Source organism: Erythrobacter sp. EC-HK427, assembly GCF_902498745.1.
In the GTDB taxonomy this organism is placed as follows: Bacteria; Pseudomonadota; Alphaproteobacteria; order Sphingomonadales; family Sphingomonadaceae; genus Alteraurantiacibacter.
This window is the reverse complement of record NZ_LR701479.1, coordinates 1,520,001-1,566,051: the sequence shown is the minus strand read 5'-3', so window position 1 is coordinate 1,566,051 and position 46,051 is coordinate 1,520,001. Positions and strand designations below refer to the sequence as shown.

Annotated in this window: 56 protein-coding genes and 1 pseudogene (1 of these 57 running past the window's edge); 43 read left to right on the top strand and 14 right to left on the bottom strand. The window is 61.7% G+C overall.

Annotated features, from left to right (window positions below; translation table 11 throughout):
- The first annotated feature begins 43 nt into the window (after nucleotides 1-43).
- Nucleotides 44-1,123, top strand: coding sequence for an enoyl-CoA hydratase/isomerase family protein (locus GC121_RS07655; RefSeq protein WP_151973599.1), 1,080 nt, complete (start codon nucleotides 44-46; stop codon nucleotides 1,121-1,123).
- Nucleotides 1,124-1,155: 32 nt separating this feature from the next.
- On the opposite strand, the gene GC121_RS07650 is transcribed toward GC121_RS07655, so the two are convergent.
- The 7 genes from GC121_RS07650 to GC121_RS07620 form a co-directional block, all read right to left on the bottom strand.
- Nucleotides 1,156-1,950 (bottom strand): fructosamine kinase family protein, encoded by a 795-nt coding sequence (locus tag GC121_RS07650; RefSeq protein WP_151973597.1) that lies wholly within the window; start codon nucleotides 1,948-1,950, stop codon nucleotides 1,156-1,158.
- A complete protein-coding gene (locus GC121_RS07645; protein ID WP_151973595.1) occupies nucleotides 1,947-2,405 on the bottom strand; it encodes a low molecular weight protein-tyrosine-phosphatase in 459 nt (152 codons plus the stop codon). Before GC121_RS07645 ends, GC121_RS07650 begins: the two co-directional genes overlap by 4 nt.
- A 21-nt stretch (nucleotides 2,406-2,426) precedes the next feature.
- A complete protein-coding gene (locus tag GC121_RS07640; RefSeq protein ID WP_151973593.1) occupies nucleotides 2,427-3,743 on the bottom strand; it encodes an alkaline phosphatase PhoX in 1,317 nt (438 codons plus the stop codon).
- An 89-nt stretch (nucleotides 3,744-3,832) separates the two neighbouring features.
- Entirely contained in the window at nucleotides 3,833-4,861 is a 1,029-nt protein-coding gene (locus GC121_RS07635) for a phytase (RefSeq protein ID WP_151973591.1), read from the bottom strand.
- A complete protein-coding gene (locus GC121_RS07630; RefSeq protein ID WP_151973589.1) occupies nucleotides 4,861-7,206 on the bottom strand; it encodes a TonB-dependent siderophore receptor in 2,346 nt (781 codons plus the stop codon). The genes GC121_RS07635 and GC121_RS07630 overlap by 1 nt, the downstream gene beginning before the upstream one ends.
- Nucleotides 7,207-7,336: 130 nt before the next feature.
- Nucleotides 7,337-8,530 (bottom strand): DUF2235 domain-containing protein, encoded by a 1,194-nt coding sequence (locus GC121_RS07625; RefSeq protein WP_151973587.1) that lies wholly within the window; start codon nucleotides 8,528-8,530, stop codon nucleotides 7,337-7,339.
- A 111-nt stretch (nucleotides 8,531-8,641) separates the two neighbouring features.
- Nucleotides 8,642-9,211 (bottom strand): HD domain-containing protein, encoded by a 570-nt coding sequence (locus tag GC121_RS07620; RefSeq protein ID WP_151973585.1) that lies wholly within the window; start codon nucleotides 9,209-9,211, stop codon nucleotides 8,642-8,644.
- Between the two features lie 602 nt (nucleotides 9,212-9,813).
- Here GC121_RS07620 and GC121_RS15290 point away from each other — a divergent pair.
- The gene (locus GC121_RS15290) at nucleotides 9,814-9,990 is read left to right on the top strand and encodes a hypothetical protein (protein WP_199857795.1); all 177 of its coding nucleotides are present in this window, start codon (nucleotides 9,814-9,816) and stop codon (nucleotides 9,988-9,990) included.
- Here the strand turns inward: GC121_RS15290 and GC121_RS07615 are convergent.
- Entirely contained in the window at nucleotides 9,987-10,217 is a 231-nt protein-coding gene (locus GC121_RS07615; RefSeq protein ID WP_151973583.1) for a hypothetical protein, read from the bottom strand. The two genes, GC121_RS15290 and GC121_RS07615, sit on opposite strands and share 4 nt — an antisense overlap.
- A 34-nt stretch (nucleotides 10,218-10,251) precedes the next feature.
- Here GC121_RS07615 and GC121_RS07610 point away from each other — a divergent pair, with 34 nt between their 5' ends.
- Nucleotides 10,252-10,449, top strand: coding sequence for a hypothetical protein (locus GC121_RS07610; RefSeq protein ID WP_151973581.1), 198 nt, complete (start codon nucleotides 10,252-10,254; stop codon nucleotides 10,447-10,449).
- A gap of 18 nt (nucleotides 10,450-10,467) precedes the next feature.
- Here GC121_RS07610 and GC121_RS07605 read toward each other — a convergent pair whose 3' ends face one another.
- From GC121_RS07605 to GC121_RS07595, 3 genes are all read right to left on the bottom strand, one after another.
- A complete protein-coding gene (locus tag GC121_RS07605) occupies nucleotides 10,468-10,902 on the bottom strand; it encodes a hypothetical protein (RefSeq protein ID WP_151973580.1) in 435 nt (144 codons plus the stop codon).
- Between the two features lie 285 nt (nucleotides 10,903-11,187).
- On the bottom strand, nucleotides 11,188-12,312 hold the full coding sequence (locus GC121_RS07600; RefSeq protein WP_234421161.1) for a phage portal protein: 1,125 nt from the start codon (nucleotides 12,310-12,312) through the stop codon (nucleotides 11,188-11,190).
- A 26-nt stretch (nucleotides 12,313-12,338) separates the two neighbouring features.
- A complete protein-coding gene (locus GC121_RS07595; protein WP_199857794.1) occupies nucleotides 12,339-14,393 on the bottom strand; it encodes a terminase large subunit domain-containing protein in 2,055 nt (684 codons plus the stop codon).
- A gap of 37 nt (nucleotides 14,394-14,430) precedes the next feature.
- On the opposite strand from GC121_RS07595, the gene GC121_RS07590 reads away from it, so the two are divergent.
- The 27 genes from GC121_RS07590 (at nucleotide 14,431) to GC121_RS07460 (ending at nucleotide 36,081) form a co-directional block, all read left to right on the top strand.
- A complete protein-coding gene (locus GC121_RS07590; RefSeq protein ID WP_151973578.1) occupies nucleotides 14,431-15,291 on the top strand; it encodes a GPO family capsid scaffolding protein in 861 nt (286 codons plus the stop codon).
- A 69-nt stretch (nucleotides 15,292-15,360) separates the two neighbouring features.
- The gene (locus GC121_RS07585) at nucleotides 15,361-16,497 is read left to right on the top strand and encodes a phage major capsid protein, P2 family (RefSeq protein ID WP_151973576.1); all 1,137 of its coding nucleotides are present in this window, start codon (nucleotides 15,361-15,363) and stop codon (nucleotides 16,495-16,497) included.
- Nucleotides 16,498-16,606: 109 nt separating this feature from the next.
- Nucleotides 16,607-17,356, top strand: coding sequence for a phage terminase small subunit (gene gpM / locus GC121_RS07580; RefSeq protein WP_151973574.1), 750 nt, complete (start codon nucleotides 16,607-16,609; stop codon nucleotides 17,354-17,356).
- A gap of 133 nt (nucleotides 17,357-17,489) precedes the next feature.
- A complete protein-coding gene (locus GC121_RS07575; RefSeq protein WP_151973572.1) occupies nucleotides 17,490-17,990 on the top strand; it encodes a head completion/stabilization protein in 501 nt (166 codons plus the stop codon).
- The gene (locus GC121_RS07570) at nucleotides 17,987-18,202 is read left to right on the top strand and encodes a tail protein X (RefSeq protein ID WP_151973570.1); all 216 of its coding nucleotides are present in this window, start codon (nucleotides 17,987-17,989) and stop codon (nucleotides 18,200-18,202) included. Before GC121_RS07575 ends, GC121_RS07570 begins: the two co-directional genes overlap by 4 nt.
- 10 nt (nucleotides 18,203-18,212) lie before the next feature.
- Nucleotides 18,213-18,698, top strand: a complete 486-nt coding sequence (locus tag GC121_RS07565; protein WP_151973568.1) for a phage tail protein — start codon at nucleotides 18,213-18,215, stop codon at nucleotides 18,696-18,698.
- Nucleotides 18,691-19,176 (top strand): phage virion morphogenesis protein, encoded by a 486-nt coding sequence (locus tag GC121_RS07560; protein ID WP_151973566.1) that lies wholly within the window; start codon nucleotides 18,691-18,693, stop codon nucleotides 19,174-19,176. Before GC121_RS07565 ends, GC121_RS07560 begins: the two co-directional genes overlap by 8 nt.
- A gap of 36 nt (nucleotides 19,177-19,212) precedes the next feature.
- A complete protein-coding gene (locus tag GC121_RS07555) occupies nucleotides 19,213-20,553 on the top strand; it encodes a hypothetical protein (RefSeq protein WP_255478890.1) in 1,341 nt (446 codons plus the stop codon).
- Nucleotides 20,550-21,125 (top strand): SLATT domain-containing protein, encoded by a 576-nt coding sequence (locus tag GC121_RS07550; protein ID WP_151973564.1) that lies wholly within the window; start codon nucleotides 20,550-20,552, stop codon nucleotides 21,123-21,125. The genes GC121_RS07555 and GC121_RS07550 overlap by 4 nt, the downstream gene beginning before the upstream one ends.
- Before the next feature lie 88 nt (nucleotides 21,126-21,213).
- Nucleotides 21,214-22,125 (top strand): baseplate J/gp47 family protein, encoded by a 912-nt coding sequence (locus GC121_RS07545; RefSeq protein WP_151973562.1) that lies wholly within the window; start codon nucleotides 21,214-21,216, stop codon nucleotides 22,123-22,125.
- Complete coding sequence (locus GC121_RS07540) at nucleotides 22,122-22,760, top strand: phage tail protein I (RefSeq protein WP_151973560.1); 639 nt, start codon at nucleotides 22,122-22,124, stop codon at nucleotides 22,758-22,760. The genes GC121_RS07545 and GC121_RS07540 overlap by 4 nt, the downstream gene beginning before the upstream one ends.
- On the top strand, nucleotides 22,760-24,001 hold the full coding sequence (locus GC121_RS07535) for a hypothetical protein (protein WP_151973558.1): 1,242 nt from the start codon (nucleotides 22,760-22,762) through the stop codon (nucleotides 23,999-24,001). The genes GC121_RS07540 and GC121_RS07535 overlap by 1 nt, the downstream gene beginning before the upstream one ends.
- Nucleotides 24,002-24,005: 4 nt before the next feature.
- Nucleotides 24,006-24,455, top strand: coding sequence for a hypothetical protein (locus GC121_RS07530; RefSeq protein WP_151973556.1), 450 nt, complete (start codon nucleotides 24,006-24,008; stop codon nucleotides 24,453-24,455).
- Nucleotides 24,455-27,091 (top strand): hypothetical protein, encoded by a 2,637-nt coding sequence (locus GC121_RS07525; RefSeq protein WP_151973554.1) that lies wholly within the window; start codon nucleotides 24,455-24,457, stop codon nucleotides 27,089-27,091. Before GC121_RS07530 ends, GC121_RS07525 begins: the two co-directional genes overlap by 1 nt.
- Nucleotides 27,088-27,471 carry a hypothetical protein gene (locus GC121_RS07520; protein ID WP_151973552.1) on the top strand — a complete coding sequence of 128 codons (384 nt, stop codon included), beginning with the start codon at nucleotides 27,088-27,090 and terminating at the stop codon, nucleotides 27,469-27,471. The genes GC121_RS07525 and GC121_RS07520 overlap by 4 nt, the downstream gene beginning before the upstream one ends.
- Entirely contained in the window at nucleotides 27,458-27,856 is a 399-nt protein-coding gene (locus GC121_RS07515; protein WP_151973550.1) for a hypothetical protein, read from the top strand. The genes GC121_RS07520 and GC121_RS07515 overlap by 14 nt, the downstream gene beginning before the upstream one ends.
- Nucleotides 27,853-28,242 (top strand): M15 family metallopeptidase, encoded by a 390-nt coding sequence (locus tag GC121_RS07510; RefSeq protein ID WP_151973548.1) that lies wholly within the window; start codon nucleotides 27,853-27,855, stop codon nucleotides 28,240-28,242. The genes GC121_RS07515 and GC121_RS07510 overlap by 4 nt, the downstream gene beginning before the upstream one ends.
- Nucleotides 28,242-28,886, top strand: coding sequence for a hypothetical protein (locus GC121_RS07505; RefSeq protein ID WP_151973546.1), 645 nt, complete (start codon nucleotides 28,242-28,244; stop codon nucleotides 28,884-28,886). Before GC121_RS07510 ends, GC121_RS07505 begins: the two co-directional genes overlap by 1 nt.
- Nucleotides 28,883-29,503 carry a phage baseplate assembly protein V gene (locus GC121_RS07500; protein WP_234421160.1) on the top strand — a complete coding sequence of 207 codons (621 nt, stop codon included), beginning with the start codon at nucleotides 28,883-28,885 and terminating at the stop codon, nucleotides 29,501-29,503. Before GC121_RS07505 ends, GC121_RS07500 begins: the two co-directional genes overlap by 4 nt.
- 91 nt (nucleotides 29,504-29,594) lie before the next feature.
- Nucleotides 29,595-29,975, top strand: coding sequence for a GPW/gp25 family protein (locus GC121_RS07495; protein WP_151973544.1), 381 nt, complete (start codon nucleotides 29,595-29,597; stop codon nucleotides 29,973-29,975).
- 11 nt (nucleotides 29,976-29,986) lie between these two features.
- Nucleotides 29,987-31,171: a phage tail sheath subtilisin-like domain-containing protein gene (locus GC121_RS07490; RefSeq protein WP_234421159.1), complete on the top strand. Its 1,185-nt coding sequence runs from the start codon at nucleotides 29,987-29,989 to the stop codon at nucleotides 31,169-31,171.
- A 71-nt stretch (nucleotides 31,172-31,242) separates the two neighbouring features.
- Complete coding sequence (locus GC121_RS07485) at nucleotides 31,243-31,752, top strand: phage major tail tube protein (protein WP_151973540.1); 510 nt, start codon at nucleotides 31,243-31,245, stop codon at nucleotides 31,750-31,752.
- A 117-nt stretch (nucleotides 31,753-31,869) separates the two neighbouring features.
- Nucleotides 31,870-32,229, top strand: coding sequence for a phage tail assembly protein (locus GC121_RS07480; RefSeq protein ID WP_151973538.1), 360 nt, complete (start codon nucleotides 31,870-31,872; stop codon nucleotides 32,227-32,229).
- The gene (locus GC121_RS15285) at nucleotides 32,226-32,360 is read left to right on the top strand and encodes a GpE family phage tail protein (protein WP_255478901.1); all 135 of its coding nucleotides are present in this window, start codon (nucleotides 32,226-32,228) and stop codon (nucleotides 32,358-32,360) included. The genes GC121_RS07480 and GC121_RS15285 overlap by 4 nt, the downstream gene beginning before the upstream one ends.
- A gap of 3 nt (nucleotides 32,361-32,363) precedes the next feature.
- Nucleotides 32,364-34,667, top strand: coding sequence for a phage tail tape measure protein (locus GC121_RS07470; RefSeq protein WP_151973534.1), 2,304 nt, complete (start codon nucleotides 32,364-32,366; stop codon nucleotides 34,665-34,667).
- Entirely contained in the window at nucleotides 34,664-35,089 is a 426-nt protein-coding gene (locus GC121_RS07465; protein ID WP_199857792.1) for a phage tail protein, read from the top strand. Before GC121_RS07470 ends, GC121_RS07465 begins: the two co-directional genes overlap by 4 nt.
- Nucleotides 35,086-36,081 carry a contractile injection system protein, VgrG/Pvc8 family gene (locus GC121_RS07460; protein WP_151973532.1) on the top strand — a complete coding sequence of 332 codons (996 nt, stop codon included), beginning with the start codon at nucleotides 35,086-35,088 and terminating at the stop codon, nucleotides 36,079-36,081. Before GC121_RS07465 ends, GC121_RS07460 begins: the two co-directional genes overlap by 4 nt.
- Here the strand turns inward: GC121_RS07460 and GC121_RS07455 are convergent.
- The 3 genes and pseudogenes from GC121_RS07455 to GC121_RS15860 all read right to left on the bottom strand — a co-directional run.
- Complete coding sequence (locus tag GC121_RS07455; protein WP_151973530.1) at nucleotides 36,078-36,506, bottom strand: hypothetical protein; 429 nt, start codon at nucleotides 36,504-36,506, stop codon at nucleotides 36,078-36,080. The two genes, GC121_RS07460 and GC121_RS07455, sit on opposite strands and share 4 nt — an antisense overlap.
- Nucleotides 36,506-36,988 carry a S24 family peptidase gene (locus GC121_RS07450; RefSeq protein WP_234421157.1) on the bottom strand — a complete coding sequence of 161 codons (483 nt, stop codon included), beginning with the start codon at nucleotides 36,986-36,988 and terminating at the stop codon, nucleotides 36,506-36,508. The genes GC121_RS07455 and GC121_RS07450 overlap by 1 nt, the downstream gene beginning before the upstream one ends.
- A gap of 9 nt (nucleotides 36,989-36,997) precedes the next feature.
- Nucleotides 36,998-37,150 (bottom strand): annotated as a pseudogene (locus GC121_RS15860) (helix-turn-helix domain-containing protein); the annotation flags it as partial.
- A 110-nt stretch (nucleotides 37,151-37,260) separates the two neighbouring features.
- Here GC121_RS15860 and GC121_RS07445 point away from each other — a divergent pair.
- The 13 genes from GC121_RS07445 to GC121_RS15855 form a co-directional block, all read left to right on the top strand.
- The gene (locus GC121_RS07445; protein WP_151973526.1) at nucleotides 37,261-37,623 is read left to right on the top strand and encodes a YdaS family helix-turn-helix protein; all 363 of its coding nucleotides are present in this window, start codon (nucleotides 37,261-37,263) and stop codon (nucleotides 37,621-37,623) included.
- Nucleotides 37,620-38,063 carry a hypothetical protein gene (locus tag GC121_RS15280; RefSeq protein WP_199857790.1) on the top strand — a complete coding sequence of 148 codons (444 nt, stop codon included), beginning with the start codon at nucleotides 37,620-37,622 and terminating at the stop codon, nucleotides 38,061-38,063. The genes GC121_RS07445 and GC121_RS15280 overlap by 4 nt, the downstream gene beginning before the upstream one ends.
- Entirely contained in the window at nucleotides 38,060-38,452 is a 393-nt protein-coding gene (locus GC121_RS07440) for an ogr/Delta-like zinc finger family protein (RefSeq protein ID WP_199857789.1), read from the top strand. Before GC121_RS15280 ends, GC121_RS07440 begins: the two co-directional genes overlap by 4 nt.
- Before the next feature lie 63 nt (nucleotides 38,453-38,515).
- Nucleotides 38,516-38,641, top strand: a complete 126-nt coding sequence (locus GC121_RS15780) for a hypothetical protein (RefSeq protein ID WP_255478889.1) — start codon at nucleotides 38,516-38,518, stop codon at nucleotides 38,639-38,641.
- Nucleotides 38,638-41,322 (top strand): toprim domain-containing protein, encoded by a 2,685-nt coding sequence (locus tag GC121_RS07435; RefSeq protein WP_151973522.1) that lies wholly within the window; start codon nucleotides 38,638-38,640, stop codon nucleotides 41,320-41,322. Before GC121_RS15780 ends, GC121_RS07435 begins: the two co-directional genes overlap by 4 nt.
- Nucleotides 41,319-41,801 (top strand): hypothetical protein, encoded by a 483-nt coding sequence (locus tag GC121_RS07430; protein WP_151973520.1) that lies wholly within the window; start codon nucleotides 41,319-41,321, stop codon nucleotides 41,799-41,801. The genes GC121_RS07435 and GC121_RS07430 overlap by 4 nt, the downstream gene beginning before the upstream one ends.
- Nucleotides 41,801-41,986, top strand: a complete 186-nt coding sequence (locus GC121_RS07425) for a hypothetical protein (protein ID WP_151973519.1) — start codon at nucleotides 41,801-41,803, stop codon at nucleotides 41,984-41,986. Before GC121_RS07430 ends, GC121_RS07425 begins: the two co-directional genes overlap by 1 nt.
- The gene (locus GC121_RS07420) at nucleotides 41,983-42,738 is read left to right on the top strand and encodes an HD domain-containing protein (protein WP_151973516.1); all 756 of its coding nucleotides are present in this window, start codon (nucleotides 41,983-41,985) and stop codon (nucleotides 42,736-42,738) included. The genes GC121_RS07425 and GC121_RS07420 overlap by 4 nt, the downstream gene beginning before the upstream one ends.
- On the top strand, nucleotides 42,735-42,941 hold the full coding sequence (locus GC121_RS07415) for a hypothetical protein (RefSeq protein WP_151973515.1): 207 nt from the start codon (nucleotides 42,735-42,737) through the stop codon (nucleotides 42,939-42,941). Before GC121_RS07420 ends, GC121_RS07415 begins: the two co-directional genes overlap by 4 nt.
- 229 nt (nucleotides 42,942-43,170) lie before the next feature.
- Entirely contained in the window at nucleotides 43,171-43,491 is a 321-nt protein-coding gene (locus GC121_RS07410; protein ID WP_234421156.1) for a hypothetical protein, read from the top strand.
- A gap of 2 nt (nucleotides 43,492-43,493) precedes the next feature.
- Entirely contained in the window at nucleotides 43,494-44,231 is a 738-nt protein-coding gene (locus tag GC121_RS07405) for a site-specific DNA-methyltransferase (RefSeq protein ID WP_151973511.1), read from the top strand.
- The gene (locus tag GC121_RS15275) at nucleotides 44,231-44,401 is read left to right on the top strand and encodes a hypothetical protein (protein ID WP_199857788.1); all 171 of its coding nucleotides are present in this window, start codon (nucleotides 44,231-44,233) and stop codon (nucleotides 44,399-44,401) included. Before GC121_RS07405 ends, GC121_RS15275 begins: the two co-directional genes overlap by 1 nt.
- 148 nt (nucleotides 44,402-44,549) lie before the next feature.
- Nucleotides 44,550-46,051 carry the 5' portion of a recombinase family protein gene (locus tag GC121_RS15855; protein WP_370513766.1) on the top strand. It continues 136 nt past the right edge of the window, so 1,502 of the gene's 1,638 nt are visible here — the first part of the coding sequence; its start codon is at nucleotides 44,550-44,552; its stop codon lies off the right edge, out of view.

Below are 46,051 nucleotides of genomic sequence, written 5' to 3'. Positions count from 1 at the left end.
GCCCCTTAATCCCCTCCCCTGAAGGGGAGGGGAGGAGACTGGAATGACCACCGAAGTCCACATTCACTCCCACGGCCCTGTTGGCCATATCTCATTGAACCGCCCCAAGGCGCTGCACGCGCTGACGCAGGCGATGTGCGAGGCGATGGCCGAGGCGCTGCTCGCTTGGCGGGACGACGACGCGATCACGGCGGTGATCCTCGACCATGCCCCCTCGCCGGATGGCGATCCCAAACTGTCGCGCGGCTTTTGCGCGGGGGGCGATGTGGCGATGGTGCGCAAATCCGCGCTGGAGGATGACGGCGTATCGGGCCGCGCCTTCTTCTATGCCGAATACCGGCTCAACCATCTGATGTTCACCTATCCCAAGCCGATTGTCGCCTTCATGGACGGGGTGACGATGGGCGGCGGCGTGGGGATTTCGCAGCCCTGCCAGTTCCGCGTGGCGACCGAGAACACGCTGTTCGCCATGCCCGAGGGCAATATCGGCCTGTTCCCCGATGTCGGCGCGGGCTGGTATCTTCCGCGCCTGCGCGGCGCAGTGGGCAAGTTCCTCGCGCTCACCGCCGCGCGGCTCGACGGAGCGGAATGCATGTGGGCGGGCCTTGCCACCCATTACCTCACCAGTGACAGGCTTGCGGAAGCCAAGGCGCGGATCATCGCGGGCGAAGCGCCGGGCGGCGTGCTCGCCAATATGGCCAGCCATGCGCCCGACGCGCGGATCGCGGGGAATGCAGCCAAGATCGACCTGCTGTTCGGCCCCGATACGCTCGAAGGCATCATCGCTGCGCTGAAGGCCGATGGCGGCGATTGGGCGAAGAAGGAGCTGAAAGCAGTGCAGGCCAAATGCCCCACAACCGGCAAGGTCGCGCTGCGGCAGTTCGCCGAGAACGCGAATTGCGCCAGTTTCGCGGACAATATGCGCATGGAATACCGCATCGCCAGCCGCATGATGTTGCGCCACGATTTTGCCGAGGGCGTGCGCGCAGTGCTGATCGACAAGGACAATGATCCGGCGTGGGACCCGGCCAAGCCCGAGGACGTGATCGACGCGCTGCTCGACGGCATCTTTGCCGAAGACCCCGATGGCGGCGAATGGACACCGTTTCCGGAGCTCGCATAGCTCGCCCTTCCCTTGGGGAAAGGCAGCAACCGTTAGAAGCCCAGCCCCTGCAAGGCGCTCACCACCGGGGCGCGATACCCGTCGCCGAACAGCCGCAAATGCACCAGCAGCGGCCAGAGGCGGTAGACGGGCAGGCGTTCGCGCCAGCCTTGCTCCAGTTGCAGCGCATCGAAGAATGCAACGGGCGGGTGATCGAACAGGGTGAGCATTGCAACATCGACCTCGCGGTGGCCGATATAGCTCGCCGGATCGATCAGCGCGGCGAGCCTGCCATGATGGAACAGGATGTTCCCGCCCCATAGATCGCCATGCAGCAGGCTGGGTGTGGGATAGCGCGGAAGCAGATCGGGCAAAGCCATGGCCAGCCGGTCAAGCCGCCTTGCGATGCTGCTATCGATATGCGGCGCATGGCAGGCGAGGCGGTTCTCCGCCCAAAATTGCGGCCAGTCCTCGCATCGCGCATTGGCGATGGCAACGCTGCCGAAAGCGTAGTCATCGTCCCAGCCATAGGTCTCGTCACGCGGCGCGTGGAGCAGCGCGAGCGCGTCTGCCAGGCTGAGCCAGTCCTTCACCCCGTCCGCCGTGACATAATCCATCAGCAGCAGGCCCTCGGCGCGGTGGTGCACAATTGGCGCGGGGGCGCCGGTGGCGGCAATCGCTTCGAGCATCGCGCCCTCGCGCATCGCCAACGGCCCGTCCTTGGCGACCAACTCGCGCCCGTCAGCCAGTTTGAGCAAAGTCGCGCCGCCCAGATCGCCGCCCGCCAGCTTGCGCGAGGCGACAACTTCGCTCCCCGCAATGGCAGTGATGCGGCGCTGCCAGTTCACCCTTGCAGCTTCACCACGATCGCGTCCGCCGCTGCGCTGACGAGCCGCCAAGTGTAATCGAAAGCGTCCTCCCCGTCATAATAGGGATCGGGAACCGGCTTGCCTTCCTGTCCCGGAATGACATCGAGCAGCAGCCCGAGAGTGGCTGTCGCATCATCCGGCATGATCCGCCGCAGATTGGCGAGGTTCTGCCCGTCCAGCGCGAAGATGTGATCGAAATCGTAAAAGTCGTCGAGGATCGCCTGCCGCCCGCGCAGGCGCGAGATATCGACGCCATGCGCAGCGGCGCAGGCCACCGCGCGCGGATCGGGCGGCTCGCCGACGTGATAGGCGGCCGTCCCCGCGCTATCCACGGTGAGTTCCAGCCGCGCCGCCTCTGCCGCCGCGCGCATCGCGCCTTCAGCCATGGGCGAGCGGCAGATATTGCCGAGGCAGACGAACAGAACAGAGGCCATCCGCCAAGCTCTAGCGCGAAATCAGGCGGTCGGCCAAGGCCCGGTAATCGCCAGTGTCATCGTCGGCGCATAGGCATTGACGAACAAAGTCCGCCCGTCGGGGCTGAAACACGCCCCCGCAGGCTCGGTCTGGATGCGGAGACGCCCGAAGGCATAGGCCTCACCCGCTGGCGTGATGCCACGCAGGTAATTGTCCACCGTGTCCGAATACTGGTCTTCGCAGACGATCAGATCGCCGAACGGCGCGACGGTGAGGTTGTCGCCATAGCTGAATTCGGACTGCGCGGGGCTTTCGTAGAACAGCTCCACCATGTCCGGGCCATTGGTGCGCGGGGCAAGGCGGAAAATCTGCCCTTCACCCGCCGCGCCGCCGCTGGTGGCGGTGAAATACATTTCCCCCTCGCCCATCCAGATGCCCTCGCCGCGCGCGAACACTGCTGCTCCCGCCGCCGCACCGCGCAGGCGCAGATCGTCTTCGGGAGCTTCGACATTGTCGAGCGTGATCCATGTGCCAGCATAGGCCGTGCGCGCAGCCATCGCCGCACCGCTCTGGTTGCGCGTATCCGCGACGCCCGCAATCACCAGCGCCTGCAAGGTGCCGCCTGCCGCCAGATTGCCGCGCTCTGCGGGGATGAAGCGGTAAAGGATCGAATCGTCGCGGTCTTCGGTCAGGTAGACCATGCCGCTCGCCGGATCGACGCAGGCAGCTTCGTGGTTGAAGCGGCCCATGGCGCGCAGGGGCACCGGATCAACCAGACCGCCGCTATCGGCGGGCACTTCGAACACCCAGCCGTGATCCTGATTGATCCGCCCATCGGCGCGGCTGGTGTTCTCTTCGCAAGTGAGCCACGTGTTCCACGGCGTCACCCCGCCCGCACAATTGCGGATCGTGCCGGCAAGGCTGCGATATTGCCGTTCGACTTCCAGCGTCTCGGCATCGAGGATGATCGTGGTCGTCCCGCCCGGCAGAGCGAGCAGGCTGCGCTGCACCGTGTCAAAGGCGGGCGAAACCGCCACCGGCGCGGCGCGGTCGGGCCGCAGTTCGTGGTTGCGCACCAGCGAGATTTTGCCGTTCCCAAGGTCAAAGCAACCCATGCCGTCCGCCGCATCGGGAACGCCCTCGCCATCATCCATCATGTCTCCCAAGCGGGAGATGACGCGGTAGGAGAAACCTTCGGGCAGATCGAGCACGCCTGCCGGATCGGGCTGCAGCGGGCCGAAGCGGTTGGCCGACGCCGTCGCCAGCGCGCTGCGCCCCGTGGTCGAGCAGCCCGCCGCCAGCACGGCGGAAAAGGCGACGCCGGTCAGGCCCAGAAATTTGCGGCGGTCAGTATGCATGGCTGTGCTCTCTCGTTCTGCGAATCTGTTGGCGGCAACCTAGCCCGAAAAGCGCGCGCGAGACACCCCGCACTTGGGGCGGGCCGTGCTCAGTCGAGCCCCAGCGCCGCGCGGATTTCGGCCCAGCTGACCAGTTTGAAATTCTGCGCGGCGGGGGCGTTCTGGCCATCCTGCGCCACGAACAGGCCTTGCGGGTAATCCGGCCCGAAATCGCCGAGCATCAGTTCGATCCCGTCGGTTTCCTCGGTCGCGCCGAACGCGCCTGCGGCAATCGCGAAACGGCCCACCGGCTCCATCCCGGGCAAGCGGAACACCGCATAGGCATTATCGCCCTGGCTCGACGCGATGAGGTATCCGCCATCCGCGCCATCGAGCGCGAGCGCCAAGCCTTCGACATCGGCGACGAGATATTGGTTATCGATGGGGGCAACGAGTTCACCGGTGGTTTCGCCTGCGCGGAAGCGCCAGATGCCCGCCGTCTCCTCGCCGACATAAACCGTGCCGTCGCGATTGTCGTAGACGCAGCCTTCGGGCTGGGTCGGAACCGCCATTTCTCGGGTCAGCGCGATGGACGGTGTTTCGCCCGGCGCCCATTCCGCAAAGCTATATTCGCGCAGCCGCCCGTCCTTGATGACATTCAGCGCAGTCAACCCACCATGCGTGCCGAGACAGAAGCCGTAGCCTTCGCCCGGCCCGGCAGTCACCCGCCCCAGCGGGGTGAGCGCGCCGGTGGCGGTGTCGAGCGTGAAGGTGGAGATATGCGAATTGGCGAGGTCAATCCGGTCGCTCGCCGCCACAAAAACCGTGCCATCATCCAGCGTGACGAGATCGACATTGTTCACCGCGCCCGCATCGTTGAAACTGCGCACCGCGCCGTCAAGGCCGTAGACATACAGCCCCGCCTTCTTGTCCGTGGCGACGATCAGGCTTTGCGAAGGATCAGCCGCATTGCGCCAAATCGCCGGATCGTCCGCCGCGTCTTCATTGGCAGTGCCCACCGGCGCCGTCTCGCCCGAGGCGGTAACGGCAACCGGCGGCAATCCGACAGGCGTGGTGGCGCAGCCCGCAAGAGCCAGCGCCACAAGCGACGCCGCACAGGCAGTCTGCGCCAGCCGCATCAGAAGGCGAACCGTGCGATCAGCTGGAACACCGGCCCGGCCTCTTCGCTTTCCAGCTCATACTCGTCAAAGCTGCGGGTGATCTGGTCGTCCACGGTGTCGAACTTGTTGAAGGTTTCGTCCTTGGTCGAATCGAGCAGGTTCGATCCCACCAGACGGATGGTGAAGTTGTCGCCGAAGCTGCGTTCCACGAATACCTCCAGATCAGCGCCATAGCTGGTGGTCACTTCCTCGCCCACAACGCGCCCGAAGGCGTCACCCTGCTTGCGGTAGGTCGCGCCAAAGGCGGCATCAAGCGCATCGAAATCATGGATGAAGCCGAAATTGTACACAAACTGCGACTGGTCGTTGAACTGGCGAGGGCCGAACTCGTCCTCGATCGAGCTATCGAGCAGGCCGAGATTGCCGAAGATGCCCGTATCGGGCAGGCCGATAAAGCCGAGGCTGGTCGATAGATCGAATTCAATGCCCCACACTTCGCCATCGCCGGTGTTGCGCGGCTGGTAGACGAAAGTGCCCGGCCCTTCCGATCCTTCGACGCCGGTGTTCGCGACTTCGACCAGATTGTCGACCGAACGGTAGAACACGTTGACGCCGACAACGCCGGTGCGGCCGATGCGGTGTTCGTAGCCGATATCCCCGCCCCACGCGGTTTCCGGCTCCAGCTGCGGGTTGCCGAGCAGATCGTTGTCACCCAACTCGGCTTCGAGCAGCGCGGGGCTGATGAAGTCGAAACGCGGGCGACGCAGCGTGCGCGCCGCCGACAGCGTGATCCGGCCATCGCCAACGGCAATGCGTGCCGAGGCGGAGGGCAGCAACGCATCATAGCTCACTTCGTTCAGCGCGAGCGCGGGTGCGACGGTCAGATCGTTGATCGTCACATCGGTGTTTTCCCAGCGGACGCCAAACTCGAAATTCATTGCACCCGTTTCCCCTTCGACCAAGGCAAACACGTCACGGCGGTTTTCCTCAATCGTGTTGAGCCCACCGGGGGTGGATTCAAGCGGGGCGAAGGTCGTGACAAATTCAGCCGGGGTGCGCGAGAACTGGTCATAGCCTTCGCGGTCGGCGGCGGTGAGGTTGAAGCGGTTGCGGATTTCACGAATGTCCGTGTCGCGAACCTTGTTCTGGAAAAGGCCGCCGAAGACAAATTCGATGTCGTCCGACAACTCGATTTCGTGCTCCAGCTCGATCGCCAGCTCGTCATCCTGCACCTGGAACAGCGTCAGATCGCCGGTAAAACGCGGGGTGCTGCGATCAAAGTCCACTTCGTATTCGAACTCGTCCTGCAGATCGTCAAACCGCGCGAAGGAAACGCGCAGCGACGTCTCGCCTGCTGCCCATTCCTGCTCGATACGCGCGGTGGCGTTCCAGCTTTCCTGCGTGATCGTGTTCAAATTGATGTTGTCGGTCAGCAAATTGCCCGGGTTGGTCGTGCGGACGGGGCCGTTAATGGCGGTCAGGTCATCATACTCGAAAGATCGCTCGTCCTCGATGCGCTCGGTGCGCACATAATTGCCGGCAATCTCGAATTCGGTGTTCGCGTTTTCGAAAATCCAGCTCACATTCGCGGCATAATCATTGCCGTCGCGCGTATCGGTCTGGTCTTCGCGATTGTCGAAATCGTCGGTCGCAAAGTTCGGATTGTTCTCCGGCGAATCGCCGAAGCGCAGGCTCGTCTTGAGCTTGGGGTTGTAGCGGCCCTGGAAGTTGGCACCGATCAGCACGCGGCCCGGCCCGAGTTCGCCACCATAATAGAAACCGGCGCTCGACTGCAATTCGCCGTCGTTGAACAGCAGACCTCCGCCACGGATATAACCACCATCGAGCGAGAGACCATCGCGCAGCTCGATATTGATCGTGCCCGCTACTGCATCACCCGTGCGGCGTGCGGAAGAAGAGCGGACGATTTCGACCCGCTCGATCAATTCGGCGGGCACGCGGTCGAGGAAGAACGAACGGTCGGCGTTGGAGCCGGGCACGCGGTCGCCATTGATGAGGATTTGGGTATAGCCCGGATCAAGCCCGCGAAGGCGCGCGCCATCGCTTTCCAGCACGTCGGACAGGAAAGTCACCGAAGGCACACGGCGCAGCGCATCGCCTGCGGTCAGCGGCTCGAAGCGTTGGAAGAACTGCTCGTCATACTCCAGCGTCGGCTCGGCACCTTCACTGCGGTTGCGGAAACCGATCTCGCCGATAACCACAATGCTGTTGGCGGACTGGATAGCGTCTTCCTCGCCTTCCTCGGTCTCGGCTGGCGGGGGTGTTTGCTGCGCCATGGTGGGCGCGGCGGCGAAGGCGAGTGCAGCGATGCTGGCCGAGGCGAAAAGACGAAACTGGGTCATGTGCTTCCTCCGGTGAATATGGAGGCGGCGTTAGGCGCGATGCGTGGCGAAACGGGGTCAACTCGGTGACCGCGCGGTTACAATCCGGCGCATATTTGTGACAATTGTGACAGGTGGCAGAAGGGCCACATCAATCCACCAGCGTGAAGTGCCCCGGCGGCGGCGTATTGGGCGGCCAGCGCCCGTCCTTGCGCTGCCGGTCTTCGATCGCACGATGCAGTTTCGCGCCAGCAGGGACGAAACGTGGCTCGAACCAAGGGATGATCCAGCCCAGCAGCGAAGGCCGGCGCGAATCCGCCGGTTTTCGACGCGGCAGGATTTCGAGCGGTTTCCACCCCCAGGTCATCGAATTCTTGCCCGGTGCCAAGGGATCGGGCCGAGTATATTTGCTCTCCTTCTCGTCCGCCAGCACCAAGGATTTGATGCTCGCTTTGGAGAAATGCAGTCCGGCGCGCTCGCCTTGCTTGATCATCCAGAGCAGCGGGATTTTGCACAGTGCGCTGTCTTCCTCGCGGTGGCCGCCGCCGACATCACCGTGAAAGCCCGGGAACCACACCTGTTCGACCTCCTGCGGCACTGCGCCCGCCTGGTTGAAGGGGTTGCCGCGATATTCGTGTCCCTCCTCCCACGGCACATGGCGGAACATGGTGCGGCGTTCATCCATCGCCAGCGCGTGGAAAATGCTCTGCACATTCGGATTGCGATTGGTGAAGGCATGGCTGGCCAACCGGTAGCCATAGCGGGCGGGCTCGATCACCGAAGCGACTGTATCGAACAGGCCGAGCATCCGGATCGGCGGACGATCAGGATCGAGAATGCGTTCGAACAGCCGCATTTCGGCAAACGCCTCGCTCGAATTGTCTGCCTGCCCTTCCTCGCCGATCCGCTTATAGGCGCGATAGGCGTAATCGAGCAGGTTGAGGTTGCGCGCCTCCATCAGCCCGAATGCATTGATGAAACCCGCCAGTACCCGCGCCGCATAGGCACCGCGGCTGAACCCGCAAATGTATATCCGGTCTCGCGGCGAAGGCCCCGCGCTGGCCGCTCCGGATTTTCCCGCTTCGTAGTTCTCGACCAGAAAGCGATACGCCTCCTTCACATTGGCATCCATGCCATAGCCGGTGGCGAGCCCCCAAAGCTCGACAACTTTGCTTTTGAGATTGGAAAACATCCCCGCCGAACCAAAGGTGCCGACGCCGGGGTCGTAATAGACCAGTTGATCGGGGCGCTTGGACAGGATGCCGTAAAGCCGCAGCACGTTGGAACGGTGCTCGCTGATCTGGTTCGAAGTTCCGTCGAGCAGAATGACGATGTTCTTGGGCATTGCGGCTGGTTCCCCCGGTCGTCACCGAGCCTATCCCAGCTGCAGGCCAATGGCGAGGGTATCGATAGCCAAGGACGATAACCGATGACCGCACGGTCACGCCTTAGTCTATTAGCGGGCGTCGAGCGCTTCCATCTCGGCAACCAGTCGCACGAACCTTTGCGCGGCCGGGCCCGGAATACGTCGCAGAAAGACCTCCGCCAGCGCGCGGTAATACCACAGGCTGCCCTCGCGGCCTCCGGTAAAGCGTTCCCACACCGCCTGACCGTGCGTGTGCATATCGGCAGTGATTGCGCCCGCATTATGTGTCTTGTCGGCAAGGCTGACCGCGAGTGAAGTTGCAGGTTTGTGCTCCAGACTGGCAAGATAGGCCTCTTTGCGCGCGCGCCACGGCGGTTTGGGCTCGGTATCGCTATCGGTGCAGTCCCAAACAATTTGCGCAACAGCATCGCCAAAACTGGCGCGAATCTCCTCCAGCCGCGGCTGACCTCCTTGGTCTTCAACCGCATCATGCAGCAAAGCGGCAATCGCCTGATCCTCGCTCGCCCCGTTCTCGATCGCGATCGCGCAGACGCCGAGCAGGTGCGAGACATAGGGAATGTCCGCCCCCTTGCGCTGCTGGTGGCGGTGGATGCGGCTGGCATAGGCGAGCGCTTGGTCGAACCGGTCGGTATAGCTCATGGGCAAGTGGCATACTCCTTTTTGCCAAAGCGCAACAGCAAGCGCGCCCGACAGCGGAGCTGTCGGGCGTCTGGCGCGTTGCTTTTGAACGGGTCTTCAGGTGGTTGCGGGAGTTGGATTTGCACAGCGGCATACACTTCAGGTCGCCGCCTAGCCTTCCTGCATAATAGCGCATTCACCCGATCATCTGCCGCGCAGATTGCGCGAGCGGGCGCATTTTTTCAATTTTCCGCAGCTTCCCGTCACCAACCATGACGGTGACGGGTATGCGCGGCAAAGGCATAACATTCCTAACATTCTCGACATTTCAGAGACTTACGACATAATCTTTCTATAACATTGGTATAATTATATTATATCAATTGAATGTAATATCTGGTCTTTAGAAAGGGATGGTTTTTCAAAGAGGTAATGAAAAGCCGGTCGAAATATTATGTCGCATAATGCCGCCGACATAACTTCAGAAATGGCGGAAATCTGGGCTTTTCTGGCCGGTTCGCGTGGCAGGTTATGAATGTTATGCCTTTGCCGCACACACACCCCGCCGCCAGATGCAGCGGGCAAGCCGATCATGCATAAATCGTATCGAAGAAGGCGCAGGCGTGGCGTGGGGGCGAGCGCGGCGCGCGGGGCTGGATGGATGGGGTCAGGCCGCATCGGGCTTGCCCTGGGCGCGCGATCGGCGCAGTCCGGTCGCCATGCGATTGAAGATCGAATTTGCAGTGATCGCGGTGCTGATGCTGGTCAGCATGGCAAGCTGTGTGGCGGGCTGGCTTTAGATCGCTGGGTCGGTCGCGGTGATGGTGGCGCCGCGCCATTTGCAGCGGCGGCATTTCATCCGCCCTTCCAGATCGGCGATGCCATAGCCCAGGCCTAGCCGGTGCAGTTGGTCCAGCATCCCGATCGGGTCGGCATCGACCGAATGGCTGCAGACATTGCAGGTGATGCGCAGCAGATACCCTTGCCGCGCAAAATCGTTGACCGAATCGAGCCGATGCCTAACCACGGCCCATAAAGGAACGAACGCGGAACAAACGTCAATGCGCCATTATCTATTCGTGACCGACCCAGAGGGAAATGAGATCGCCGGTTCGCGGCGGTCGATCGATCATTGCGAGACGCGCGAACAGCTGGCCGCAATCGAACGCGCGTTGGCAAGCGCATCGGGCGAAGGCTGCAGCATCGAAGACAATGTCGATGATTGGCGAGAATTCTGGAAGGCGCGCGGCGTTACCTGATCGCCGCGCGCCGCCAGATCATGCCGCCAGGCGCTGCAGCAGGACTTCGAGATAGGGAAGCGCGGCAGGGTCGCGCTCGGCAAAATAGCCAGGCGCGCGGGTCGGCAGCCACACTTCGCGGAAATAACGCCGGAAAAGCGGCAGCAGGTCTTCGGGATAGGCCTTCGCCAGCACCGGCTTCCTGTCATCTTCGAACTTGTGAACGTAGGTCGGCAGATCGCGGAGCGACAGCCCATGTTCTTCGCGCAGGAAGCCGGCGAAGAACCGGCCCGATGAAATATCCGGCCAGAGACGTTCGGGCAGTTCATAGCCCAGCTGTTCCAGCGGCGCGATCAAGAGGAAGATCATTTCGGTCAGAACCGAAAAATGCCCGATCGGCACCCCGCCCTGGTTCGCGAGATAGCGGCGAATGTGGAAAGAGTTATGAACATAAGTGATTGAGTAATCGGTCATTGGTTTTAGTTCCTTATGGTTTCAGCAATAAACCGAAGAACCAATCAGCTTGACCGAGCGATTGCTTTGAAGCAATGACGCGCTTGTGAAGCCGGTGGGCCGTTGGCCCTTCGGGGAAGCCCCGCCTGATCAGAAGAATGGCGGGGCTTCCACATTTACTTATGTGAGGCGCCAGCGCGATTCGATAGCGGTGGCGGATAATGGGTCGGGGATAATTCGCGGACCTTACACGGCTTGTCGCATTTTGGTTTGACTAACCTTGAGAAGTGTGCGGGCCAATGGCCCTTAGCTGACTGCAACACGCTCCCCTGTCGGCGTGATCTGGCTGCCATCGCTGGCGCTGTAATTGCCGAATCGCAGCACTTCTTCGCCGAAGAAGTCGTTCATCGCCATCATGCGGCGCATGATCGGCACGATTTCGATCTGGAAGAACGTGTCCAGCGCTTCGCCGACCTTCCCGAAGCCGGCGGCATTGGTCGGCACGATACCGATCAGCTGTGGCGGGACGCGATGCGCGGTCAGCATATCATCGCGGCTGATGTTCTTCACGCCGGTGAATTCATCCTTTGCCGCGACATCGCCGACCGGAATCAGCTGCACACCATCCTTTTTCCCGCCTGGCATATAGAAGAACATATTCTTGAAGTTGCCGACGCCTTTGGTCGACTTCATCGCCTGGCGAACCTTGTCGGCGGTTTCGTTGTCGGCGAAGGCATCATTCACATAGAGGATGAAGCCCGCATGGGCGCCGTTCAAATAGTAGCGGCGGCGGAACAGGGTCGCGTTCTCATTCAAAAGGCCCGCCTGCAGCGCCGATAGCCATTCGGGCAAGCCATAGATTTCCTGCGCGACATCGGGCTGCTGCAGATGGCAGATCGCGCCAGGCCGGAACTGGTGTTCGGCCTGGATGGCAGGGCTGCCGCGATACTCGCCCATGGGATTGGCGCCGACAAAGAAGTAACCGGCGCCGGCATCCTTTGGCGCGCGCATATGCCGAGCGGGCGCGTGGCGCGCGATGGCGAGCCCGCCCGCGCGGTTCGGCACCGATTCCAGATAGCCATTGCCCATTTGCAGGAAATCCAGCGCGGTTCGTTCGAAAGAATCGGTCGACAGCTGGGCGGTCGGCTGATGAACGCCGACCAGCAGGTTCACCTTCAGCGCGATCGAACTGCGATGGCCTGGCGCCATATTGAAAACCTTCGCCAGCTTATCCATCGGCAGCGGCGGTTCGAACCATTTGCCGTTATGATAGATTTCGAAATAGTCGGCCAGTTCGCGGCTATCCAGAACGCTTTCGGCATCGCCGAAGCTGAAGACCATCGCTTTGGCATCATCGGGGATGGCCATCGCCGTTTCGGGGGCAATTTCTGGGCCGGTTTTGGTGGCGGCGTCGATGGCGAGTTCGGTCATGGTTCGGAGATCCTTTTGGTCGGCGATTAGTCGGAGACGATAAACTGGTCGCCGGCAGCGGCTTCGGCAGCGGCGGCAACGTCCAGCGGTTCATTGGAAAAGGCGTGCAGGAAGGCCCAGGCGATGTCGGCATGGCCGATCTGGCCGTTCCTGCTGGCGGTATAGGTGACACCCTTCCCGCTGCCGGTCAGCGTGGGCCTGATGGCCATGAAAGCCTGCATGACATCGGTCCAGCCCGTATCGAATTCGACACGGTTCGCGCGGAAAAGCGATTGTCCTTTGATGACCAGCGCGGTTTTGGTCGCGACCGAATATTCGATCGCGCGAACCGTAGGGAACCACCGCTTCACCAGTTCGAACACCGCGCGCCCGTGGCCTGTAGTGTCGATCGAAATGTCGGTCACATTATAGCGGGCGGCGATGTCGCGAATGAAATCGGCCTGACCCTGGAAGTCGCGATCATTCAGGCGATACTTGTCCAGGCAGCGCAGCTTGCTGACACCAGGCTGATCGGGCGCGGCAACAATGGCCAGCGCGGCATCATCGCGGCCTTGCTTGTTCGGGTCATAGCCGAGCCAGACCGGCGCATCGCCGAACGGCCTGCCGCCTGGGATGTCCAGCAGCGCGGGCTTGAAATCGCGCCAGCGATAGAAGCTGTCGACCCGCGCGGGCGCCAGGCGATGCCAGGGAAAGCTGCTGGCCGCATCATCGACAAATTCGCACCCGTAAAGATTGCGGAATTCATCTTCGCTGGATTCTTCGCGCAGTTCATCGATGTCGACCAGCTGGCCGAGCCCGCCGGCAATCGCATCGGCGAGCGTAACCACCTGGCACCAGCTGCCATCGGGCATGATCTTGCCACCGGCCAGATTCGCATGGCTGCAATCAAATTCGCGCTGCTTTGCCTTGGCCTTGCCCTGGTTCCATTCCTCGCCTGACCAGAATGCATAGGCTTCATGCGTTTTGGTCGATGGCGTCGAAAAATAGGTCCGCTTGTAAATCTTGTGCGTTGCCATCGCGGCAGCGACCTTGCGCAGCGTGGCGAAACCATGGACCCAGAAAAATTCGTCGAAATAGAAGTCGCCGCTTTCGCCCTGCGCCGTGTTCGAATTGGTCGAAATCGGATAAAGGCCGACCTGGTCCAGCGCCAAAGGCTCGCCATCGCATTCTTGCCCTACCGCTTCGCTACTTGAGGGCGGGCCGGTCAGCCCGCCGAAATCCAGCATGATCGGGTCGCCGGCCAGATCGACATCGCAGACCCGCTTCACCCAGCTGACCAGTTCGCGCTTGAACTTCATCGCCTGGCGCTTCGATGCCGAGAGGAATATCTGGTTTCGCGGCTGCCTGCCGGCCAGAACATCTTCAGCGATCTTCGCCAGCGCTTCGCGGGCAAAATACCAGGTCGCGCCGATCTGGCGGGATTTCAGAATCTTGCGCGTTCGCTGGTCGCGCTGCGCCCACCAGCCCGCCTGATAGGCGAAGTTCTTTTCGTGGAAGTCATCCAGCAGCGCCTGGAAGTTTTCACGGCTCAGGAAGTTGCGGCGTTTGTCATCGCGCTTGGCCTGCGCGGCTTCATCATTGCGCGCGGCGATCTTCGGATTGAGATCGCCTTCCTTTCCGGTTCGTTCGAACTTCGCGATGCGCGCCATGCGCTCCATCTGGCGGGTCAGGAAGTCGACCCGCTTCATATGGCCTTCGTTGAAATCGGGCCGGTCCAGATAGCTGGCGATCTTCGCTTCGATGCGGTCTTCGATGATCTGGCGCGGGCTCGCATCATCCCAGCTGCCGCGCCGCTTCCAGCTGGCGACGGTCTGGTATTTCACATCGAGTTCGGCGGCGATTTCGTTAAGCGGCCAGCCCCGCCAATAGAGCGAGCGCGCGCAGCGCTGCAGATAGGCAGCGGTCAGTTCGGTTTCACCGGCATGGGCGGGCAGCAAGTGCATGGCGTTGCCATGCACCCCGCGCAGGCTGTGCGGTCTATCGCCTTGGCCGGTGAATGCCGCATCCACCCGCGCGCGACATTGCATCGGCGCGCGGGTTTCAGCCTTGTGGCGGCGATACCGATGCGCCTGGACTGTCAAAGGCAGGGCGCCGCAACACTGGAAGCGAGTTTAGCCCATGAAAACGAAGAAATTCCGCCTTGCTGTCGCCGGCGCCACCGTGGACGGTCGCGAGATCAGCGCCGATATGCTGCGCGAAATGGCCGAAGGCTATGACCCGAACACCTATGGCGCGCGGCTGAATATCGAACACATTCGCGGCGTTGTGCCTGGCAGCGATTTCGGCGCCTATGGCGATGTTCTGGAACTATCGACCGAGGAAGTCGAAATCAAGCTGCATGACAAGGTCGAAAAGCGGGTCGCGCTGTTCGGCACGTTCGATGTCGATGACAAGGCCAAGGCGATGAACAAGGCCGGCCAGAAACTTTACCCTTCGGTCGAAATTCAGCCGAACTTCGCCGGCACCGGCAAGGCCTATCTGATGGGCGTTGCGCTGACCGACAGCCCCGCATCGATCGCGACCGAACGGATGCAGTTCAATCGCCAGATGCCTGGTTCGCTGGTTCTGCGCACCGATGATGCGGAAAGCGCTTTCGCGCTCACCTTCGCCGAAGATGACGGAACGCCGACCGATGCCGGCACCAGCTTCCTGACCAAGCTGGGCGGGATGCTGGATGGCTTTGCCGCGAAGTTCGGCGGCGATGCCGATGCCGGCAAGGGCGATGACAAGCCGAAGGCTGGTCAGGCCGGTGATGCTGCCGCTGCCTTCGCCACGTTGCGCCCGATGTTCGAAGACATGGGGAAGGCCTTTTCGACCGAGATCGGCAAGCTGCAGGCCCAGATCGCCGACCAGAATGACAGCTTCAGCCTGCGCGTGAAGAAGCTGGAAGACCAGCTGAAGACCGACCCCGCGCCTGGCTATTCGGCCCGCCCCGCCGCTGCTGGCGCGCAGGGCGAACTGGTCGAAACCGACTGCTGACCCAGCCCGCAACCCTAACGCCAACCCCGAACGAAGCCCCGCATCACTTCGCTTAAGGACGCCAAAACCATGAAACTTCGCACCCGCCAGCTTTTCGGCGCTTTCGTTAGCAAGATTGCCTTGCTCAATTCGCTGCCGGCGATGGCCGCGCCTGATGCCGGCACGGTCAAGTTCAACGTCGACCCGAATGTCGAACAGAAGCTGGAATCGCGTCTCGAAGAGACGAACGAATTCCTGCAAATGATTAACATGATCGGCGTTTCCGAACAGGAAGGCGCGGTCCTGGGCGTCGGCGTCGATGGTTCGATCGCGGGCCGCCAGGACACCAGCGGCGGCAATCGCCGCAACCCGCAAGCCATGGGCAATCCCGATGAAAAGCATCGGTATCTGTGCCGCAAGACCAATTACGATTGGTCGCAGCCCTATGCGCTGATCGATGCCTGGGCGCATAAGCCCGATTTCCAGACCATCCTGCGCGACAGCATCCTGCGCCGCCAGGCCCGCGATCGCATCCTGATCGGCTTCAACGGCACCAGCGCGGCGGCGAATACCGACCGCGCTGCCAACCCGCTGCTGCAGGACGTAAACGAGGGCTGGCTGCACAAGCTGCGCACCGATGCGCCTGCCCAGGTCATGTCTGATGGCGCGCTGACCGTGCATAGCGATGGCAGCGATGATGATGCGCTGGACGCGATCTATGTGAAGGCCGGTGTCGACCTTTACGACGCCGAAGTCGCTGACAGCGAACTGAATGCCGCTGCAGACTATTCTTCGCTGGATGCGCTGGTTTTGGACGCCAAGCGCGGCATTCACGAGGCGCACCGCGGCGATACCGATCTGGTCGTTATCGTTGGCCATGATCTGCTGGATGACAAGTATTTCAACATCGCCCAGCAGACCGGCAACACCGCGACCGAACAGGAAGCGACCGACCGCATTCTGGCATCGACCAAGATGATTGGCGGCCTGCGCGCCTATCGGGTCAGCGGCTTCCCTGCAAACGCCGTGCTCATCACGAAAATGTCGAACCTGTCGATCTACTGGCAGGAAGGCAGCCGCCGCCGGCAGCTGAAGGATGAACCGGAATATGATCGCATCGCCAACTATGAATCGGTGAACGAAGCCTACGTCATCGAAGAATATGAACTGGCGGTTCTGGTCGAGAATATCGTCATGGGCGAAGCCAGCGCACGGCCCGCGCCCTAACTGATCTGGCGCGGTTCCCACATGGCCGCGCCGACCTGCCGGTCGCCGGCATAATGCCCCCCATTATGCCGGCGGCTGCACCACTTGCCACCTTTTCGGAGAGCCCCGCATGACCAGCCCTTTTCTTCGCAACCGCCAGCGCAAGCTGGCTGCCGCTGCCGGCGCAGCCATCGCCACCACCGCGATCGCCGCGCCCGATGAAGCGACCGAAGCCGGCCAGGAATATGCGGCGCTGAAGGTTCGCCTGCATGACAATCTGCGCCAGCTGCAGGATGTCGAAAGCCATGAAGCGCGCAAGCCGCTGAAGAAGCAATTCCTGGCCAGCTTCGCGCCCTGGGTCATGGGCGTTGTCGATGCTGATGAACCGGTCCAGGATGAAATCGTGATGACCTGCATGGTCTGGGCGATCGACATCGGCGAATTCGAAGTCGCGGTAAAGATCGGCGAATTCGCACTGCGCCACGGCCTGGCGATGCCCGAACGATACAAGCGCAGCGTTGCCTGTTTCCTACGCGAAGACATTGCCCAGATTGAAATCGATGCCCCCATTACGGTCGATCATGCGCTGCTGGTCCGCATCGAAAGCCTGACCGCTGATGCCGATATGCCCGATGCCGCCAAGGCCAAGCTGCACAAGGCGCTGGGCCGAAGCTGGCGCGCCAAGGCCGAAGCCTTCGATGCGAGCGATGACAGCGCGCCCGCCGGTGGCGCCGCCGCCTTCCTGACCGAAGCGCTGGCGCAGCTCAAGCGCGCGCTCTCCCTGGACAAAGCGGCGGGCGTCAAAAAGGACATCGAACAGGTCCAACGCCAGCTGGCGAAATTGCGCGAAGCTGCCGAGGCAGAGGCCGCGACCGAATAGAGATTGCGGGTCGGCTCCGCCGCCCTGCTACCGATCGCCCCACGGCGCTGGGGGAGCGATTGGAACGATAAGCGCGGGTAACACCGAAGGCTGTCGCGCCTTTCTCACTCCCCCAATTGATTAGGGAACCACCATGGCCGGATTTACAGCGCCGCCCGATAATGCCGAACCGGCAGCAGGCCAGATGATCGAAGCCGATGGCTGGTTCCCTGGTATCAATACAAATGCTGTTCGCGCGCGCATTCGCATCGGCGATGGCGCGGTTACCGAAGCCCGCCTAGCCGAAGCTGTGATCGCCGCGATGCTGGCCGGCATCAAAGCGCTGGCCGCCTGGCGCAGCGCCCATGCCGAAGCGGGCCTCGCCGGCCTTGCTGATGTCAGCGATGCCACGCTGGCGGGCGAGAATATGGCCGAAGTGATCTGGCGCCGCATCCTGATCTATTACGCCGCCGCCGAACTGATGGATACGCATACCGATGTCAGCGCGACCGATGACATTCTGGACCGCGAAGACGAAAAGCGCCTGACCGCCGATTCCTATCGCCGAAAAGCCTATGAAGCGGTTTCCGATCTGCGCGGGCTCGGCCCAGCAGGCGAGCCCGATCTGGGCCGCAATGTGGTCGAACTGATATGATCGCCACCGCGCAGCAGGGCGAAACCATCGATGCCATTTGCTGGCGCGTTCTGGGCCGCACTGCCGGCGTCACCGAACGCGCACTGGCGAGCAATCCAGGGCTGGGCGATCTGGGCGCGCAGCTGCCTGGCGGGACGCAAGTCGACCTGACCGAAGCCGCTGCCGAAGCGCAGCAGGCCGCCCGCCGGCAAACCGTCAAGCTATGGGATTAGGGGCAAAGCCATGCAAAAGCCGACCAGCCTTCGCAAAGCGCTGACCGCCGCGCTGCCGGAACTGCGCGAACAGCCCGATCGCCTGGTCATCTGGGTCGAAGATGGCGCGGTTCGCGCGCGCCAGACCGAAAGCCATGGCTTTGCCTTCGAATACCCGCTTTCGGTTCTGCTGACCCAAGTGAAGACCGATGTCGCGCAGATCGCCCATGCGATCAATCGCTGGTCGCGCGTGAACCAGCCCGATCTGCTGCGCGCCGGCAGCGGCAATTCCTACAGCTTCGAAACCGACATCCTAGACAATGACACCGCCGATGTCGTTTTCACCATCCCGCTGACCGAGAATGTCAGCGTGACCCAGAACCAGGATGAAAGCTGGCAGATCGAATATCAGGCCGAGCCTGACCCGCTCTTTACCGATGCATCGCCTGCGCTGCCGCTGCAGCTGGATGACACGCCGCCGCTGACCGGCGTCGATACGATTGTTGCCGATGACTGATTATGATTCCGATGCGCTGCACGGGCTGGATAGCTGGTTCGGGCGCATCCTGCAGGGACTTTCGCCAGGCAAACGGCGCGGCGCGCTGCTGAAGCTAGGTCAGGCGCTGCGCCGGTCAAACCTTGCCCGCATCAAAGACAATGTCGAACCCGATGGCGGGGCGATGGAAGAACGCAAAAGCCGCCTGGACCGGCGCGGGCGCGTTCGCGCAAAGGCTGGCGGCACAATGTTCAAGCGTTTGCGTTATGCCCGCCGATGGCAGATCACCGCGCGGCCTGATAGCGTGGAAATGGCGCCCAAAGGCAAGGCGCGCATCCCTGCCGAGCATCATTTCGGCCTGCGCGGCTATGTCGGGCGCGGCCCCGATGGCCGCAAGATATACACCCGCTATCCGGCGCGCCGCCTGTTGGGTTTCGGGCGAGAGGATGACAAAGCCGCGATCGACATCGCCGCCGAACTGTTCGACACGCCGCCATAGTTTTTGCATTCTTGAACGCAACGCACGCCACCCTATATGCTCTCTCCGACAAGGGAGGGTACGCCAATATCTACGTCCGAAGACTTCAAGCTATTCTTGCAAAGCATCGCGATCGATAATGCCGCGACTATTTCTCTTCGATATGGCGAAATAACGAGGGCACTAAATCAGTGCTTTAGGGATACAGATTCCAAAACAAGCAATAGTCTTCAGGTCGGCTCTTACGGGCGAAAAACGGCGATTAAGGGCATTTCCGATCTCGATATGCTCTACATAATGCCAGCGAGCGCATGGGAAGATTATCGAAAGGGCGGCCAATCAAAATTGCTCACCGCCGCTTCGGATGCGATCAAAGCGAGATACCCGAAAACCGTGGTCAAAGTAGATAGGTTGGTCGTTCGGGTGCTCTATCAGAAGTTCCACATTGAAGTGCAACCAGTCTTCGCCGCCGAGGGCGGCGGCTATCTATATCCGGATACTTACAATGGTGGCGCGTGGAAAACCACCCGTCCGAAGGAAGAAATCGATGCGATCGGGGCAGCTGATGCTGAAAAGAACGGGAATCTCCGGGCTCTTTGCAAGATGGCGCGCGCTTGGAAGAACAAGCACGGCGTGGCCATGGGCGGCCTGCTGATCGATACGCTCGCCTTCAACTATCTTTCCGGAACCGACGAATACGATGACCGCAGCTATTCCTACTACGATTGGATGCTTAGAGATTTCCTAGAATATCTCAGCGAGTTGCCGGATCAAAATCGCTTCAACGCGTTAGGCAGCGGGCAGCACGTCAAGGTCAAAAAAAGCTTCAAGCGCAAGGCCAAGAAAGCGCATGCGATGGCCGTGAAAGCGTGCGAAGCCGAGGGGACCGCGAAGGCGAATGAGACTTGGCGCGCGATTATCGGTCGTGGATTTCCAGCAGCTGAGGGCCAATTGGTCAAGGCTGCGGTGCTTGAAGATGCGGGCTTCAGCGCAGAAAACACCGAACAGTTTATCGAAGATCGCTTCGGCGTCGACATCCGTTATCCGCTGCGCATCGAATGCGAGGTCAATCAAGTCGGTTTCCGGCCACGCTTGCTGCGCGAGATGTACCGCCTTGGGATGTTCCTACCAGTCGCCAAGTCCCTGCGATTCCATATCGTCCGGAACGACGTTCCCACGCCTCACACGCTCTACTGGAAGGTTCTTAATCGTGGACCGCGAGCAATTAGGCGCAAAATGATACGCGGGCAGATCGTCATGGATGCAGGTCGCGGCGAAAAGACCGAGACCAGCACGTTTTTCGGCGATCACATTGTCGAGTGCTATGCAGTGATAAATGACGTAGTGGTCGCCAAAGACCGGATCCACGTTCGCATCGATGATGAGGAGGCGCTATGACGCGGGACGATCTAAAGCGATCAATTGCTGAAACTGCTTACAACGTAGGTTTCGGGGCAAAAAAGCACTTCGCCACCTTCGACATGGTCGAAAAGATGCCAGGGTGGATTGGCTGGGCATCATTCGCAGTCAGCATCTTCGCTCTTTTTACAGATTGGCTGGCTGACAAGACACCAAGCGCAATACTCATTATTGTAGGCGTAGGATTGATATACATTGCGAATTATCGAAGTGGCGAATACGAAGTCGCTGGGAAATCTCTAACCAAGCTATTCAACCAGCTTCGGGCCTTATACCGCAGTGTGGATGCAGGCAAACCGGTGCAGGATGCAAAGACTGAACTCGATGCTATTGAGGCCGAGTATTACAACATCAGCATTAGTCGACAGATTTTTCTCAGCGACTGGTGGGCTCATCTAAAGTTCTTTGGCCAGCACCAGGTCGATTGGATTGTTGACGAATTGAAGCTGACGTTCTGGAGGGATAAAGTGCCAACGACGCTCAAGCTACTGGTTGCACTACTTGCACTTTCTGGCACCGCAGCAGCGGTCTATCGCTACATAATACTGTAAGTTCAACTCGCATCATCGCGCGCGGTCAAAGCCGCATCCACCCGCCCAGCCCCTTACGCGCGCGATATGGCGCGGGCATCCAGCCCCCATGCCCGCCGCCACCACTTCCAGCGCAACGTCCACCGCGATTGACCTGTCGCGCCTGCCGGCGCCAGCGGTTATCGAAGAACTGGATTTCGAAGCGATTCTGGCGAAGATGAAGGCGCGCTTCATCGCGGCCTTTCCCCAATTCACTGCCGATCTGGAAAGTGAACCGGCGATCAAGCTGCTGGAGGTCTTTTCCTATGAAGTGCTGGTTCTGCGCCAGCGGGTAAATGATGCGGCGCGCGCCTGTATGCTGGCCTTTGCCGGCGGCAGCGATCTGGACCAGCTGGCCGCGCTTTATGGCGTCACCCGCCGCGAAATCACGCCCGCGAATGAAGACACCGGCGCGCCTGCCGTGTTCGAAAGCGATGCCGATCTGCGCCGCCGCGTGTTGCAGGCGCCTGACAGCTTTTCGGTCGCCGGTCCTGCTGCTGCCTATGTCTTCCACGCGCTGGCCGCATCGGGCGATGTCGCCGATGTCGCCGCGACCAGCCCCGCGCCTGGCGAAGTGCTGGTCAGTGTGCTGGCGCGCGATGGCGATGGCACTGCGCCGGCGGAATTGCTGGCCGAAGTCGAAGCCGCGACCAATGCCGATGACGTTCGCCCGCTGACCGATGAAGTCACCGTCCAATCTGCCGAGATCATCACCTTCGCGATCGATGCGCAGCTGACCCTTTACCCTGGGCCGGATTCGGCGCTGATTCTCGCCACGGCTGAAGCGCAGCTGGCCGATCTGCTGGCGACCAATCGCCGCATTGGCCGCGACATCACGCGCAGCGCGATCTTCGCCGCGCTTCATGTTGCCGGCGTCCAAAATGTCGACCTTGTCGCGCCCGCTGCCGATGTCACCATCGGCGAAACGCAAGCCGCCCATGCCGACCCGATCGCCATCACCATTGCGGGGCTGGACGTATGACGCTGCTGCCGCCGAACGCCACCACCTATGAACGCGCAATCGAAAGCGCCGCTGCTGGCGAACTGGCCGAAGTGCCGACGCCTTTGCGCGATCTGTGGAATCCTGCGACTTGCCCGCTCGGCCTGCTGCCTTTTCTCGCATGGGGTGTGTCGGTCGATTTCTGGGATGCGAACTGGACCGAGGCGGAAAAGCGCGCGGCGGTGGCGAGCGCGATTGCCGACCAGCGATGCAAGGGAACGCGGGCATCGTTGCGCCAGGTTTTGGACCGGTTCGACCCGCTGATCGGTCTGGTCGAATGGTTTGAAGACAAGGCCAACCTGGCCGCGCACACCTTCCGCCTGGAATTGCCCGCGCCTTCCGTGTCGGCGGTCACCTATGATGAAGCGCTGGTCGAAGCGCTGCTGCGCGACATAGCCAAGGTAAAGCCGCTGCGCAGCCATATGCTGGCTGTCCACCGCCTGCGCGCGCAGGCGCAGATCGGCCTGATCGGCGCGGCAACCGTCGCGCTGCATGGCCGCGTTGCTGGCATTGCCGACAAAACCGCCGCCGCCGACCCTGTCTGGTCGACCTATCTGCAAACCGAAGATGGCGAGCCGCTGCAGGATGAAAGCGGCAATTTCCTGGAGGCCGCCTGATGTCCGAACCGATCACCCTTGTGCTGACCGAAGCGGGGCTGGATGCGCTGGTGAACGCGCAGGCCGGCAACACCGCCAATATCGTGATCGCCCAGCTGGGCATCAGCGATCGCGCCTTCACTGCCGCGCCGACGCTGACCGCGCTGCCAAACGAGGCCAAGCGCATCGCCACGGTCAGCGGCCAATCGGTCAGCGAAACGGTCATCCACATGACCGCGCAGGATTCCGATGCCGACACCTATGATGTTCTGGGCTTCGGGCTCTTCCTGCATGATGGCACACTTTTCGCCACCTATTCGCAGGCGACCGCGATCATTCGCAAAACGTCTATCGGCGCCTTCCTCTTTTCGGTCGACATCGCCTTCGCCGATACCGATGCCGGCGCGATCGATTTCGGCGATGCAACGTTCCTTTATCCGCCCGCAACCGAGACGGTCAAAGGCGTTGCGGAGATCGCCACACAAGACGAAGTCGATGCCGGCACTGATGATGAACGCATTGTCACACCGCTGAAGCTGGCGGCGGTCATCGCTGCGCTGATCGGCGGCTTCAGCAGCGCGACCGAGAATGTCGAAGGCGTCATCGAACTGGCGACCCAGGCCGAAGTCGATGCCGAGATCGATGACACGCGCGCGGTCACCCCGCTGAAGCTGGCGAGCCGCATCGCCTTTGTCATGGCCGCGCTGGCCGGTGAATCGGCAGCGCGACAGAATGACGATTCCGCACTTCAGGCGCTGATCGATGCCGAAGTCGTCAATCGCGGCGATGGCGATGCAGCGCTGCAGGCGCTGATCGATTCGCTGGAAGCGATCACCATCACCGGCAGCGGGCTGGTGACCGGTGGCGGCAATCTGACCGCCAATCGCACCCTGCAGGTTCTGGCCGCCACCGGCGCCGAAGCCATTGCCGAGATCATCAATAACAAGGCACTGACCCCGCTTTCGCTCGCCAGCTTCCCGCGATCTGCCATCACGAACGGTTACGCGACCATTCCTGGCACCGGCGGGCTCATCATCCAGCATGGCCGGTTCATGGCGAATGGCAATTCCTCGCCAACGGTCACTTGGCCGATCGCTTTCCCGAACGAATGCTATGCAGCGATCGCGAACGGTTCGGTCACCGATTTCGGCGCGCAGGACAATGCGGTCGCGTTCCGCAATGAAACGCTGACCCGCTTCAGCGGCGTGGCTTACAATGCCGCCACTTCGCACCTGGCTTCCTACATTGCGATCGGGAGATAGGCCGATGACGATTTACTTCGCCCTGGTCGATGGCCAGCCCGCTTTCTTCGACAGCGATCTGCATGGCGATGCCATTCCCGATGATGCGGTCAAGATCACCGCACAAAAGCATTCGCAGCTGATGGATGGCCAGGCCGAAGGCAAGGTCATCGCCGCCGACAAGGCCGGCAAGCCTATGCTGCAGGTTCCGCGCTTTTCCGCCGATGCGCGGCGTGCCGAACTGGTGAAGGCCGTGAAGATCGAAGCCGCGCGGCGCATCAATGCTGTCGCACCCATGTGGCGGCAATTGAATGACAGCCGCGAACCGAGCCCCGAAGGCGCGGCCCGTTTTGCGCAGATCGATGCCATTCGGCAGGCATCGGCGCTGATCGAAGAAGACATCGGCAGCGCGGCAGCTGCCAGCCTTGGCGATTATCCGATCGCCGCCAATCCCCTTTGGCCGGAGATCGACTAGTGCCAAAAATTTCCGACCTTCCAGAAATCTTGCCTTCGCTGATCGATGGCAATGAAGTGCTGCCTTTGGTCAAGAATGGCGAGGCTACGCGATTGTCGATCGGCGCCTTGCTGGCAGCGATTTCGACTGCTGCCAACGCGGCAGCGCAACGCGCTGAAGATGCAGCGGTTCGCGCTGAAGCTGCCTTGTTGCGGCAAGAGACGATTTCGCTGTCGCCGCTCAAATTCGCGGGCGTTGGCCTACGCTTGCCTACATCGCTCGCCACGAAATCTGGCAACAACTTTGTTGCCGGCGATTTCGCTGTCGGTATGCCGGATTTCGAAGTCGCCGATGTCTGGTTCGCATTCGCGGCTTTTGCCGCGCAAACGCCAGGCGCAGGCGGCGAAGTCGATACAACTTCCGTTGTCACAATCGAAGGTATGGCCACGCGCGATGAAGGCGGCCAGCGATCGCCTGGACTGATCGATGGCGGCTATGGCTCCGTTATCATCGACCCTTCGGACGCCGGTACCCAATATGGGCGCTGGGTCAGGTTCACACCTGCCAATCCGATTCCGGCAAGGGTGACCCAGCATTTCAGCGTTGCGCAGCATATCAGCGACGGCACCTATGCCCGCGTCATCGGCGGAAGCGTTGAAACCGAAAGCATCTTCGGTGGCACTGTAAAGGATGCCCGCTCACAAGGCGCCGCATCTTCCCAATTGGCCACCCTTTCGGATTCTTCGAATTACTCGAACATCGGTGGCGGAATACTGCTGCCCAGCGCGATGATGGTCAGGACACCCGCTGGCCAAATTTCTGTTTTCACTATTGGCGATAGCATCGGCTATGGCTCCGATCAGACAATCCGAAATTCGTTCCGAACTTCGCGTGGCGCCTTCGGCTTCCTCGAAATGGGCTTGGATGACAATATCGCGAGCCGCCGCGTCCAGATGGTCAACTGGTGCATACCTGGCTGGGGGATGGCTGCCGGCGGATTGGCTGGAACGCATGGCAATCCTGTTGCTTTCCCGCGCCAGCTCTGGTTATTGGAAAAGGCCCGCGCGCTTTCCGGTGGCGAGCCCTTGGCCGATGCGATCATTTGCCAGCATGGAACGAACAGTTCGACCGCGCCGATCACAGATCAAAAGGCAGGTTATCGATCGCTTTTCGCAACCTTCCGAACCGCGATCGGTGGGAGCGCAGCAACGCCAGCCTATCAGGCCGAAATGCTGCCCTATCCAGTTTCAAGTGATGGTTACAACACCATCGAAAATCAGTCGCCGCAAAGCATTCATCAAGAGTATCCCAATGGCAACCGGTGGCAGATCAACGCGGCGTTCGGTGGGCCAGACGGACTAGGCGATCCGAATGCAGAATTCCGCGCCGATGGAACAATCCAGGGCAGTTTCGCGCCATGGCGTGTGTCATCCGAAGATACCGGCGCCCAGCGGGACATCTTTGCCCTTCGACCCTTCACGACGACTTTGGCGAGCGACTATTCGGGCAGCGGTGATGCGATCTTTAACGATGCGCCGCCGCTGGGCGCATATCTGTCATTCTATGATGGCGTAAATCCGGTTCGGACCGCGCAGGTCGATGGTGTTGTCGGTGATGGACCCTTTACCGTGTCTCTTGCCTTCCTGGGCGGTTCTGCAGCCTTCGCCGCAGCAAATACGCAAGTGCGCGACACTTGGCACGGCGGCGGACTCCACCCTGGGCCTTTGGCGCACAAGGCATATGCTGACCAGGCCGTTGTCCCCTTCAAGGCTTCGCTGGGCTGGGTTCCAGATGATTCAGCGCCAAGCCTGTCGAATGCGGCCATCATCGGAACGCCCGAAGATGGTGAAGTCCTTAGCTTGAGTTATGATTTTGCAGGCTTCCCTGTGCCGACAATTGCGTTCCAATGGCAGGCAAATGGCGTCGACATTCCTGGCGAAACATCGGGCTCGATCACTCTTGACGCAACCGGTATGGGCCTTTCGAACGGAGCGACCATTTCATGCGAGATCACCGCGACAAATAGCGAAGGCAGCGCCAATGCGGAACCCAGCGTTGCCTTTAGCGCCGCTGCCGAATCTGCTGCATTCCTGGCTTTGATCGCCGGTTCCGCTGATAGCGGCTATTTCGACTTTACCGACTCGACAACACTGAACCAGTTCACTGCCATCGATGAAAATGGCGGCGAACCATTCTTGCAAGCCGGTCCCAGCTTTGCGCCGACACCTGATGCCGCGCTGGGCGCGATCTATCCTGACCAGGCCACGTTTATGGACCGCGTGCAGGGCAATGGTGACTATGACATCATCTTCACTTTCACAAAGGATGCGGCATCAGGCGATGGCGGCAGCGCCTTTTTGGTCGATTCCGGTCCATTCTATTGGGGAGGGTCCAGCACGGCGCTGACCTTCACGATTGAAGTCGATGGCATTCCGATCGCAACGCGCGATGCCTTCCATTCCGCGCTGGATGATGGCGCCGAACATACGGTTCACATCATAAACCTTTCGCGCACTGGCGGGCTTATCCGAATCGGCCGCAGTTCCAGCGCAGCGACCGGTTCGTTCCGCCGTTGTGCCATTATCAAGCGCGCTGATTTCGCCAGCAATCTTGCCCAGGCGCAAGCGGCAGCCATTGCAGCGGTTTCCGCATCATGACCGTCGATGCGAAGATGCAGGCCTTCAGCGGCTTCATGGCACTGGTGACCGGCGCGCTCGGCTTTGCCGCGCCCTGGCCGGAAGTCGTTTCCGGTTTCCTGTTCGCGGTGGCGGGCGGTTATGCGGGAATGTTCGTCAGCCCGCCGCAACATCGAATGTCGGTCTGGGCAACGCTGGGCGTTGCGCTGCTGATCGGCGCATTTGCCGGAATGCTGCACCCGCATTTTGCGGCAATGTGGGCGGTTCTGTCCTGGATTGCCGAAGTGCCGCTGCAGCTGGTCATGGGCATTGCCGGACTGACATCACGCTGGATTGCGAAGCGCCTTGTATCCGGCAAGCTGCCGGTCTTCGAAAGGGGAAGCGATCATGCGGATTCTTGAGAAGCTACGCGCCGCGCCCGAAGTCTGGCTGCTGCCGCTGACTGTCCTGATAGCCTTCGGGCTGGCCGAGTTCACGCTCGGCAACACCGTCACCGTCGCGATCGGATATGTGGCGCTATTCGTCTTCATTTTCGAAGCTGGGCTGATCGAACGCGGTTCGCCCCTGCGCCGCGCGGGCACCTATTTCCTGGGCGCGGCCATCCTTTGCTTTGGCAATGGCCGACTGCTGCTGGCGCTGAATGGCGGGCTGGATTCGCTGCCGCGCTTCGAATGGCTGTTCGATGCAGGCCATGTCAGCCTTTGGATTTCGGCGATCTTCCACCTGCTGGAATTGCGCCAACAACTGAAGGCGAGCGGCCCGCATAAATTGGAGACTGACCGATGACCAAATTCAGATTGTCGAAGCGAAGCAAGTCCCGCCTGGAAGGCGTTCATCCCGATCTGGTGAAGGTTGTCGAACGCGCGATCGAAATCACCGAAGTCGACTTCACCGTGCTGGAAGGTCTGCGCACCCGCGCCCGCCAGCGCCAGCTGGTCGCCAAGGGCGCCAGCAAGACCATGAACAGCCGCCACCTCACTGGCCATGCTGTCGATCTGGGCGCCTATGTCGATGGTGAAGTCCGCTGGGATTGGCCGCTTTATTACAAGATCGCCGCCGCCGTTAAGCAAGCCGCGCGCGAACTGGATGTCCCGATCGAATGGGGAGGCGATTGGCGCAGTTTCAAAGATGGTCCGCATTGGCAATTGCCCTGGAAAGGTTACCCAGCGTGATGCCTGGCTGGGCGACTGCGCAGATCGCGCTGAAGGCCGGATGGCTTGCGCTGATCGGGGCGATTATCCTCGCCCTGGCTGGCCTTGCCATTGTCCAGACCGTTCGCCTGGAAGGGCTGAAGGTCTGGCCGGTGGAGATCACCGGATGGATTGAAACCGCCGAAACGCGCCAGGCGACCATCGATGCCATGCTGAAGGCGCAGGCCAAGGCTGAAGAACTGGCCTTGGCCGCGCGCGAAGAACAGGAAGCGACCTATCGCGACATTGCCGAAGGGATTGACCGAAATGCCGAAACCGAAACCGAGCGCGCTTTGCGCGATGCTGATCGCTTCATTGCTGCTGGCGGGATGCGGCCCGCGCGTGATCGATGCCAGGCCAGCGCAGCCCCTGCCGCCGCCCGCGATCACCGCGCCGAAGATCCTTTTGGAACCGGTCGAACGGCCCAGCTGGATGACGCCGGCAGTGCAGGATTGGACCGAGCCGAAGCTGATGACGCCAATGGCACCGCCCGAAACGGAATCGCAACCGAGCCCGAATTCGTAACCGTTACCGCTGAAGATGTCCGCATCTGCACCCGCAACACCATCAAGGCCGAAGCCGGCAGCGCGCTGGCAAGCCGCCTGCAGGACGCATCATCGCGGTGACTTACAGCAAGCGCCGCCAGGTCGAAGACATCCCTGCCGACATCGCGGCGCTGGTTCGCATCGGAACCGTGCTGTCGGTCGATCTGGGCGCTGCGCGCTGCATTGTGCTCTATGGTGACCCCGATGATGCCGCGCCTGCCGAAACCCCGCCCATTCGCTGGCTGACACCGCGCGCCGGCGCAACCCGCATCTGGTCACCGCCCAGCACCGGCGAACAGGTTCTGCTGCTGTCACCCGATGGCCAGATCGGCAGCGCCATTGCCTTGCCGGGCCTATGGCAAAACGACTTCCCGCCGCTCGGCAGCACAGCGATGGAGATGATCGAATTCGCCGATGGCGCGCAGATCACCTATGATGCCGATGCCGGCCAGCTGCGCGCCATTCTGCCAGCGGGCGCCACTGCCGAGATCGAAGCGCCTGGCGGCATCACCCTGCGCGGCGATGTCACCATCCTGGGCAATGTCGACATTAGCGGCGATGTTGCGATTGACGGGGCGGCGACAGTGACCGAGACTGTAACCGCCGATGATGATGTTCTGGGCGGCGGTGTCAGCCTGAAAAACCACGTTCACAGCGGCGTTCAATCCGGCCAGGCAAAGACACTGAAGCCCGATTAACCAGCGAACCTTGTGAAGCGCGGCGGTCAAAGCGGCATCCACCCGCGCAGCCGCTGGCCTTTCGCGCGCGAACCGCGCTTTGCTGCACACCATGAACGGCACCAGCAGAACCACCGGACGCGCCCTTTCGGGCGAAGCGCATCTGGCGCAATCGATCGGCGATATTCTGTCCACGCCGCTGGGCAGCCGCGTCATGCGGCGTGATTATGGTTCGCTGCTGTTCGAACTGATCGATCGCCCGATTAACGCGGCGCTGCGAATGCTGCTGCACGCCGCCACCGCCATTGCCCTTTCGCGCTGGGAACCGCGCATCCAGCTGACCCGCGTGAACCTGCTGGGCGAGCCTGCCAGCGGCAAGCTGACCCTGCGCATCGAAGGGCGCCGCAATGACCTTCCGGCAGAAAACCAGCTGCAAACGCTTACCATCCCGATCGACTTCGGCCAGGCGCGCCAGCGCGCGGTCGCTACCTAAAGGAACGAATGATGTTTCATCACGGCTTGACCCTAACCGAATCCGCCACCGGCCCGCGCGCGCTGGCCGCCCTGTCTTCGGCAGTGATTGGCTTGATCGCGACCGCCACCACCACCGGCGATGCGCAGGCACAAGCCGCTTTGAACGCTGCCTTCCCGCTGAATCAGCCCGTCCTGATTTCGGGCGATGTCGACATCGCTGCCGGCAAGGCTGGCGATGGCGGAACGCTCGGCCCTGCACTGACCGCGATCGGGGACCAGGCGAGTCCGTTCGTTATTGTCGTTCGCGTCGAAGAAGGCGCCGACCAGCCCGAAACCGATGCCAATGTCATCGGGGCGACCGATGGCGGCACCTATACCGGCCTGCAGGCCTTGCTGGCCGCTTCGACCCAGCTGGGCGTGAAGCCGACCATCATCGGCGCGCCTGCGCTGGACAGCCAGCCCGTTGTCGAAGAAATGGTCGCCGTGGCGAAGAAGCTGCGCGGTTTCGTCTATGCCGGCGCAAAGGGCGCCGATGGCTTTACCCCTGCCGTGGATGAAGCCGAGGCGATCACCTATCGCCAGCAGTTCGGTCATCGCGAACTGATGGTCATCTGGCCTGACACCGCGCAAGGCGGCGGCGATGCGATTGCCCGCGCGCTCGGCCTGCGCGCGCAGATCGATGAATCGATCGGATGGCACAAGACCCTGTCGAACGTCCCGATGATCGGCGTCACCGGCCTGGAATATGACGTTCACTTCGATCTGACCGACCCTTCGACCCCTGCCGGCCTGCTCAACGCCGAAGAAGTGACCACGATCATTCGCAACAGCGGCTTCCGGTTCTGGGGGAACCGCACCTGCGCCAGCGACCAGCAGCCCGAATTCGCATTCGAAAGCGCGGTTCGCACCAGCTTCGCACTGCAGGAAATCGTCGAACAGATTGTCGCGCCCTTCATCGATCAGCCGATCACCAGCGGGCTTATCAAAGACCTGCTGGAAACCGGCAATGCGCGGTTCCGCCAGCTGGTGACCGAAGGCCGCATCCAGGGCGCCGAAATGTTCTTCGATGCCGACCGGAACAGTGCACAGGAACTGGCGCAGGGCCGCCCTGTTTTCCGCATCCAGTTCACGCCGGTCGCGCCGCTCGAAAACCCGAATGTCGATCTGGTTATCACTGACTTCTATTACGCCGGTTTCGCTGACCAGCTGGTCTGATCTTTTTCGCGCTACCGCTTCGCTACTTGAGCGCAGCGGCCCGCCCCTCTTGTGATTGAAAGGAAACCCCGATGGGCATCCCCAAGAAACTGAAGAACTTGAACGCCCATGTCGACGGGCGCGGCTATCTGGGCGAAGTCGCCGAATTCGAAGAACCGAGCCTGGCCATCGCGACCGAAGACTATCGCGGCGGCGGCATGGTCGGCCCGATCAAGATCGACATGGGTCTGGAAGCGATGGAAGCGAAGCTGAAGATGGGCGGCCATGTTGCCGCGCTGATTCGCAAGTTCGGCACCACCCAGGTCGATGGCGTTCGCGTTCGGCTGACCGGCGCGTTCCAGGCTGATGATGGCAGCGCCGCCGAAGCGGTCGAATGCTATATCGGCGGGCGCTTCACCGAGATTTCGACCGGCACCGCCAAGCCTGGCGATGACACCGAACACGAATTCACCTGTCCGCTGTCCTATTATCGCCGCGTGGTGAATGGCCGAACCGAAGTTGAAATCGACATGATCGCAGGCCGCTTTCTGGTCGATGGCATCGATCGCTATGCCGAGATCATGGACATCATCACCAACTGATGATCGCATCGGCGGTCGGTCCTTTTGCGGGGCAGCCGATCGCAGGTCTGGGCTGGTCGGTTCCCTGTTACTGGCCAGCCCTTTGCCCCGCCCGATCACCTTAAAGGAAAGCCCCGCATGACCGACAAGAGCCCCGCCCCGCCCGCCAGCGATACCAAGGCGAAGAACTTCATCACCGCCAAGCTGATCGAACCGATCACGCGCGGCGAAATCACAATCGACCAGCTGACCATTCGCAAGCCAAAGGCAGGCGAATTGCGCGGCCTAGTGCTTTCCGATGTCATCGGCCTGGACATCACCGCGCTGCTGAAGCTGATTCCGCGCGTTACCGAGCCCGCGCTTACGCCCGATGAATGCCAGGATTTGGACCCTGCCGACCTGACCGAAATCGGGGGCGGCATTCGCAGTTTTTTTATGACGCGGGGCGAACGGGAACTGATGGACCGGATGATTGCGGAGCATCAGCCGAAGACCTGATCGCCAATATCGCCGGCGTGTTTCACTGGCCGCTTTCCGAACTGGAGCAAATGAGCATCGGCGATCTGGTTTTCTGGAATGACAAAGCGGTCAGCTGGTGGAACCGGACGAGAGCAAAAGGGACGAAGTAACCGATGTCGAACAAGCTGTCGCTGATGGTCAACTTTGTCGGCATTGATCGGATGTCCGATTCGCTGCGCTCCATCATGCGCCTGGGCAATCGCGGCGCGCGGTCGCTGGCGGAACTGCGCGGTGAAGGCCGGCGTCTCGAAGCCCAGCTGCGCGATGTCCGCCGCGAAATCGATGGCGCATCGGGCAATGTCAGCGGCCTGATCGATCAAGAGCGCCGCCTGGAACGCCAGATCGAAAGCACGAATGCCGAACTGGCCGAGCGCCGCCGCTTGAACGCTATCGAAGGCGACCGCCGCGCCATGGCTGCGCGCGGCGATGCGATGATGGCACGCGGGCGGGAGAATATGCAGCAGGGCGCTGCCTTGGCCGCCCCGCTGGTTCTAGCTGTTGCGGCCGCCGCAGACTTTTCCAGCGGCATGGTGGACATCCAGCAAAAGGCCGCGCTGACCAATGCGGAAACCGACCAGCTGGCGCGCAACATCCAGCTGATGGCGCGAAGCGCGCACCAGATGCCTGAAGACGTTCGCGCTGGGCTCGACCTGCTGATGGCGCGCGGCATGGGCCTGGATGAAGCGACCGCGGCGATAGGGCCGGCATCGCGCCTGGCCACCGCTTACAGGGTCGACATCCCCGATGCGGCGGCGGCGGCTTATGCCAGCATTAACAACTTGAATGTTGCGTCGCTGGATGCAGGCCGCGCGCTGGATGTCATGGCCGCATCGGGGAACCAGGGCGGATTCGAAGTGCGCGATATGGCGCGGCATTTCCCCGCGCTGACCGCGCAGATGTCGGCGCTGGGCGAAGAAGGCGTTCCTGCTGTTGCCGACCTGTCGGCAGCGCTGCAGGTCGCGATGCACACCGCCGGCGGCGCAGACCAGGCGGCGAACAATATCCAGAACCTGATGGCGAAGATAAACGCGCCCGCCACCGTTCGCGCCTTCCAGCGGAACTTCGGCGTCGATCTGCCGGCGGCTTTGGCCGAACTGGAAGAACAGGGCTATTCGTCGCTGGAAGCCATCGCGATGATAACCGAAGAAGCGACCGGCGGCGATCTGTCGCGGCTTGGCTACGCCTTCGAAGATATGCAGGCGCGCCAGGGCATCATGGCGCTGATGCAGAACATCGATGAATATCGCCAGATTCGCGATGCGGCGATGAATTCCGAAGGGACGGTCGATGCCGCCTTCGACCAGCGCGCCGCGCGCGATGCAACCGTCCAATGGAACGCCTTCAAGACTTCGGTTTCGACACTGGCGATCACGCTCGGCACCACATTGCTGCCAGTGGCAAACGAAGCGCTGGGTATGATTTCAGGTCTTGCCCAGCGGGTTTCCGATTGGGCGGCGCGCAACCCCGAAGCTGCCGCTACCATCACGAAAATTGTCGCCGGCCTGGCGGTCTTCAAGCTGGGCCTGGGCGCAGCGCAGCTGGCAATCGGCGCGCTGTTCGGCCCGCTGGCCACCGGCATCGCCTGGTTCCGCCGCATGGGGGTGACGAAAATCTGGCTGCTGCGCAAATTCGTGATGTTCCGAAGCGGGCTCGCTACGGTGGCAAGCGTTGCCACGCGCGCCTTCGGTGCAATCCGCCTGGCTGCGATGTTTCTGGCGCGCGGCCTGCTGCGCGCCGGCGCGATGATGCTCGCCAATCCCGTTGTCCTGGTCATCACGCTGATTGTCGCCGCGATCGCTGGCGCGGCCTACCTGATCTATACCCATTGGGATTCGATCAAAGCGGCGTTCTGGCAAGGCGTCCAGGCGGTCGGCGGCGCGGTGACATGGGTCAAAGACCGACTGACCGCTGCCTTCAGTTTCTGGGCCGGCCTGCACACCCGCGCCGCGCAGATCGGCGGCCAGATTATTGCAGGGCTGGCGCGCGGCATTCGCAATGCGGCCAGCGCTGTCTGGAACGCGCTCAAAAATGTGGTGATGGCGGGCATCAATAATGTGCGCGAATTCCTGGGCATCGCATCCCCTTCGCGTGTCTTCATGGCGATCGGCACCGATACCGGTGAAGGGCTGGCCATCGGGCTTGACCGGCAGCGCCGCCGCGTCGGCGATGCAGCAGGTCGCCTGGCCGGCAGCGCACTAGCCGCCGGTTCGCTCGCCCTGGGCGCGCCTGCACTGGCGAGCCCGCAACCGCTGCCGGCAGCGGCCAGCAGCAGCCCGATCGGCGGCGGGTCGATCACCATCAAGATTTACCAGCGCGATGGTGAAAGCGGCCAGGACTTGGCGGTTCGGGTCGCCGATGAACTGGAACGCCGCCAGGCCCGCGCCGCGCGGCGCAGTTACGAGGATGGCATTGCATGACCAGCCAGCTTTCGCCCCTTCAGCTGATGTCGCTGGGAATGTTCGTTTTCGGAATTGACACCGCGACCTATAACAGCCTGCAGCGCCGCCGCGCCTGGCACCATGAAAAGGCGGAACGCCACGGCAACAGGCCGGCGGCGCAATTCATCGGCCCTGGTGAAGAAACCATCCAGCTGGCGGGCCTGCTGGTTCCCGAATTGGGCGCAGACCCTGCCGCCATGTCCACGCTGGCCGAAATGGCTGACACCGGTGAAACCTACCCGCTGATCGATGGCGCGGGCCGCATTCTCGGCCAGTATCGCATCACCGCGCTGGATGAAGACCATCGCACCATCATGGCCGGCGGCATTCCCCGCCAGATCGATTTCACCATTTCGCTGGAACGCGGCGATGACCAGCAGGCCGAAGGCGCGGCGCAATGACAGCGCGCAAGGCCGGCATCACGCTGGAACTGGAAAACGGCACCAGCCTGGCGGCGATTATCAGCGAACGACTGATCGATGCCACGCTGACCGAATCGCGCGAAGCCGAAGCCGATGAAGTCGAAATCAGGCTGCAGAACACCGATGGCCTGCTGGCCGTTCCTGAAACTGGCGCGGTCATATCGCTCGGCATGGGCTGGGAAAGCGGGCATGATGTTGCTGTCGGCCTGGTCGACAAGGGCTCTTTTACGGTCGATGAAGTCGCCGAAGAAGGCCCGCCCGACACGGTCATTCTGGTGGGCAGATCGGCTGATCTGACCGGCGATCTGCGCCAGCGGCGAACGCAATCCTGGCGCGACACCACGCTGGGCGCAATATTGGACGCAATCGCCCAGCGCCATGGGCGCAGCGCCAAGGTCGCGCCCGAACTGGCATCGCAGGCGATCGAAGTGATCGAACAGGAAGGCAAAAGCGACATGGCCTTCGTTCGCGATCTGGGCGTTCGCTATGACGCGATCTCGACTTGGAAGAACCAGCTGCTGCTGTTCCTGCCGATTGCATCATCTTCCACCGCCGGCGGCACCCCGCTGGATGCGATCACGCTGACAAAGGCCAAGGGCTGGCGCTGGACCTTCAGCCAGGCAGATCGCGGCAATTATGATGGCGCCGAAGCGCAATGGCAGGACCAGGATGCCGGCAGGCGGCGAACCGTCCAGGTCGGCGGCGAGAACCGCCGCCGCTTGCCCCGCGTATATGCCAGCGAAGCCGAAGCCCGCCAGGCTGCCGAAGCCGAGATGTCGCGCAGCGCCCGCGCGCCTTACACCTTCACCTATGAACTGGCGATCGCTGACCCTGCGCTGCAGCCCGATATGCGCGTCACCCTGCAGGGATGGAGCGAACGGGTCGATGCGGTCGAATGGCTGGTGAAGACCGTCAAAACCACATTCGGCAGCAACGGGCTCCAGCAATCGCTCGAACTGGAAAGCGCCTAAGGAACCGTCACTGTCTCGGCTTCCAGCAGGTCCATCGCGCTTACACCGGCGCCCATTTGCATCGGCCCGATCGCGCAGGTTGCGGCGTCAATCTGGCCGACCGCGACCATCGTTGCGGGCGCTTCACTTCCATCGCCTGCGCGGAACCGCAAAACCGCTTCGCGGCCCGAACCGCGATCACTGGTGACATTAAAGCCAGCGAATTCGAACCCTGGCAGGTCTTCAGGTGGCAGCGCAGCGCGAATCCTGTCGGTCAGGTCTGAGAGGAAGGCGGGATTGCGCGCGCGGCAGATGTCATCGGGCGATGGCTTCCATAGATCATCGGGCGAAATCGTGAAGCTGGTCGGTTCTACTGCTGGCGGCGGCGCTGGGTCTTCACCACAAGCGGCCAATGCGAATGCTGCCAATCCGATCAGAAACCGCATCAAACCTTCCTCACAATGGCCACCACGCGGCCCACCAGATGCAGTTCGCCATCGACCGCGCGATCTTCCGGCACTGCCGGATTGTCCGATAGGATGGCGATGCTGCCATCGGGGCGCGGGCGCAGCCGTTTCACCATGCCCACACCGCCAAAGCTGAAGGCCCATATCTGGTCGGCAATGCGCAGCGTGTCGACACTGCGATCGATCAGCATCTGGTCATTCGACCCGATGGTCGGCGCCATGCTGTCGCCAAGGCCATCGGCAATCACCAGATCGCTTGCATTGGCTTTGGTGTAGCGGCGAATGAATGACAGCGGGAACGGTTCGCTGCGCGCTTCAGGGTCGACCCCGTCCAGATAGGTTCCGCCCATGCCATAGGCGAGATCGATGACGGGAATTTCCAGAATCCGGTCATCGGCAGGCGGCGGCGTGTAGGGAAGTCGATCTTCGCCGACCGCGCCGACATCATCGGTTTCACCCATTAGGTATTCGGGCGTTGTGCCCAAAACACGCGCGATCTGTAAAAGGTCGCGCGGATGGTCGGTGTCACCCTTTTCAAGTCGATTTATCGTTTGCTGGGAAGCTGCCGAGCGGCGCGACAGTTCGGACTGTGACCAGCCCTTTTGCTTGCGCAGACTTTTCATTCGCTCCGGTCGGAATCTCGACATGACCGATGCCCTACCCAAAATTGGATAGTCACGCTCCACACAATTATGGGTTGACTGCATACTCATTGCCGAGTAGTTACCCATTTATGAGTAAAGCACTGACCCGCCACGAAGCACTTGAAGCCTGTGTCGACGCTGCTGGCACTATCAGCCAGCTGGGCCGCGATCTGGGTATCCCGCAATCGACGATGTCGCGCATTGTCAATTCTTCGAAGCAACTGCCTGCCGAATACGTTCTGCAGGCCGAACGCCTCTACGGCGTGTCGCGCCATGATCTTCGGCCTGACATCTATCCGCGCCAGATCATGCGCGACCAGGGCGCGATTGACCGGTTCTATGGCGTCGACCGCCGCGCTGCTTCGTTCATTCCCCATGATGCCGATGATAACCGCATCTACGGCGCAAGCGACTTCAATCGCGGCGGCGGAATGAAGGCAGCGACACAATGACCAAACGCCGCGAGCCTTTGACCTATCATGCCGCGCTCACCACCATCGCCGCGCGCATTGGCTGGGACCGATGCGGCGCGCTGTGCGGTGTTACCGATCGCGCGGTCCGCAACTGGTCAGACCCAGACTGCGAAACCGAAATCCGCCTGATCGATGCCGAGCGGCTTGACCGCGCCTACATCGCATCGGGCGGCGATCACGCGCCGTTCCATCGCCTGTTCGCCCTGCGCGTCGAATTGGCCACGCGCGATGATGTCGAATGCCTGGTCAATCTGATCGGCCACACTGCGAAGGAATCGGGCGAAGCGGTCGCCGCCCTGCTGGAAACCATCCAGAACAGCGATTGCCGAGAGACACGCCGGCGCGCGCAAAAGGAACTGCAGGAAGCGGTCGACAGCATGACCGACTGCCTGGCAGCACTAGGGGAGCAAGAGAAATGAGCGGCGAAGGCGCAGCACTTATCAAAGGCCCGCTGATCGAAGCGCCGCTGCAATTCCGGATGGAATCGGGCGGCAAGCGCGCATCGCGTAATTCATTTGTGAACTGCCCGAAATGCGATGCACCCGCCTTCGTTCGTCGGTCCGATCGTGTCACCGAAACCACTACCCAGCTGGTCTGCCATTGCACCGATTCAGGATGCGGTCACACCTATCGCGCCGACATCGTGTTCGTTCACACCCTTGTCGAAGGCAACATCGAACGGCCCGATCTGGACCTGCCGGTCTGCCCGCGCGACCAGGTTCCGCATATCCGCCCCCCTGTCGGCGAAAGCCATGATGGCGAGCCCACTTTCTTCGAACCGCCACCGCCTGCGCGCGCCACCGGCTGACCGCCACACAGCACACAGATCGCTTCAATTTTGCAGGCCGCTTCGGCGGTCGGAGGAACCGCCTTGTCCAAATTCATCGACATCATCATGCGGATAGACCGCCGCTGGCCCGATTGGCCCTATCTGCTGCTGATCGGCCTGACCATACTCGCCATCATTCGCACCGTTGCGCAGGCGGTCGCGCTATGAATCTGGCCGATGAAGTCATCAAGGCGCTGCAGCGGGATTTCCGGTTCAAGAAGACCGGTGGCGCCTGGCTGCAGGAAGGCACCTGTCCGCAATGCGGCAAGCGCGAAGCCTTTTGCTCGGCAAAGGAACCGAAGATTGTCCGATGCGGGCGCAGCGAACGTTGTGGCTGGCAGGACACCGTTCGCAACTTGCTGCCCGATCTGTTCGAAGACTGGTCGAAGCGCTTCCCCGCGACCGAGACCGAGCCCGACGCGGCAGCCGAAGCCTATCTGATACATGAACGCGGGCTGGATATGCAGCTGCTGCGCGGAACCTTCACGCAAGAGGTCTTCCGCGATGCGAAGACCGGCCAGACTTCGGCGACAATCCGGTTCCCGATAACCAATGATCTGCTGGGCGGTTCATGGTGGGAACGCATCATCGACAAGCCTGGCCGCTTCGAGAAGAAGGCCCATTTCAAGCCGCGCAGCCCATGGGCAGGGCACGTCTGGATGCCGAACGGCACCACACTGGCAACCCTTGCCGCCGCCGATGACATCTGGTTTGCCGAAGGCATTTTCGATGCCACCGCACTGACACAGGGCGGCAAGGTCCAGGCGGTTTCGAACATGTCGGTCAATCCCTACCCAGAACACTTTCTGGCTGAATTGGGGAAGTTCCTCGCCGACAGCGGCATCCAGCGCCGCCCGCGCCTGGTGTTCGCATTCGATGTCGGCGCCGCCGGCGTGTTCTACACGAAAAAGCACGTAAAGCGCGCCGAAGCTGAAGGCTGGATTGCCACCGCCGCGCAGGTTCGCCCCGATGGCGAGGGAACCAAGCTGGATTGGAACGACCTGCTGCTGCGCCATCAGTCATTCGATGGCAAGCCCAGCGATGGACCGCTCGGCCCCGCGAAGATCGAAGAATATCTGCACAATGGCGCAATCACCATTGCCGACAGCGCCCAGAAAAAGGCGCGCCTGATAGTCGATCGGGCAAAGCGGCAGGGCAAGCTGATGAACAGCTTCGATATGCGGCACGATAACCGGCTGTTCTGGGTCACCGTTAAAGAGGATGAAGACGGGACCCAGATTTACCCGATCGAAATCGCGAACTGCGCCTTCCGCCTGCTCTACCGCGAACGCGATGAAATCGCCGATGAAACAACCTTTTTCCTGCAGATCGACTTTCCCGATCGCGCCAATTCCGTAAAGGCCCGCTTTTCGTCGAATGCCTGCGCCAATAGCGGCGAATTCAAAAAACGGCTGATGGACTTCGCCGGCAGCTGGACCGGAACCGGCGAACAGCTGGACCGCCTGATTAAGCGCCAGACCCGCCGCCTGAAGGTTGTCGAACCGATCGGCTTCACCGGCTATTCGGCAGCGCACCGCGCCTATGTGCTGGGCGATCTGGCCATCCACCAGGGCCGCGTCCTGACCGTCAATTCGGAAAACTACTTCGATGTCGGTCGAAATGCGGTGAAGCTGCGCACCGCCGAACGAATGTTGCAGATCGACTATGACGCCGATCAGCTGCGCTTCGATTGGCTGGATGATGTCTGGACTGCCTACGGGCCGCGCGGAATGATCGCGCTCGGCTTTTGGGTCATGTCCATTTTCGCGGTCCAGATTCGCGAACGTCACAAGTCGCTGGGCTTTCTCGAAATCACCGGCCCGCCTGGTTCGGGCAAGTCCACGCTGATCGAATTCCTTTGGAAGCTGCTGGGCCGCGTCGGTTACGAAGGTTTCGACCCGAACAAGGCGACCCCTGCATTCCTCGCCCGATCGATGGTGAAGGTTTCGAACCTGCCGGTCGGCCTGATCGAAAGCGGGCGCGATGATGAAAAGCGCTCGCATGGCCGGCGCTTCGACCCGAATGACCTGCTGGTTCTTTACAACGGGCGCAGCCCGCGCGGCATCGGGCGAAAGTCTGGCGGATTCGAAACCGAAGAACCGCCGTTTCTCGGCAGCATCTACCTGATGCAGAACGAACGCATCGATGCGATTCCTGCTGTTCTGGAACGCCTGATGTCGATGTCGATCGACAAGTCACTTTGGGGACCAGGAACAAAGGAGGCCGCGCAGCGCCTAGAAAGCTGGCCGCTGGAATCCTGCAGCGGCACGATTGTCCATATCGCACGGCATGAACGGGACTTCCTGGACTTTTTCTTCGACCGGTTCCGCCACCATGACAGCGAGATGGGCAAGCGGGTCAAAGGCCTTTCCAACGCTCGCCCGATCAAATGTCACAGCCAGCTGGCCGCTGCGATCGAAGCGCTGCCGAAACTGTTTCCGAACTGCCGCCCCGAATGGGTCGGCCAAGCGCTTTCCGAAGTCGATGCGATGGCGCTGGACCGCCAGAATTCCGCCGGCGGCGATCACCCGCTGATCGCCGATTTCTGGGAAAAGGTCGACTATCTGATCGGTCGCGAAAAGCTGAACGACCATGAAGAAGGCAACAGTCTGAACCGGTCGCGCAGGCCCAGCGAACTGATCGCCATCAATCTACCCGATTTCGAAGCGCGCTGTCGCAATGCCGGCATTTATCCGCCGCCTATGGACCAGCTGAAGAAGCTGCTGCGCGGTTCGAAGTCCCGCCGCTGGAAGGCGACAAAGGCAGTCAATCCGCCAGGCGAGGATTCCAAGGCGCAGCAATGCTGGGTCTTCGAACAGCCCGACGCCGCGAAGGGGCCGATCATATGACCGATGCACCCCGCACCCGCACCTGGCGCGGCATCGAGAGTTTCGACCCGCCAGCGCTCGCCCATGATTTCGATGCGCTGCTGGCCATGGCCAGATCGATGCTGGAATCGCGGCGCAAGGGCTTTCCGGCCAAGATCGCCACCGGTGAATTGTCATCTGAAGATGCCGCGTTCGAAATAGCGATCTTTGAAGAAATGGTCGCCGATTGGGAATTCATCGCCAGCGCTGGCAGCCAGGGCGAGCCCGCGCCGGTCGATACAAGGGCGGCGCGCCGCGATGCGCTGGATGCATCGATCGCCACCATCGCCGGCATCGCGCGTTCGCAGCGCGGTTTCACGAAAACACTGATGCGCCAGGCCGAAGCGGTGATCGCCCTTCGCTGGCACCTGGAGCCTGGCCGCGATCAGGTCGCGCTCGCCAGGCTCACAAACCAGCTGCGCAGCGATGCCCGCGCAGCCCAGCAAAAGAAGGCCGCCTGATGAAACCGAACGCCATCCATCCCGCCGATTGCCGCTGCGCAGCTTGCCGGTCGCCCCGCCCTTTTCCGGTCGCTGAAATCACCACCCGCCGCCGCAAGTCCATCGCCCAGCTGGCGACAGCGCTTTCCATCCTCGCCCTGGTCGCCGCGATCGGCGCCTGCCTCACTTCGGAGCTTGTCCTATGACCAACATCAAGACCTATCATTGCTCGCAATGCGGCGCGCAGCATAACTGGCACGACAAGACGCTGCCGCCCGATTGGGAACATATCGGCGGCGTTCTGCGGTGCGGGGACTGCAGGGCGAGCGCGCAGGACAATGACACCGCCGCGCCCGATCTGGCGATCAGCGAAACCGCGATCAGGCTGCTTTCGGGCGCCTATCTTGATCTGGCCGAACCGGACTGCAGCGTCATCACCGGCGCTGATGTCGCTGCCGGCCTGCGCCAGCCCCGCTTTTGCGGCCAGACTCGCAAATTCTACACCATCGCCCAGCATAGTCTGCTGGTTCTGCAGCTGGTCAGGCCGATCGCTCGCAAGCTGGGCGGCGACAAAGGCCTGCAGCTGATGCGCTGCGCGCTGATGCATGATGCCGCCGAAGCCTTCCTGCATGACATCACCAGGCCGCTGAAGATGCAGCTGCCCGATTATCGCCGCATCGAAGCCCGCTTCGAACTGCGCATGGCCGATCGCTTCGGTTTCAAATGGACCGACTACCGCCGCGACACCGTCAAACACGCCGACCTTCAGGCGTTGGCGATCGAACAGCGCGATCTGCACGGCGGCGCCGGCGACAACTGGCCAATTCTCGCCAGCATCGATCGCGGCCAGCTGACCAGCATCGGCATCCGCCGCGCCTGGCACCCCGATGAAGCGCAGGACCGCTTCCTGATCGCCTTCGATGACCTGTTCTCAAAAGAAGAAAGGATTGCGGCATGAGACGCGGTCCATTTTGGAGAGAACGCCGCGCTGCCGATGATCGCCGGCGCGATGAACTGGCCGATCTGCGTATCCAGCGCCCGCTGACAAAGGCCGAGCGGGCCGAAGAAGCCAAGCTGGAAAAGCGCCTGCAAATGCAGGTCTGGCAAGAAATGCAGCGCGAACGCGAAGCCGCATTCGCAACCGGAGGCCAAACCCGATGACAAAGCACAATCCACCGGCCTGCCGAGACTGTCGGAATTTCAGACAGATCTGCGCAAAATGCGCGCGACCGCTTCGCACCGATTATTCTGACCCAGATGGTCCGATGACAATCATGCTAAATCAGGTCGCGAATTCAGAGCGAACGCAAAATGATGGGATGGCTTGCGGAACTGCCGGTCAGCACTTCGATCTAAGACCCAGCTTGCAGCGCCTGCATGGTGTGGCGCAATGACTTTCACCACACGCCCGTCGCTGCGCCTTGTCGCTTGCGCGCGCCCCGTCGATGCGATGCCCGCGATCACGAATGTCGCGGTCCGCTTCGATGATCGCGGCGCCTGGCTGGGCGCTATCCGCAAACGCGAACTGGCAATCGATGGCAAGCGCCCCCTCCCGCACCTGAAATCCGCCCGCGCCGCCGAAGTCGCTGGCTATGCCTGGTCAGCGCAGGAAGCCCTGGCCGACCCAGAACCAAACCGCGAAGCCGCGATCGAACACCTGCAGACATCGATCGCCCTGGCGGTCGGCCTGCTGACCGAACTGAAGGCGTAGTGATGACCAGCCCCGTCACCACCATCAATCGCATCGGGCATTTCGGCCATGTCCAGATCGGGCGCGGCGAGGAAATCCTCGCCACGCTTCATCTGGGCGATGCCTACGCCATTCGCCCTTCGCTCGGATTCATCGATTGCGATGTTACCGACCCGCCCTTCCTGCTGCGCACCAGCGGCGGCGGGCGCTATCGCAAGGCGCGAAAGTCAATGAGCGAAATCGCCGATGCCGGCATCGATGACGGTTTCGATCTGGCGATCTTCAATACCCTGCAATGCGGCAGCGTTGTCTGCTTTTGCCACAATGACCAGCTGCCGACTGTGCTGCCGGCGCTGGCCGGTCAGTTCCATCGCTTCGCCCTGCTGGATTGGACCAAAGCCAACCCGCAACCGGTGGCGAATAAGCACTACCGGCCCGATCGCGAGTTCTACATTCACGCCTGGAACAAAGGCTTTCACCCGCAAGGCGATCTGGCCGACAAGGGGCGATCGATCACCGCCGCGCCCGATCGCAGCCTGAAGAAGCGGTTCGAACATCCTACCATCAAGCCGCCGGCAGTGATGGACAAGATCATGCGCAACATCACCGGCGAAACGGTATGTGATGCCTTCATGGGGACGGGCTCCACCGGCGTTGCTGCCATCCAGGCCGGCAAGCGCTTCATTGGCATCGAACGCGATGCCCGCTGGTTCGAAGCCGCTGTCACCCGCATTAGCGAAGCTGTCGAAGCGCTGGACTGATGGCTGATATACCCTTCGACCGTGTTTGGTACTGGCGCCGGAACCTGCCGGATAGGAAGGGCGAGCCCTGCCGCATCATCGCGCGCGGCACAATGAACAGCGCGCTGATCGAATTTGAGGATGGCGCGCGCCATGTCGTTTCCCGCTTCGCGATCAGGAAACGCAAGTGACCGAGCGCGGCGCCTTCGCCCTAATCGACTGCCGTGATAGCGGCCTGGCACCAGCCCAGGCCGAGACGGTCGAATTCGCGCGAAATTTGGCAAGGCTGCGCGTCAAAGCCATGATGGCCGAAAGGACCAACGATTCGGCGCCCCGCAAATGACCGATGCCATTCTCTACGCCCGCTATTCGACCGCTATGCAATCGCAGGATTCGGTCGAAGACCAGCTGCGCCTGCTGCGCGAACGCGCCGAGCGCGAAGGCTGGCGCATCATCGGCGAAGAAGCTGACCCAGCAGTCAGCGGCACTATTCGCGATCGGCCAGGGCTGACCGCCGCGATCACCGCGGTCGACAGCGGCAAGGCCCGCATCCTGCTGGCCGAAAGTCTGGACCGGATTTCGCGCGACCAGGAAGACCTGGCCGGCATCTTCAAACGCATTCGCTTTGCCGGCGCGCAGATTGTCACCCTTTCCGAAGGCGAAGTCGGTTCGATGCATATCGGGCTGGGCGGAACCATGTCGGCGCTTTTTCTCGAACAGCTGGCCGACAAGGTTCGGCGCGGCCATGTCGGCAGGGTGAAGGCTGGCCGCGTCCCTGGTGGCCTTTCCTACGGTTACCGGAAGGTCTTCGCATTTCGCGATGATGGCGAGCCCGAACGCGGCCTGCGCGAAGTCGATGATGCCGAAGCGGCAATCGTGAAAAGGATCTTCGAAGAATATGCCGCTGGCGATGGCGCAACCGCGATCGCGCGCCGATTGAATGCCGAAGGCATCCCGTCACCACGCGGCGGCAAATGGCGCGCGAACACGATTGTCGGCAATCGCAAGCGCGGCAACGGCATCCTGCACAATCGCCTGTATATCGGCGAAATCGTCTATAACCGGCAGACCTTCCGAAAAGACCCAGACACCCGCAAGCGTGTTTCCCGCGTGAATGCTACCGCCGACCAGGTCAGTCAGGAAGTCTGCGAGCTGCGTATCATCGATGCTGAGACATGGGCGAAGGTTCAAGCGCGCCTGGATGAAGGCAAGACCAGCCATTCTTCGCGGCGGCGCAAAACGCGCCTCTTTTCCGGCAAGCTGCGCTGCAGCTGTTGCGGCGGGCCGGTCATCATCATTTCGACCGATCGATGGGGATGCAGCGCCTTTCGCCAGACCGGAACCTGCAGCAACGGTTCGACCATCACCGACAGCGTTCTGCAGCGCCGCGTCTGGGCCGCGATCAAGCGTGACCTGCTGCATCCTGATGTCATCGCCGCATATCTGGAAGAATTCCGCCTGGCATGGGCCGAGGAACGCCGGAACCTGATCGCAGGCCGCGCCGACTTCGATCGACAGCTGGCCGAGATTGACCAGCAGGAAGATCGCATCGCCGATGCAGTGATTGCCGGCATCGCGCCGGACAAGCTGAAGGCGAAGGCTGACCAGCTGGCCGCGCGGCGCGCAGCCTTGCTCGCATCGCAGTCTGATATGCCCGAAATCGAACCGATGATCGCGCATCCTGCGATCATTGCCGACTACCGCCAGCAGATTGACAGCATGGCGAAGATTGTCGCCGGCGATCGCGAAGCGATGGCCGGTGCTCGCCCGCTTCTGGATCGCCTGATCGACTTCATCGAAGTCGCGCCCCGCGAAGGCCGCCAGGGCGTCGACCTGATCTT

Bases quoted from the DNA above. Each gene is read 5' to 3' on its own strand.
- GC121_RS07470 (WP_151973534.1), top strand. From the start codon at position 32,364: ATGTCGAACAAGCTGTCGCTGATGGTCAACTTTGTCGGCATTGATCGG.
- GC121_RS07625 (WP_151973587.1), bottom strand. From the start codon at position 8,530: ATGCCCAAGAACATCGTCATTCTGCTCGACGGAACTTCGAACCAGATC.
- GC121_RS07440 (WP_199857789.1), top strand. From the start codon at position 38,060: ATGAGCGGCGAAGGCGCAGCACTTATCAAAGGCCCGCTGATCGAAGCG.
- GC121_RS07425 (WP_151973519.1), top strand. From the start codon at position 41,801: ATGAAACCGAACGCCATCCATCCCGCCGATTGCCGCTGCGCAGCTTGC.
- GC121_RS07495 (WP_151973544.1), top strand. From the start codon at position 29,595: ATGAACGGCACCAGCAGAACCACCGGACGCGCCCTTTCGGGCGAAGCG.
- GC121_RS07540 (WP_151973560.1), top strand. From the start codon at position 22,122: ATGACGCTGCTGCCGCCGAACGCCACCACCTATGAACGCGCAATCGAA.
- GC121_RS07590 (WP_151973578.1), top strand. From the start codon at position 14,431: ATGAAAACGAAGAAATTCCGCCTTGCTGTCGCCGGCGCCACCGTGGAC.
- GC121_RS07600 (WP_234421161.1), bottom strand. From the start codon at position 12,312: ATGACCGAACTCGCCATCGACGCCGCCACCAAAACCGGCCCAGAAATT.
- GC121_RS07485 (WP_151973540.1), top strand. From the start codon at position 31,243: ATGGGCATCCCCAAGAAACTGAAGAACTTGAACGCCCATGTCGACGGG.
- GC121_RS07630 (WP_151973589.1), bottom strand. From the start codon at position 7,206: ATGACCCAGTTTCGTCTTTTCGCCTCGGCCAGCATCGCTGCACTCGCC.
- GC121_RS07620 (WP_151973585.1), bottom strand. From the start codon at position 9,211: ATGAGCTATACCGACCGGTTCGACCAAGCGCTCGCCTATGCCAGCCGC.
- GC121_RS07415 (WP_151973515.1), top strand. From the start codon at position 42,735: ATGAGACGCGGTCCATTTTGGAGAGAACGCCGCGCTGCCGATGATCGC.
- GC121_RS15275 (WP_199857788.1), top strand. From the start codon at position 44,231: ATGGCTGATATACCCTTCGACCGTGTTTGGTACTGGCGCCGGAACCTG.
- GC121_RS07555 (WP_255478890.1), top strand. From the start codon at position 19,213: ATGCTCTCTCCGACAAGGGAGGGTACGCCAATATCTACGTCCGAAGAC.
- GC121_RS07405 (WP_151973511.1), top strand. From the start codon at position 43,494: ATGACCAGCCCCGTCACCACCATCAATCGCATCGGGCATTTCGGCCAT.
- GC121_RS07645 (WP_151973595.1), bottom strand. From the start codon at position 2,405: ATGGCCTCTGTTCTGTTCGTCTGCCTCGGCAATATCTGCCGCTCGCCC.
- GC121_RS07545 (WP_151973562.1), top strand. From the start codon at position 21,214: ATGCCCGCCGCCACCACTTCCAGCGCAACGTCCACCGCGATTGACCTG.
- GC121_RS07435 (WP_151973522.1), top strand. From the start codon at position 38,638: ATGAATCTGGCCGATGAAGTCATCAAGGCGCTGCAGCGGGATTTCCGG.
- GC121_RS07515 (WP_151973550.1), top strand. From the start codon at position 27,458: ATGCGGATTCTTGAGAAGCTACGCGCCGCGCCCGAAGTCTGGCTGCTG.
- GC121_RS15280 (WP_199857790.1), top strand. From the start codon at position 37,620: ATGACCAAACGCCGCGAGCCTTTGACCTATCATGCCGCGCTCACCACC.
- gpM (WP_151973574.1), top strand. From the start codon at position 16,607: ATGACCAGCCCTTTTCTTCGCAACCGCCAGCGCAAGCTGGCTGCCGCT.
- GC121_RS07480 (WP_151973538.1), top strand. From the start codon at position 31,870: ATGACCGACAAGAGCCCCGCCCCGCCCGCCAGCGATACCAAGGCGAAG.
- GC121_RS07460 (WP_151973532.1), top strand. From the start codon at position 35,086: ATGACAGCGCGCAAGGCCGGCATCACGCTGGAACTGGAAAACGGCACC.
- GC121_RS07465 (WP_199857792.1), top strand. From the start codon at position 34,664: ATGACCAGCCAGCTTTCGCCCCTTCAGCTGATGTCGCTGGGAATGTTC.
- GC121_RS07455 (WP_151973530.1), bottom strand. From the start codon at position 36,506: ATGCGGTTTCTGATCGGATTGGCAGCATTCGCATTGGCCGCTTGTGGT.
- GC121_RS07450 (WP_234421157.1), bottom strand. From the start codon at position 36,988: ATGGGTGAAACCGATGATGTCGGCGCGGTCGGCGAAGATCGACTTCCC.
- GC121_RS07420 (WP_151973516.1), top strand. From the start codon at position 41,983: ATGACCAACATCAAGACCTATCATTGCTCGCAATGCGGCGCGCAGCAT.
- GC121_RS07655 (WP_151973599.1), top strand. From the start codon at position 44: ATGACCACCGAAGTCCACATTCACTCCCACGGCCCTGTTGGCCATATC.
- GC121_RS07505 (WP_151973546.1), top strand. From the start codon at position 28,242: ATGCCTGGCTGGGCGACTGCGCAGATCGCGCTGAAGGCCGGATGGCTT.
- GC121_RS07490 (WP_234421159.1), top strand. From the start codon at position 29,987: ATGTTTCATCACGGCTTGACCCTAACCGAATCCGCCACCGGCCCGCGC.
- GC121_RS07585 (WP_151973576.1), top strand. From the start codon at position 15,361: ATGAAACTTCGCACCCGCCAGCTTTTCGGCGCTTTCGTTAGCAAGATT.
- GC121_RS07520 (WP_151973552.1), top strand. From the start codon at position 27,088: ATGACCGTCGATGCGAAGATGCAGGCCTTCAGCGGCTTCATGGCACTG.
- GC121_RS07565 (WP_151973568.1), top strand. From the start codon at position 18,213: ATGCAAAAGCCGACCAGCCTTCGCAAAGCGCTGACCGCCGCGCTGCCG.
- GC121_RS07640 (WP_151973593.1), bottom strand. From the start codon at position 3,743: ATGCATACTGACCGCCGCAAATTTCTGGGCCTGACCGGCGTCGCCTTT.
- GC121_RS07635 (WP_151973591.1), bottom strand. From the start codon at position 4,861: ATGCGGCTGGCGCAGACTGCCTGTGCGGCGTCGCTTGTGGCGCTGGCT.
- GC121_RS07605 (WP_151973580.1), bottom strand. From the start codon at position 10,902: ATGACCGATTACTCAATCACTTATGTTCATAACTCTTTCCACATTCGC.
- GC121_RS07575 (WP_151973572.1), top strand. From the start codon at position 17,490: ATGGCCGGATTTACAGCGCCGCCCGATAATGCCGAACCGGCAGCAGGC.
- GC121_RS07510 (WP_151973548.1), top strand. From the start codon at position 27,853: ATGACCAAATTCAGATTGTCGAAGCGAAGCAAGTCCCGCCTGGAAGGC.
- GC121_RS07445 (WP_151973526.1), top strand. From the start codon at position 37,261: ATGAGTAAAGCACTGACCCGCCACGAAGCACTTGAAGCCTGTGTCGAC.
- GC121_RS07550 (WP_151973564.1), top strand. From the start codon at position 20,550: ATGACGCGGGACGATCTAAAGCGATCAATTGCTGAAACTGCTTACAAC.
- GC121_RS07410 (WP_234421156.1), top strand. From the start codon at position 43,171: ATGACTTTCACCACACGCCCGTCGCTGCGCCTTGTCGCTTGCGCGCGC.
- GC121_RS07560 (WP_151973566.1), top strand. From the start codon at position 18,691: ATGACTGATTATGATTCCGATGCGCTGCACGGGCTGGATAGCTGGTTC.
- GC121_RS07430 (WP_151973520.1), top strand. From the start codon at position 41,319: ATGACCGATGCACCCCGCACCCGCACCTGGCGCGGCATCGAGAGTTTC.
- GC121_RS07530 (WP_151973556.1), top strand. From the start codon at position 24,006: ATGACGATTTACTTCGCCCTGGTCGATGGCCAGCCCGCTTTCTTCGAC.
- GC121_RS07535 (WP_151973558.1), top strand. From the start codon at position 22,760: ATGTCCGAACCGATCACCCTTGTGCTGACCGAAGCGGGGCTGGATGCG.
- GC121_RS07570 (WP_151973570.1), top strand. From the start codon at position 17,987: ATGATCGCCACCGCGCAGCAGGGCGAAACCATCGATGCCATTTGCTGG.
- GC121_RS07610 (WP_151973581.1), top strand. From the start codon at position 10,252: ATGCGCCATTATCTATTCGTGACCGACCCAGAGGGAAATGAGATCGCC.